General features: G+C 70.0%; 50 protein-coding genes (1 of these 50 cut by a window edge). 21 read left to right on the forward strand and 29 right to left on the reverse strand.

Annotation, left to right across the window (positions count from 1 at the left end; all coding sequences use genetic code 11):
- A protein-coding gene (locus ACIBI9_RS24070) for a YbaB/EbfC family nucleoid-associated protein (RefSeq protein WP_397224404.1) crosses the window boundary here: on the forward strand, positions 1 to 95 show its final stretch. Its footprint begins 283 nt before the window's first position; the window shows 95 of its 378 coding nt (coding positions 284-378); the start codon falls outside the window, past its left edge; it ends in the stop codon at positions 93 to 95.
- Positions 96 to 103: 8 nt separating this feature from the next.
- On the opposite strand, the gene ACIBI9_RS24075 is transcribed toward ACIBI9_RS24070, so the two are convergent.
- Positions 104 to 1186: a sensor histidine kinase gene (locus tag ACIBI9_RS24075; RefSeq protein WP_397224406.1), complete on the reverse strand. Its 1083-nt coding sequence runs from the start codon at positions 1184 to 1186 to the stop codon at positions 104 to 106.
- Between the two features lie 53 nt (positions 1187 to 1239).
- Positions 1240 to 3183 carry a family 10 glycosylhydrolase gene (locus tag ACIBI9_RS24080; protein WP_397224408.1) on the reverse strand — a complete coding sequence of 648 codons (1944 nt, stop codon included), beginning with the start codon at positions 3181 to 3183 and terminating at the stop codon, positions 1240 to 1242.
- Positions 3184 to 3503: 320 nt separating this feature from the next.
- Between ACIBI9_RS24080 and ACIBI9_RS24085 the strand changes: the two genes are divergently transcribed.
- Positions 3504 to 5018: an N-acetylmuramoyl-L-alanine amidase gene (locus ACIBI9_RS24085; RefSeq protein ID WP_397224410.1), complete on the forward strand. Its 1515-nt coding sequence runs from the start codon at positions 3504 to 3506 to the stop codon at positions 5016 to 5018.
- A gap of 243 nt (positions 5019 to 5261) precedes the next feature.
- Here ACIBI9_RS24085 and ACIBI9_RS24090 read toward each other — a convergent pair whose 3' ends face one another.
- The 3 genes from ACIBI9_RS24090 to ACIBI9_RS24100 form a co-directional block, all read right to left on the reverse strand.
- A complete protein-coding gene (locus ACIBI9_RS24090; RefSeq protein ID WP_397224412.1) occupies positions 5262 to 5615 on the reverse strand; it encodes a DUF2809 domain-containing protein in 354 nt (117 codons plus the stop codon).
- 293 nt (positions 5616 to 5908) lie between these two features.
- A complete protein-coding gene (locus ACIBI9_RS24095; RefSeq protein WP_397224414.1) occupies positions 5909 to 6133 on the reverse strand; it encodes a DUF397 domain-containing protein in 225 nt (74 codons plus the stop codon).
- Positions 6120 to 6953: a Scr1 family TA system antitoxin-like transcriptional regulator gene (locus tag ACIBI9_RS24100; protein WP_397224416.1), complete on the reverse strand. Its 834-nt coding sequence runs from the start codon at positions 6951 to 6953 to the stop codon at positions 6120 to 6122. The genes ACIBI9_RS24095 and ACIBI9_RS24100 overlap by 14 nt, the downstream gene beginning before the upstream one ends.
- Before the next feature lie 136 nt (positions 6954 to 7089).
- Between ACIBI9_RS24100 and ACIBI9_RS24105 the strand changes: the two genes are divergently transcribed.
- Both ACIBI9_RS24105 and ACIBI9_RS24110 read left to right on the forward strand, forming a co-directional pair.
- Entirely contained in the window at positions 7090 to 7533 is a 444-nt protein-coding gene (locus ACIBI9_RS24105; RefSeq protein ID WP_397224418.1) for an ATP-binding protein, read from the forward strand.
- Complete coding sequence (locus ACIBI9_RS24110) at positions 7530 to 7748, forward strand: hypothetical protein (RefSeq protein WP_397224420.1); 219 nt, start codon at positions 7530 to 7532, stop codon at positions 7746 to 7748. The genes ACIBI9_RS24105 and ACIBI9_RS24110 overlap by 4 nt, the downstream gene beginning before the upstream one ends.
- Positions 7749 to 7752: 4 nt before the next feature.
- Here the strand turns inward: ACIBI9_RS24110 and ACIBI9_RS24115 are convergent, their stop codons facing one another.
- The 4 genes from ACIBI9_RS24115 to ACIBI9_RS24130 all read right to left on the reverse strand — a co-directional run bounded on the left by ACIBI9_RS24115 (position 7753) and on the right by ACIBI9_RS24130 (position 12299).
- The gene (locus ACIBI9_RS24115; protein WP_397224422.1) at positions 7753 to 8511 is read right to left on the reverse strand and encodes an SDR family NAD(P)-dependent oxidoreductase; all 759 of its coding nucleotides are present in this window, start codon (positions 8509 to 8511) and stop codon (positions 7753 to 7755) included.
- Between the two features lie 20 nt (positions 8512 to 8531).
- Complete coding sequence (locus ACIBI9_RS24120) at positions 8532 to 9110, reverse strand: TetR/AcrR family transcriptional regulator (protein WP_397224424.1); 579 nt, start codon at positions 9108 to 9110, stop codon at positions 8532 to 8534.
- A 954-nt stretch (positions 9111 to 10064) separates the two neighbouring features.
- Positions 10065 to 10775, reverse strand: coding sequence for a SigE family RNA polymerase sigma factor (locus ACIBI9_RS24125; protein ID WP_397224426.1), 711 nt, complete (start codon positions 10773 to 10775; stop codon positions 10065 to 10067).
- Between the two features lie 54 nt (positions 10776 to 10829).
- Positions 10830 to 12299: an IucA/IucC family C-terminal-domain containing protein gene (locus ACIBI9_RS24130; RefSeq protein ID WP_397224428.1), complete on the reverse strand. Its 1470-nt coding sequence runs from the start codon at positions 12297 to 12299 to the stop codon at positions 10830 to 10832.
- Positions 12300 to 12446: 147 nt separating this feature from the next.
- Between ACIBI9_RS24130 and ACIBI9_RS24135 the strand changes: the two genes are divergently transcribed.
- Positions 12447 to 13958 carry an IucA/IucC family protein gene (locus ACIBI9_RS24135; protein ID WP_397224430.1) on the forward strand — a complete coding sequence of 504 codons (1512 nt, stop codon included), beginning with the start codon at positions 12447 to 12449 and terminating at the stop codon, positions 13956 to 13958.
- A 19-nt stretch (positions 13959 to 13977) separates the two neighbouring features.
- Here the strand turns inward: ACIBI9_RS24135 and ACIBI9_RS24140 are convergent, their stop codons facing one another.
- Positions 13978 to 15066: an exo-alpha-sialidase gene (locus ACIBI9_RS24140; RefSeq protein ID WP_397224432.1), complete on the reverse strand. Its 1089-nt coding sequence runs from the start codon at positions 15064 to 15066 to the stop codon at positions 13978 to 13980.
- A 171-nt stretch (positions 15067 to 15237) separates the two neighbouring features.
- Between ACIBI9_RS24140 and ACIBI9_RS24145 the strand changes: the two genes are divergently transcribed.
- Positions 15238 to 16644: a dihydrolipoyl dehydrogenase family protein gene (locus ACIBI9_RS24145; RefSeq protein ID WP_397224434.1), complete on the forward strand. Its 1407-nt coding sequence runs from the start codon at positions 15238 to 15240 to the stop codon at positions 16642 to 16644.
- A 28-nt stretch (positions 16645 to 16672) separates the two neighbouring features.
- Here ACIBI9_RS24145 and ACIBI9_RS24150 read toward each other — a convergent pair whose 3' ends face one another.
- From ACIBI9_RS24150 to ACIBI9_RS24165, 4 genes are read right to left on the reverse strand one after another with little or no spacing between them, the layout of a single operon-like run.
- Positions 16673 to 17095 (reverse strand): STAS domain-containing protein, encoded by a 423-nt coding sequence (locus ACIBI9_RS24150; protein ID WP_397224436.1) that lies wholly within the window; start codon positions 17093 to 17095, stop codon positions 16673 to 16675.
- 49 nt (positions 17096 to 17144) lie between these two features.
- Positions 17145 to 17645 carry a MarR family winged helix-turn-helix transcriptional regulator gene (locus tag ACIBI9_RS24155; RefSeq protein WP_397224438.1) on the reverse strand — a complete coding sequence of 167 codons (501 nt, stop codon included), beginning with the start codon at positions 17643 to 17645 and terminating at the stop codon, positions 17145 to 17147.
- Positions 17646 to 17686: 41 nt separating this feature from the next.
- Entirely contained in the window at positions 17687 to 18685 is a 999-nt protein-coding gene (locus ACIBI9_RS24160; RefSeq protein ID WP_397224440.1) for a hypothetical protein, read from the reverse strand.
- Positions 18682 to 19974 (reverse strand): hypothetical protein, encoded by a 1293-nt coding sequence (locus tag ACIBI9_RS24165; RefSeq protein ID WP_397224442.1) that lies wholly within the window; start codon positions 19972 to 19974, stop codon positions 18682 to 18684. Before ACIBI9_RS24165 ends, ACIBI9_RS24160 begins: the two co-directional genes overlap by 4 nt.
- Before the next feature lie 297 nt (positions 19975 to 20271).
- On the opposite strand from ACIBI9_RS24165, the gene ACIBI9_RS24170 reads away from it, so the two are divergent.
- The 5 genes from ACIBI9_RS24170 (at position 20272) to ACIBI9_RS24190 (ending at position 26665) form a co-directional block, all read left to right on the forward strand.
- A complete protein-coding gene (locus ACIBI9_RS24170; RefSeq protein ID WP_397224444.1) occupies positions 20272 to 22413 on the forward strand; it encodes a transglycosylase domain-containing protein in 2142 nt (713 codons plus the stop codon).
- Positions 22414 to 22614: 201 nt separating this feature from the next.
- Positions 22615 to 23586, forward strand: a complete 972-nt coding sequence (locus tag ACIBI9_RS24175) for a LacI family DNA-binding transcriptional regulator (RefSeq protein ID WP_397224446.1) — start codon at positions 22615 to 22617, stop codon at positions 23584 to 23586.
- A complete protein-coding gene (locus tag ACIBI9_RS24180) occupies positions 23573 to 24829 on the forward strand; it encodes a serine/threonine-protein kinase (RefSeq protein ID WP_397224448.1) in 1257 nt (418 codons plus the stop codon). The genes ACIBI9_RS24175 and ACIBI9_RS24180 overlap by 14 nt, the downstream gene beginning before the upstream one ends.
- Before the next feature lie 244 nt (positions 24830 to 25073).
- Positions 25074 to 26141: a lytic polysaccharide monooxygenase gene (locus ACIBI9_RS24185; RefSeq protein ID WP_397224450.1), complete on the forward strand. Its 1068-nt coding sequence runs from the start codon at positions 25074 to 25076 to the stop codon at positions 26139 to 26141.
- Complete coding sequence (locus ACIBI9_RS24190) at positions 26138 to 26665, forward strand: hypothetical protein (protein WP_397224452.1); 528 nt, start codon at positions 26138 to 26140, stop codon at positions 26663 to 26665. The genes ACIBI9_RS24185 and ACIBI9_RS24190 overlap by 4 nt, the downstream gene beginning before the upstream one ends.
- Positions 26666 to 26901: 236 nt before the next feature.
- Here ACIBI9_RS24190 and ACIBI9_RS24195 read toward each other — a convergent pair whose 3' ends face one another.
- The 3 genes from ACIBI9_RS24195 to ACIBI9_RS24205 form a co-directional block, all read right to left on the reverse strand.
- Positions 26902 to 28485, reverse strand: coding sequence for a cellulase family glycosylhydrolase (locus ACIBI9_RS24195; protein ID WP_397224454.1), 1584 nt, complete (start codon positions 28483 to 28485; stop codon positions 26902 to 26904).
- 65 nt (positions 28486 to 28550) lie between these two features.
- A complete protein-coding gene (locus ACIBI9_RS24200) occupies positions 28551 to 31187 on the reverse strand; it encodes a glycoside hydrolase family 9 protein (protein WP_397224728.1) in 2637 nt (878 codons plus the stop codon).
- On the reverse strand, positions 31130 to 34075 hold the full coding sequence (locus ACIBI9_RS24205; protein ID WP_397224456.1) for a glycoside hydrolase family 48 protein: 2946 nt from the start codon (positions 34073 to 34075) through the stop codon (positions 31130 to 31132). The genes ACIBI9_RS24200 and ACIBI9_RS24205 overlap by 58 nt, the downstream gene beginning before the upstream one ends.
- Before the next feature lie 267 nt (positions 34076 to 34342).
- Here ACIBI9_RS24205 and ACIBI9_RS24210 point away from each other — a divergent pair, with 267 nt between their 5' ends.
- A complete protein-coding gene (locus tag ACIBI9_RS24210; protein ID WP_397224458.1) occupies positions 34343 to 36691 on the forward strand; it encodes a glycoside hydrolase family 6 protein in 2349 nt (782 codons plus the stop codon).
- A gap of 130 nt (positions 36692 to 36821) precedes the next feature.
- Here the strand turns inward: ACIBI9_RS24210 and ACIBI9_RS24215 are convergent, their stop codons facing one another.
- From ACIBI9_RS24215 to ACIBI9_RS24235, 5 genes are all read right to left on the reverse strand, one after another.
- A complete protein-coding gene (locus ACIBI9_RS24215; protein ID WP_397224460.1) occupies positions 36822 to 37214 on the reverse strand; it encodes a DUF1992 domain-containing protein in 393 nt (130 codons plus the stop codon).
- Between the two features lie 10 nt (positions 37215 to 37224).
- Positions 37225 to 38124 carry a dihydropteroate synthase gene (gene folP, locus ACIBI9_RS24220; RefSeq protein WP_397224462.1) on the reverse strand — a complete coding sequence of 300 codons (900 nt, stop codon included), beginning with the start codon at positions 38122 to 38124 and terminating at the stop codon, positions 37225 to 37227.
- Between the two features lie 45 nt (positions 38125 to 38169).
- On the reverse strand, positions 38170 to 38640 hold the full coding sequence (locus tag ACIBI9_RS24225; RefSeq protein WP_397224464.1) for an ATP-binding protein: 471 nt from the start codon (positions 38638 to 38640) through the stop codon (positions 38170 to 38172).
- Between the two features lie 84 nt (positions 38641 to 38724).
- Positions 38725 to 39780, reverse strand: coding sequence for an NAD-dependent epimerase/dehydratase family protein (locus ACIBI9_RS24230; protein WP_397224466.1), 1056 nt, complete (start codon positions 39778 to 39780; stop codon positions 38725 to 38727).
- Between the two features lie 52 nt (positions 39781 to 39832).
- Positions 39833 to 41014: a zinc-dependent alcohol dehydrogenase gene (locus tag ACIBI9_RS24235; RefSeq protein ID WP_397224468.1), complete on the reverse strand. Its 1182-nt coding sequence runs from the start codon at positions 41012 to 41014 to the stop codon at positions 39833 to 39835.
- A gap of 194 nt (positions 41015 to 41208) precedes the next feature.
- On the opposite strand from ACIBI9_RS24235, the gene ACIBI9_RS24240 reads away from it, so the two are divergent.
- From ACIBI9_RS24240 to ACIBI9_RS24255, 4 genes are all read left to right on the forward strand, one after another.
- Positions 41209 to 42258 carry a polyprenyl synthetase family protein gene (locus ACIBI9_RS24240; RefSeq protein ID WP_397224470.1) on the forward strand — a complete coding sequence of 350 codons (1050 nt, stop codon included), beginning with the start codon at positions 41209 to 41211 and terminating at the stop codon, positions 42256 to 42258.
- A gap of 11 nt (positions 42259 to 42269) precedes the next feature.
- Entirely contained in the window at positions 42270 to 43211 is a 942-nt protein-coding gene (locus tag ACIBI9_RS24245) for a 4-hydroxy-3-methylbut-2-enyl diphosphate reductase (protein ID WP_397224472.1), read from the forward strand.
- 30 nt (positions 43212 to 43241) lie between these two features.
- Positions 43242 to 44660: a family 2B encapsulin nanocompartment shell protein gene (locus ACIBI9_RS24250; RefSeq protein ID WP_397224474.1), complete on the forward strand. Its 1419-nt coding sequence runs from the start codon at positions 43242 to 43244 to the stop codon at positions 44658 to 44660.
- A 68-nt stretch (positions 44661 to 44728) separates the two neighbouring features.
- Positions 44729 to 46876 carry a germacradienol/geosmin synthase gene (locus tag ACIBI9_RS24255; protein ID WP_397224476.1) on the forward strand — a complete coding sequence of 716 codons (2148 nt, stop codon included), beginning with the start codon at positions 44729 to 44731 and terminating at the stop codon, positions 46874 to 46876.
- Here ACIBI9_RS24255 and ACIBI9_RS24260 read toward each other — a convergent pair.
- Both ACIBI9_RS24260 and ACIBI9_RS24265 read right to left on the reverse strand, forming a co-directional pair.
- Complete coding sequence (locus tag ACIBI9_RS24260; RefSeq protein ID WP_397224478.1) at positions 46861 to 47202, reverse strand: STAS domain-containing protein; 342 nt, start codon at positions 47200 to 47202, stop codon at positions 46861 to 46863. The genes ACIBI9_RS24255 and ACIBI9_RS24260 overlap by 16 nt on opposite strands.
- A 274-nt stretch (positions 47203 to 47476) precedes the next feature.
- Complete coding sequence (locus ACIBI9_RS24265; RefSeq protein WP_363977835.1) at positions 47477 to 47743, reverse strand: hypothetical protein; 267 nt, start codon at positions 47741 to 47743, stop codon at positions 47477 to 47479.
- A gap of 478 nt (positions 47744 to 48221) precedes the next feature.
- Here ACIBI9_RS24265 and ACIBI9_RS24270 point away from each other — a divergent pair, with 478 nt between their 5' ends.
- Positions 48222 to 48692, forward strand: a complete 471-nt coding sequence (locus ACIBI9_RS24270; protein WP_397224480.1) for a C40 family peptidase — start codon at positions 48222 to 48224, stop codon at positions 48690 to 48692.
- A gap of 149 nt (positions 48693 to 48841) precedes the next feature.
- On the opposite strand, the gene ACIBI9_RS24275 is transcribed toward ACIBI9_RS24270, so the two are convergent.
- Positions 48842 to 49108 (reverse strand): hypothetical protein, encoded by a 267-nt coding sequence (locus ACIBI9_RS24275; RefSeq protein WP_397224482.1) that lies wholly within the window; start codon positions 49106 to 49108, stop codon positions 48842 to 48844.
- A 406-nt stretch (positions 49109 to 49514) separates the two neighbouring features.
- Between ACIBI9_RS24275 and ACIBI9_RS24280 the strand changes: the two genes are divergently transcribed.
- Both ACIBI9_RS24280 and ACIBI9_RS24285 read left to right on the forward strand, forming a co-directional pair.
- A complete protein-coding gene (locus ACIBI9_RS24280; RefSeq protein ID WP_397224484.1) occupies positions 49515 to 49979 on the forward strand; it encodes a hypothetical protein in 465 nt (154 codons plus the stop codon).
- An 11-nt stretch (positions 49980 to 49990) separates the two neighbouring features.
- Positions 49991 to 50197, forward strand: a complete 207-nt coding sequence (locus tag ACIBI9_RS24285) for a hypothetical protein (RefSeq protein ID WP_397224486.1) — start codon at positions 49991 to 49993, stop codon at positions 50195 to 50197.
- Positions 50198 to 50206: 9 nt separating this feature from the next.
- Here ACIBI9_RS24285 and ACIBI9_RS24290 read toward each other — a convergent pair whose 3' ends face one another.
- Both ACIBI9_RS24290 and ACIBI9_RS24295 read right to left on the reverse strand, forming a co-directional pair.
- The gene (locus ACIBI9_RS24290; RefSeq protein ID WP_397224488.1) at positions 50207 to 50653 is read right to left on the reverse strand and encodes a MarR family winged helix-turn-helix transcriptional regulator; all 447 of its coding nucleotides are present in this window, start codon (positions 50651 to 50653) and stop codon (positions 50207 to 50209) included.
- On the reverse strand, positions 50650 to 51267 hold the full coding sequence (locus ACIBI9_RS24295; RefSeq protein WP_397224490.1) for a type 1 glutamine amidotransferase family protein: 618 nt from the start codon (positions 51265 to 51267) through the stop codon (positions 50650 to 50652). The genes ACIBI9_RS24290 and ACIBI9_RS24295 overlap by 4 nt, the downstream gene beginning before the upstream one ends.
- A gap of 61 nt (positions 51268 to 51328) precedes the next feature.
- Between ACIBI9_RS24295 and ACIBI9_RS24300 the strand changes: the two genes are divergently transcribed.
- Positions 51329 to 52675: an NERD domain-containing protein gene (locus tag ACIBI9_RS24300; protein ID WP_397224492.1), complete on the forward strand. Its 1347-nt coding sequence runs from the start codon at positions 51329 to 51331 to the stop codon at positions 52673 to 52675.
- Between the two features lie 410 nt (positions 52676 to 53085).
- Here ACIBI9_RS24300 and ACIBI9_RS24305 read toward each other — a convergent pair whose 3' ends face one another.
- Positions 53086 to 55788 carry a BTAD domain-containing putative transcriptional regulator gene (locus ACIBI9_RS24305; RefSeq protein WP_397224494.1) on the reverse strand — a complete coding sequence of 901 codons (2703 nt, stop codon included), beginning with the start codon at positions 55786 to 55788 and terminating at the stop codon, positions 53086 to 53088.
- 108 nt (positions 55789 to 55896) lie between these two features.
- On the opposite strand from ACIBI9_RS24305, the gene ACIBI9_RS24310 reads away from it, so the two are divergent.
- Positions 55897 to 56793, forward strand: a complete 897-nt coding sequence (locus ACIBI9_RS24310) for a M23 family metallopeptidase (RefSeq protein WP_397224496.1) — start codon at positions 55897 to 55899, stop codon at positions 56791 to 56793.
- 58 nt (positions 56794 to 56851) lie between these two features.
- On the opposite strand, the gene ACIBI9_RS24315 is transcribed toward ACIBI9_RS24310, so the two are convergent.
- On the reverse strand, positions 56852 to 57658 hold the full coding sequence (locus tag ACIBI9_RS24315) for an FKBP-type peptidyl-prolyl cis-trans isomerase (RefSeq protein WP_397224498.1): 807 nt from the start codon (positions 57656 to 57658) through the stop codon (positions 56852 to 56854).
- Positions 57659 to 57671 lie beyond the last annotated feature (13 nt).

Genomic DNA, 57671 nt, shown 5'->3' on the forward strand with positions numbered 1-57671 from the left:
GCCAGACCCATGACTTCATGCGCGAGGCGCTGCCCGGCTACGACCCCGTGGAGGCGAACGCCCATTTCGAGCGCCTGCTGAACGACTGGGACTGACCTCCCGTTCACGGAGGCGGCGTGGGGAACGTCGCCTCGACGCGGAAGCCGCCCTCCCGGTCCGCCCCGGTCTCCAGGGTGCCGCCCACCAGCTCCACCTGCCGCCGCAGGTCCGGCAGCCCCATCCCGGGCCCGGCGCCGCCGACCCAGGCGTCCGGCTGGCCTGGCGTGTTGCGCACGGTGATCCGTACCGATCCCGGGACATAGCGCACGCGCACCCGCGCCTCCGCCCCGGGCGCGTGCTTGCGGACGTTGGTGAGGGCCTCCTCGACCACCAGGTACGCGGTGCGCCCCACCACGCCCGAGACGGACACCGGCGTGCCGTCCACCACCAGCTCGGCGGGGACGCCCGCGCAGGCCGACTCGGTGACCAGCGGTCGCAGGTCGGGCAGCGGCAGCCCCAGGTCGAACCCCTCCCCGGTGCCGCGCCGCAGCAGCGCCACCATGTGACGCAGCTCGTCCAGCGCCTCGAACCCGGTCGACCGGATCTCCTCCGCCGCCGCCCGCGCGCGCTCGTCGCCCGCCGCCATGGCCAGCACCCCGGCCTGCAGGACCATCCGGCTGACCCGGTGGGTGACGACGTCGTGCATCTCGCCCGCCAGCCGTTCGCGCTCGACCCGCTGGGCCCGCTCCGCCAGCTCGCGGCGCAGGCGCTCCCTGACGGCCACGTACATGCCGTACAGGGTGGCCAGGGCGAGCACCGTCTCGGTGCGCAGGATCAGCGGGAGGCGGTCGGGGAGCGACAGGACGGCCAGGCCCAGGATGATCACCGGCAGCCAGCGCTGGATGCCGTGATGCCGCTCCGCCGCGAACGCCATCGCGCCGTACGCGGCGAAGGCGCACGTGGGCGGCCAGACCGGCGCCGCGTCCGGCAGCGGCACGTGCCAGACCACCGACAGCACGGGCAGGGCGATCGCCGTCCCCGCGCTGACCCAGGCGACGGTGAGCGGCGCCCTGCGCGTCCAGAGCACCGGCACCGCCGCCGCGAGCAGGACCACGAGGACCGGGCCGGTGTAGCCGGTCGCCAGCGTCAAGCCTCCCGCGGCCAGGACCGCGACCGCGTCGATCGGCCGCGGACGGACACCGTCCACCGGCTCATCGTACGATCACGCACCGGCCCTGCCCAGCCTCCGACCGGACGGGGTCAGGTCTTGGTGATGCGGACGGCGTCGGCGATGACGTAGCCCGTCGCCGAGGTCCACCGGCTCACCCCGACCACGTTGTACGTGCCCGCCGCCAGCGTGTACGTGCCCAACACCCGCCACTGCCCGCCGCCGGTGCGCTGGTCCACGGTGACCGTCTGGTTCCCGCCGGAGGCGGCGACGATGTACGGCGTCGCGCTGTTGTAGCCGGTGTCGGCGGGGTACCACACCTCCACCCGATAGGTCCCGGCACTGGGGATGGTCGTCTGGTACCAGGCGGGATCGCTGGCCGAGACCGGGTTGGCGAAGCGGTAGTCGGCGCCGTGCAGCTGCCCGGAGAAGGCGGACGTGCCCCAGTTCGAGCTGGCGGTGAAGCCCGCGTCCGAGTTGTCGATCACGACGCTGAACCCGTCGCCGGACGACCCCACGGGCTTGCCCGCGCTGGGCTCGCTCTCCTGGTGCGTGCGGTTGAGGGCGGTCACGTAGTACGTGAACGCCCCGGAGGCGGCCGACGAGTCCGTGAAGGACGTCTTCCGGGTCGTCGTGACCAGGTTGCGGGCGTCGGCGAAGGAGCACGGGTCCGCGGTGGACTGCAACCCGGTCACCCGGTACACCGCGTAGTACGTGCCCGAGCCCGTCCACGCGAGCTGGACGCCGGTCGAACCCTGGGTGGCCGAGGTGATCGCGGGCGCGGGCGGCGGCGCCGCCGAGCCGCGGGCGGGCAGCAGCGCGGGCCGGGTGTAGTGGGTGTTCACCACCCGGGTGATCGACCCGATCCGGTCCGCCTTGACGTCCTTCGCGCTGAAGAAGATGTCTCCGGACACCTCGGGATGCCGGCGGTTGTCGGTCAGGTGGTCGCTCAGCTCCGCCGGGTTCTGCCAGGCGGTGCCCTGCCCGGTGGCTCCGGCGCGGTAGGCGGCCTGACCGATCACGAGCTGCACGCCGGTGCCCCGCACCTGGTCGGACCACCAGGCCGTGAGCACCTCATAGGCCGCGGCGGAGAAGCCGATGTTCCAGTAGATCTGGGGCGCGATGTAGTCCACCCAGCCCTGCTTGACCCACTTCCGGCTGTCGGCGTAGATCTCGTCGTACGACTCCAGCCCGGACGTGCGCGAGCCCAGCGGGTCGGTCGCGACGTTGCGCCAGATGCCGAACGGGCTGATCCCGAACGACACGTGCGGCTTCGCGGTGTGGATGCGCTGGCCCAGCTCCTGCACGAGCAGGTTGACGTTGTTGCGCCGCCAGTCCGCGATCTTGCTGAACCCGCTGCCGTGCTGGGTGAACGTGCCCGCGTCGGGGATGGTCTGGCCGTCCACCGGATAGGGGTAGAAGTAGTCGTCGAGGTGCACGCCGTCCACGTCGTACTTGGAGACGGCGTCCATGATCGCGTCCTCGATGAAGGCGCGTACCGCCGGGATGCCCGGGTTGTAGTAGAGCTTCCCGCCGTACGCGAAGCGCCAATCGGGGTGCTGCCGCGCCGGGTGCGTGGACACGAGCTTGTTCGGGTCGGCGTGGTTGGCGATCCGGTACGGGTTGAACCAGGCGTGGAACTCCAGGTTGCGGGCATGCGCCTCGTTGACCATGAAGGCCAGCGGGTCGTACCCGGGGTTCACGCCCTGGGTGCCGCTCAGCCACTGCGACCACGGCTCGAACGGCGACGGCCAGAACGCGTCGGCCGTGGGCCTGATCTGCACGACCACGGCGTTCATCCGCTTCTGCACGGCCACGTCCAGCCACGCTCGGAACTCGGCCTGCTGCTTCGCCGCGGTCAGCCCCGTGTCGCTGGGCCAGTCGATGTTCGCGACCGTGGAGATCCACATGGCCCTGAGCTGGCGTTTCGGGGTGGCGGGGTCAGGCGTGCAGGCGGCCGCGGCGGCAGAGAAAGTGGAGGTCACGATGTGGACGAGTGCGGCGAAGGCCGCGAGGGCGGTGCGCAGCGCGATCACGAAGAGAAGTTTCAGCGCATTCAGAAAGAAGTGCAATAGTCTTCACCACTTCGGTGGGGCCCAATCTCGGGGCGCAGAACACGCACCACGTCGGGCGCGCCCGCTCTCTTTGAAGCGGCACTCAGACCTCTTCCCCTGACCGACCTCGACACCGGACGACTGCCGTCAAAGGGGCGAAAAGTTTCACCTAACACGCGAGTAATGTCAATTATCGACATATGTCAAGACGTGCCATACGGTGGGCGCGTCTAGCGGTCCACCGGAGGTAGCGGGTTCCGCGCGCCTGTGGTGCGCCGCTTACCACCAACGAGGAGCACCCCATGACTCTCGCCCACACGCGATTAGCCGCCCTCGCCACCTCGATCCTCGCCGTTCTCCTCATCGCCGCAGGCCAGCCCGCCCTGGCGGTGGCCAAGGACAGCCCACTCCAAGCGGCGTTCGCCAAGGCGGCCGCCGCGCAGGACGTCCCCCGCGACCTGCTCGTCGCGCTCGCCTACGCCGAGACCCACCTCGACGGCCACAAGGGCGAGCCCAGCGCCAGCGGCGGATACGGCGTGATGCACCTGGTCAGCAATCCGACCAACCACTCGCTCGAGAAGGCCGCCGAGCTGACCAAGCTCCCGGTCGACCAGCTGAAGGCCGACGACGAGGCGAACATCCTCGGCGGCGCGGCCGTGCTGCGTGCCCTCGCCGACGGGCTGGGCCTCGACGAGACGGCCAGGAAGGACGCCGGGCGCTGGTACCAGGCCGTGGCCAAGTACGGCAACGCCTCCTCGCCCGAGCTGGCCCGCCTGTACGCCGACGCCGTGTACGAGCAGCTCGGCCTCGGCATCGACATCCGCGGCGTCCAGGTCAAGCCGCAGGAGGTCACCGCCGACCGGGGCGAGCTCGCCAAGGCCCGGCAGCTGAACGCGCAGGCCGAAGTGGCCAGCCCCGACTATCCGCCGGCCGCGTGGGTGGCCGCCAGCTCCAGCAACTACACCGCCTCCAGCCGCCCGTCGGCCTACGCCATCGACCGGGTGATCATCCACGTCACCCAGGGCTCGTACGCCGGCACCATCTCCTGGTTCCAGAACTCCGCCGCGCAGGTCTCCGCCCACTACGTGGTCAAGTCCTCCAACGGCGCCATCACCCAGATGGTGCGTGAGAAGGACATCGCCTGGCACGCCGGCAACTGGACCTACAACACCAGGTCCATCGGCATCGAGCACGAGGGCTACGTCAACGACGCCTCGTGGTTCACCGACGCGATGTACCGCGCTTCCGCGGCCCTGACCAAGGCCATCTGCGACAAGTACGGCATCCCGAAGGACCGCAGCCACATCATCGGGCACAACGAGGTCCCCGGCGCGACCCACACCGACCCGGGCTCGCACTGGAACTGGACCACGTACATGAACTACGTGACCGGTGGCGGCACCCCGTCGTGGTCCACGACCATCGACAACACCACCTCCGGCCAGTTCACCGCCAGCGCGAACTGGAGCACCTCCACCTACTCCAGCCAGCGCTACGGCACCGACTACCGCTACGCCGACCCCGTCGCCGCCAGCGACCCGGCGTGGTACTCGGCGACCATCCCGAGCGCGGGCACGTACCGGGTCGAGGTCTGGTATCCGGACGATCCCGGATACAACAGCTCGGCGCCGTACATCGTGGCGGCGTCGGGCGGCAACCAGACCGTCTACGTCGACCAACGCTCCGGCGGAGGGGCCTGGAAGAGCCTGGGCACCTTCTCGCTCAACGCCGGCACGTACAACGCCGTCGGCGTGAGCCGCTGGACCTCGGGCACGGGCTACGTCATCGCCGACGCCGTCCGCATCAGCCGGGTCTGAGAATCACCTCGTACGGCCCGCGTCCCCTCCGCAGCATGGGCGCGGGCCGTACCTTCACGTCTCAGGGCGACATGCCGAGTGGTGTGTTGCGGTCGCCCTCGGCGTGCCACCAGATGCCGGCTTGTCCTGAGATACAGCGGTCCTGCTTTGCGACGGCTGGCCACCGCGCAGGACGAACCCGATGACCTCGCCGCGGTGGGGGCATCCGTACCGTCAGCGTGCCGGTGGGGTGGTGTCCGAGAGTCAGCCAGTCTGATCACCGGATCGGACCAATCGGCGTTCCCAGGCCAGGGCCGCGACCACACCGACAGCATAGGCGACCAGGTCCCATGGGTCGGGGAACGCACCGACCAGGACACCGCCGATCCCCGGCGGGGTCATGCCGACTATCTGGTAGAACTCGACGGCGGCGGCGATCGCGGCCGTGGCCAGGGTGCGGCGTGCGGCGGTGGTGCGCCACAACAGCCCCAAGAACGCGTAGACCAGCATGGTGGCGCCGACGTCGCTCACGTAGCCGCGGATGAACGGTTGTCCCGGGCCCCGGTAGAAGAGGACGAACGCGCCGATGGCGAGGGCGACGCCACCCAGAAGGACCATGGCGCGGCGCATGAGATTGACATCTTCTCCGAATCTCAACGATCAGGACGACCTGATCATAGAGTTCGTCCCCTATGGGAAACCACGCCCGCCGGGTCCGCAGCGCGAACACCTCGACGGGCCGGGAACGGTCGACGTCTGACATTCCGTAGGCGTCGGCCAGGATCCGGCAGCGGCGCGGCACGTCCATCTCCCGCAACAGCGGATCGGCGTCGACGGGGTCGCACAGCGGTGGCCGGTACATCAGATGAGAGCCTGCCGGCCGCCGGCCTCCCAGGCCCGCAAGAGACGGGTCAGAAGTCGAATTCGCCGATTTTCGCGCCGCCCACGAAGGCGCGGAAGACGCCTCCGCGCACGATCATCGGCGGGACGTCGGGCTGCTCGGAATCCCGGATCGCGTACCGGTCGCCGCTCAGCTTGGCCGCGTAGAGGCAGTCACCTCCGTCTGGGCCGGAGAGCGTGGACTTTGTCCACTGCGCGGCGTCCAACTCAGCGCGCAACTCGTCACTGATCTTCATACCTTGCCGCCACCTCACGTACTAGCTGCTGGCTCACGTGTATGGGATGTGCCCATGTGTGAATTGCGTCATATATGACGTTAACCCGCCTTACCGTCTCCTCGCGAGCGGATACAGCGCCCTGCGCGGCGGCATCGATACTGACGTGATCCGGCATACCGTCACCCTGGGCGAGGGCGAAGCCTCCGAGCACACCTGCTGTGGCACCCACTTCCAGTGGCACGATCTGGAACGAGACATTGGGCCGCTCGGCCATCTTTAGCAAATGCCTCAGCTGCTCGCGCATCACCTCCTTTCCGCCAACCGGCCGAAGGAGCACGCATTCGTCGATCAGAGCCCAGTACATGGGTGGATTCTCGCGCTCGAACACGGACTGCCGCCGAAGCCGCGTTTCGACGGCTGCTTCGACCCACTGCTCGGTGGCCCACGGTGCGACAGAGAGGATGGCACGTACATAGCGAGCCGTCTGGAGGAGCCCCGGGACCACGAGCGGTTGCCACGTTCGTATGGTGTGCGCCTTCTCCTCCACCTTCGGCCACTCGCTGAACCACTTCGGAGTGGACATGACCGTTGTGTTGGGCAGGAGCCCGAAGAGCTCCCCGTTCAGCCCCAGAACCGCTTCGGCCGCCAGGGTGAACTTCTTGCTCGGCCTCCGCTTACCGCGCTCGATCAGGCCGACCAGGCTCTCGCTGCATGAGAGCAGGTCTCCCAGAGCCGTCTGGGAAAGACCTGCCGCGTTACGTGCCTTCTTCAGTACCTCGCCGTAAACCTCTGTCGTCATGCCATTGCCCTTTCTCAGGACCCGGACAAGCGCCAGCACGTCCGTCTGGAAACGGACTGTGACGTGCCGATTACAAATTAGCCCGGCGGCGGCACTCTGGGGAGTGCTTCCAGACACATGCTCAGCCTGTTGTCCGAGCCAAATACCGGCACAACAGAACAAAGGCGGTGATTTTGTGCGGGCAAGAACCACATCAGCAGAGCTCGCCGATGTCGTCCTATGGCGCGATACGACGCTGCGCCGAAACGACAAGACGTCGTGGCAGGCGCGGCAGGCGACCGGGCTTTGGCTCACCGACAGCCATCCGACGGTCCGCTCCGACGCGCTCCAGATCGTCTCCGAACTGGTGGCCAACGTCATCCAGCACGTCCCGGGCGGCAGGCGGCGCGACTGGGTCAGGGTCCGGCTGGGCTTCGGCGACGGCTTCGTCCGCCTTGAGGTGATCGACCCGGGCGCTCCGGAACCGGAGCCGCGCTTCGTCCCTCGCCAGTTGGGCCCCATGGAGGAGTCGGGTCGTGGCCTCGGCATCGTGGCCCGGCTGAGCGCCAGATGCGGCGCGCACGTCACCGAGGAGGGCCATCGCGTCGTGTGGGCCGACATCGTAGCGGGCGTGCCGTGACGGCGATCAGGAGGATTCCCGGCTGGGAGATCATCGAAGGCGCCGGAGGCGGCTACATAGCCATCCGCACCGTTCTGGTGTCCGAGCACAGCCCGCTGTCCAACGTACGGTGCGGCGCGACCCTGCCGGAGTTGTTCGAGCATCTGGAGGAGGAAACGCGCGGCAGGGCCAACTCGAACGGACGGCGGGGCAGAGCCCGTGATCGAGCAGGATGACCAGTCAGGCGGTGGCGCCGCCGTCGATCACGTGGTCCTGGCCCACGACGAAGCTCGACTCCGGCGACGACAGCCACAGCGCCGCCGCGGCGACCTCCTCGGGCGTGGCGACCCGGCCGATCGGCAGCGCGCCCCTCATGCGCTCGTCCCGCTCCTCCCGGGTCTCGCCGGGCCGTGTGGCCATGGGCGAGTCGATCGGGCCGGGGCTGACGGCGTTGATCCGTACGCCGTCGGCGATGTGGTCGCGGGCGGCGGTGCGGGTCAGGAAGCTCACCCCGGCCTTGGAGGCGGCGTACGCGGCTGCCCCGGGCAACCGCCAGTGCGCGCCGAGGTTGGAGGCCACGTTGACGATGACCCCGCCGCCGTGGGCGCGCATGTGGGCGATCTCGTGCTTCATCGACAGGAACACGCCCTTGAGGTTCACCGCGAGGGCGGTGTCCCAGACGTCCTCGTCGTAGTCGGCCAGCGGCGCGAGCATGCCGAAGACGCCGGCCGCGTTGAGCGCGACGTCGAGCCCGCCGTACCGGGAGACCGCGGCGTCGACCATGGCGGCGACCTCGGCCGACCGCGTGATGTCCACGGCGAAGGCGCTCGCCCGCCCGCCTCGCTCCTCGATCAGCTTCACGACCTCGGCCAGCCTGGCCGTGTCACGCCCCGCGACCAGCACGGAGGCGCCCTCACCCGCGTACGCCAGCGCCGCGGCCCGTCCCAGGACGCCGCTCGCACCGGTGACCAGGGCGACCTTGCCCTCAAAACGACTCATCTATTCCATACCAATCGTTCTCAAATTTGGACGGCGACCATGGCCTGGTCGACCGCGTCGCGCAGGCGGCGCGGGTCGGGGTCGGCCCTGCCGAGCACCCTGATGCCCTGCAGCAGCACGAGCAGGAACCTGGCCAGCGCGTACGGGTCCTTCTCCGCCGGGATCTCGCCCTGCGCCCGCGCCCTGACCAGGGTGGCGGCGAGCATGGTCTCCAGCCCCGCCCAGCTCTCCGCCACCTTGCGGGACACGGCGGCGTCGCGCGAGGCGAACTCCACCGCCGTGTTCACCACCATGCAGCCCCGCCGCAGCTCGTCGGCCAGGCACTCCGCGACGTACGAGTCGAGGAAGGCCCGGACGGCGGGCAGCGCGGGCCCCGGCCGCGACAGCCGCTCGACGACGTTGTGCTGCTCCAGGTAGCGCTCCAGCGCCTTCAGGTAGAGCTCGCGCTTGCCGCCGAAGGTGCCGTAGATGCTCGCCCGCGCGATCCCGAGGTGCTCCACGAGGTCCGCCATCGACGTCGCCTCGTATCCGCGTTCCCAGAACAGCTCCAGGGCCTTCTGCAACGCGACCTCGGGATCGAACTCCTTGCTCCTTGCCACGGCGTCAAGCTACCACATTCGAGAACGATCGATCCAGTTACCTAGGAGTGAGCACCCATTGCCAGGAGCCGTCCGGGTCGGACCAGCGGTTCGCGCCGAGCTGCGTCATCCGCTGACCGTCCACGCTCACCAGGACCAGCCCGCTGTCGAACTTGCTCTCGCACGACCCGGCGCACCCCAGGGCGATGACGTTGTCGTCGTCGGCCCAGGCGTGCAGCCGCAGCTTCAACTGCCCGACCACCTGGCCCGTCCCCGCATCCATGATCTTGGCCGGCCTGCCGTCGGGGCCCAGGACCAGGCGGCCGTTCGGGGAGGTCGCCGAGATACGCGAGTAGTCCACGTATCGGTCCCCCTTTGGCCACTCCGTCTGCTCGCCGTCGAGGGTGTAGAACACCCGGTCCGGGCTGGTGTCAGTGGGCGCCCAGATCAGCGTGCCGTCCAGGCTCCAGCCGAGGTCCTGGCGGCTGTTCATGTTGGAGGGCTGTCCGTCTCCGGCGAACGTCCCGGCGCCCATCGGCGGCAACTCGTGGTAGTTGGCCGTGCCGGCCTCGACGTCGACGACGTAGTAGCCGGTACGGGGGCTCCCGATCGGTTCCGCCTGGTCGCCCTTCCCCTGCAGGATGTTCGGATAGCTGGAGTACGCCGTGGCCAGGACCTTGGTGCCGTCGGGGGACCATGTGACCGACCCCACCGGGTGCTCCAGGTCGATCCATTTCAGGATCTGCCGGGTGTTCAGGTCGAGGATGCCCAGCCGCCTGCTGATCAGCTCCCCATCCAGCACGGCGGCGACCTGCAGTCCGGGGGCCACGTCCACCCAGGCCCACGAGGTCTCCTCGTAGCCGTCGGTGCGCGGGTCGTACAGCGACCACCTGTACACGACCCGCTGCTCGTTGTCCGAGATCCGCTCCCGGCGGGTGGTGTAGTACGCGGACACGGCCATGCGGCCCGCGGCGATCAGCTTGACCGGGGGAATGTGCTCCGTGTCGGTCCGCACGTCGGTCGGCGCGGGCGACGGGCGAGGGGGCAGCGTGACGCCGGTGGCCGCGTGCATGGTGGCCTGCGGGTCACGTACGGCCGGCGCGGTGCCGCGCAGGCCCACGGCGAACACGGCGATCGCCACCACCAGCCCCGCGGCCAGCACCACCATGCCGATTGAGCCACCTCCAGTTCCCGGGCCAGTTCGGGGGCGATCTCGCGCAGGCGGGCCAGCGACCTGTGCGCCGTGCTCCTGACCGTGCCGACGGAGCAGCCCAGCGCCCGCGCGACGTCCTGTTCGGGCAGGTCCTCGAAATACCGCAGCACCAGCACGGTGCGCTGCCGCGCCGTCAGCCGCGCCAGCGCCGACCGCAACACCATGCGCAGCTCGCTCTGGTGGTTGAGGTCCCGGTCCGCCAGCTCGGGCGGCGCCGCCTGCACGACCTCGCCGCGCCGCGTGCTCGCCCGCCACCAGCTGATCTGCTGGCGGTACATGATCTGTTTGGCGTACGCCTCAGGCGCTTCCACCCGCCGCCACCGGCTCGCCAGCTTCGCCAGCGCGGTCTGCACCAGGTCCTCGGCCGCGTGCTGGTCACCACCGGTGAGCAGGAACCCGAGTCGCATGAGTGCGGGGGAGCGCGCAGAGACGAACTCGCGGAAACGTTGCTCGTCCGCGACGTCCACGATCACCTCCAGGGGATAGTCATCACCCCCTCAGACGCCCCCCGGCCGCCCCGCTATGCGTCACGGGGCCAGGGGGTTGGGTACGGGCACAGCCCGCATGTCGCCGCCCCCGGCGTTCAGCCAGCGCAGCAGCAGGTTGGCCTTGGCCGGGATGTGCGTGGCGGCCAGCAGATCGCGGAGCTCGTCCGGGTCCCCGTGATCCTTGCCGCACCCCGTGAACACCGTCCTGGCCCGTGCCCACAGCTCCCCCCACAGCCCCGGATGACGCTCGGCCAGGGCTCCCGCGATCTCGCAGAGGTTGTTGGTCACCAGGCAGTACACCAGCCGCTCCCAAGCCCGCGCACTCCCGACGCCCTTCAGCGACGGGTGCCGCTCCGCGACGAGCTTGACCCCCTCGTGGTCGCGGAAGACGGCCTGCTCGGGAAGCCCGCGCTCGTCCACAGCGATCAGCACGTTCTGCAGGTGGCACTCCAGCACGACCCCATGGCGGAAATAGGCGTGCAGGAGCGGGGGCACCACGTGGTCGAGGTACCGTTCCCACCACACGAGCGCCAGCTCCTCGCCCAGCCCGTCGATCGGGTTGCCGGGGAAGCCCTCGCTGATCCCCGCGGCGAGCAGCACCGTCAGCCCCGGGCGCACGTGTTCGCGCAGCCCGTCGCGGACGATCACCGCCAGCGCCTCCCCGCCGTCCCGGTCCAGCTCGGCGCTGCGGTAGCCGCGGTCGCGCAGTACGGCGGGCCGCGCCACGTGGTCGGGCAGGTCGTCGAACGCCTGTCCGACGACCTCGGCGACCACGGCCAGCCTGTTCAGGTCGCGCAGCCACAGCCGCCGGATGTCGTTCGTGATCCGCACGTCCAGGCTGAACTTGCAGAACAGGTCCAGCTCGGGCAGGTACACCGTACGGATCGACGAGGTCGGCGACGCGAGGACCCGGGTGACGCCCACCTGGCGCAGCGGCGGGCCGCCCAGCAGCTCCACCTGCCAGGGATGCGCGGGCAGCAGGGCCAGGCCGTCGCCGGGAGGCGGCCCCAGCCGGTCGAGCGCGCCGGCCTCCCCCACCTCCACCAGCTGCTCGGCCGGCACGCCGAACAGCGGCAGCGCGAAGCTCGCGTGCGCCTCCGGCGAGTACGGGAGCCAGGCCCCGGGACCGGACCCGCCGCGGGCCTTGGGCGCGGGGTGGTAGCGATGGCCCGCGACCAGGGCCTGTTCGGAACGCAGGTAGAGGTCCGCGGGCGGCGTCGCGGCCCGCCTGGCGGCCAGCAGGGCGGCCATGACGTCCCGGCTGTGCGTGATCTCGGCGGGCAGCGTGTCGTTGTCGACCCCGGTCCCCGCGCGCAGTTCGGCGGCCGTCAGCGCGACCAGGTCGTCCAGGGAGAGCGGGCGCCAGCCGTCGGGAGTCCGCTGCTCGGCCCGGTCCGGGAACCGCCCGCCGGTGACGCGCAGGAGCTGATCGGTCGCGGGCAGCAGGAAGGCGCCGGCGCACGCGGGCCGGGCCACTTCGCGGATCAGGCAGTTGAGCAGTGCCGTCATCGCGAGGTCTGCGCCGTCTGTCCATGCCTCTCGCGGGAGAGGAAGAAGGCCGTCGGTAGGTGCCATGGCGACCTTATCCCTACCCTTTGTCCCTATTGGTGCCAACAGGGTAGCCACTGGGTGGATTTTCTGGAAATGGTGGGAAATATGAGGCGTTGGGAGGCGGAATTCGCGGCCGACCTTTCCCTGGTGCGCCCGGACCTCTCGGCGGCGTACATCGCGGCCCTCCCGGACGCGCGGGCCGCCGTGCTCGGCCGCCTCTGGCGCAGCCTCCTCCACGAACCGCTCCCCGGCCTCGCGGGCACGCGGGGACAGGCCCGCGTCGCGCTGGCGGACGGCCGCGTGCTCACCGGGCGGGCGCGGGAGCCGTACGACCTCGGGGGCGAGCCGGCGCTCTGGCTGGACGGCCACCCCCACACCCACCCCGCCGAGCTGCTGGCCGCCCTCGGCCTGCCCGGCACCGCCGGGCTGGTCGAGGACCTGGACAACAGCGTGGCCTCGCTGGCGCTGTCCCGGGCGGAGCCCGCCCGCGTCCCGGCCACCCCGGAGGAGTACGAGCAGAGCGTGGTGGACGGCCATCCTTACCACCCGGGCTGCCGCAGCCGCCCCGGCGTCTCCGTGGCGGAGCAGCTCACCTACATGCCGGAGCACCGCGCCGTCGTCCACCTGGACCTGCTCGCGCTGCCCGCCGCGGACTGCCTGGTCTCGGGCCCGTGGCCGGCCGCGCTCACGGACGGCGACCGGCTCCTGCTCCCCGTACATCCCTGGCAGAGCGCCCATGTCCTGCCCGCGCTGGGCCTGCGACCGCACGTCGCGGGCGCCGTCCCGGCCCGCCCGCTGATGTCCGTACGGACCCTCGCCCCCCTCGACGGCGGCCCGCACGTCAAGACGGCGTTCAGCACCCGGATGACCTCCGGCGTCAGGGACATCTCCCCCGGCTCGATACGCGACTGCGTCCACCTGTCGGACCTGCTCTCCACCCTGTCCGCCCGGCTGGGCGGGCGGCTCGGCATCGCCCGCTACCTGGCCGGCGCCGCCGGGAAGGTGAACGGCGATTACAGCCCCGACGTGTCGGCCATGCTCCGCGAGCCGACCGGGAACGCGATCCCCGTCGGCGCCGTCACCCGCGCGACGGTGCGGGACCCGGCGGCCTGGCTGGCCGCGTTCGCCCGCCTGACATGGAGGGACACCCTGGGCCTGCTGGCGCTCGGTGTGGCGCTCGAGGCGCACGGCCAGAACCTGCTGGTCGAGCTCGACCGGGACGGCATCCCGCGCCGGCTGGTCTACCGCGACCTGGCCGACGTCAGGATCAGCCCCGCCAGGCTCGCCCGCCACGGGATCGAGGTCCCGCCGGTCAGCGCCCGGCTGCTCACCGACGACCCCGGGACGCTGCACGCCAAGCTCTTCGGCGGGCTCGTCGGCACCACGTTCGGCAGCCTGATCGCGCTGTTCTGCCAGGGCGACCGGGCCGCCGAGTCCCGCCTCTGGGACCTCGTGGCCGCCGCCGCACGCGACGCGTCCGGCGAGCTGCTGTGCGCCGAGGACCGCGGGGCCCTGTTCGGCCCGCACCTCACGGTCAAGGCCCACCTGCTCAGCCGCCTGGAGGGCGCGCCGCCCGGCGACAGCTGGACCAGGCTGCCCAACCCGCTGCGCGCCTGACGGGTCAGCGCTTGTTGGATCAGGGGGCGAGTTCGGCGATGGGGAGGCGGCGGAAGGCGATGCTCTCGTACGGGCCGAAGTCGCCGGTCTCGAACAGCAGGCCTACCGTGTCCCCGTCCACCCGGACCAGGTCGGAGTAGGCCGCCGGCAGCCCCGAGACCGTGTGCGCGACCCGCCAGGTCACGCCCAGGTCGTCGCTGGCGCGTACCGTCATCAGCGCCCGCGCGTCCGGAGCGGCCGGCCCCGAGAACAGGAGCACGTCCGGCGACGAGCACCACAGCGTGCTGCCCTCCACCACCGGCCCCACCAGCCCCGCCTGCGACCGGAAGGGCAGCAGGAGGGTCTGGCCGCCGTCGGCCGAGTAGGCGTCGGCCCTGGTACCGGGGGCGGTGGACTCGGTGCGCGTGTTGAGGTAGAGGCGCCCGTCCGGCAGCTCGGTGGCCGTGGTCTCGTTGACGTTGACGTATCCGTCCGGATTGTCGTCGACGTACCCGATGCGCCAGGTCTGGCCGCCGTCGTCGCTCAGCAGCCCGTGGCCTCCGTTGTACTTGCCCTCGGTCCCGTTGTCGGACCCGCCGGGCGGCAGCGAGTGGTTGGCGGGCACCACGATCCGCCCGCTGCGCAGCGCGACTGCGTGCCCCGGAGCGGTCGCGTACCAGCGCCACTCGGAGCGCTTCACGCTGCCGGTGATCTCGCGAGGCGCCGACCACGTGACCCCGTCGTCCGAGCTGACCTGCACGAAGACCCGCCGCCCGTCGGCCGCCGCCACCTGGCCGCGCCGGATCTTGTCCTCGGTGGCCTGCGGCCCCTGCCTGACGAAGACCAGCACGATCCGCCCGTCGGCCAGCGCCACGGGCGCGGGGTTGCCCGCGGTGCCCCGGCGCGGCTCCGTGGCGACCACCTGCAGTGCGCCCCAGGTCCTGCCGCCGTCCGTGGAGCGCCTGAGCACGACGTCGATGTGGCCGGAGTCCCCGGCAGAGGCGTGCCGCCCCTCCGCGAACGCCAGCACGGTGCCCGCCTTCGTCACCACCGCCGCGGGGATCCGGTACGTGTTGTAGCCGTCCGTCCGCTGCCGGTACGGCACCGACGTCGGGTAACGATCCGCCATGCGGGCACGCTACGGCCGCCGGGTGAACGCGACGTGAAGACGAGTGTGACGAGCGGTGGAGGAGGGATGTAAGGGACAGAGGGGGGCGCGCCCAACCGGCCCGTCCTCGGCATGGCCGCGACGGCGGCATGAAAGAGTTCATCTCATAAAGCGAGTGCTTCTGGAGGCGTGGTGGCTGACGAGTTCGACGTCATCGTGATCGGTGCCGGTCCCGCCGGTGAGAACGTCGTGGACCGGGCCGTCCGCGGCGGTCTGACCGCGGCGATCGTCGAGGAGCGGCTGGCCGGCGGCGAGTGCTCCTACTGGGCATGCGTCCCGAGCAAGGCGCTGCTGCGGCCGGTCGACCTGATGGGCGAGGTGGCGCGGGTCCCCGGGCTGACGCTGGAGCCCGTCGACGTGGAGGCCGTGCTGGCCCGGCGCGACGAGGCCGTCTCCAACTACGACGACTCCGGGCAGGTGGGGTGGGTCGAGGGCGTGCCGGCCGAGTTCGTACGCGGGCACGGGCGGCTCGACGGCCCCAAGCGCGTACGCGTCACCACCGAGGACGGCGGCGAACGGGTGCTGACGGCCCGGCAGGCCGTCGTCCTGGCCACCGGCAGCACGGCGGCCCTCCCCCCGGTTCCCGGACTGGTCGAGGCGGAGCCCTGGACCAGCCATGAGGTGACCGCTGCCCGCTCCGTCCCCGAGCGGCTGGCCGTGCTCGGCGGCGGCGTGGTCGCCTGCGAGATGGCCCAGGCCATGCACGGGCTCGGCGCGCGGCAGACGACCGTGCTGGTACGCGGCGGCGGGCTGCTGGCCAGGATGGAGCCGTTCGCGGGAGAGCTCCTGGCCGAGTCGTTCGCGGAGGCGGGCATCGAGGTGCGCACCCGTACCGACGCCGCCAGGATCGAGCGCCCCGAGCGCGGCGGGAAGGTGACGGTCCACCTGTCCGAGGGTCCTCCGGTGGAGGCCGACGAACTGCTGGTCGCGACCGGCCGCCGGCCCGCGACGGGCGACATCGGGCTCGGCACGGTCGGCCTGGCCGACGGGAAGTACGTCGAGGTGGACGACAGCATGCGGGCGACCGGCGTCCCCGGCGGCTGGCTGTACGCGGTCGGCGACGTCAACGGGCGCGCGCTGCTCACGCACATGGGCAAGTACCAGGCCAGGGTCTGCGGTGACGTGATCGCCGCGCGGGCGCGTGGCGACGAGCTGCCCGCGATGCGGGATCTGGCGGACGGGTTCGGCGCGCCGCAGGTCGTCTTCACCGACCCGCAGGTCTGCGCGGTCGGCAGGACCGAGGCGGCGGCCCGCGAGGACGGGTTCCGGGTGCGCGTGGTGGACTACGAGCTGGGCTCGGTCACCGGGGCTTATCTACTGGGCGACGGCTACCGGGGCCGCGCCAGGGCCGTGGTGGACGAGGACAGGAAGGTGCTCCTCGGCGTCACGTTCGTCGGGCCGGGCACGGCCGAGCTGCTGCACGGCGCCACGATCGCGGTGACGGCCGAGGTGCCGCTGGAGCGCCTCTGGCACGCCGTCCCGTCCTTCCCGACGGTCAGCGAGGTGTGGCTGCGCCTGCTGGAGGCGTACGGCCTCTGACCCCCGCGCCACCGCAAGCGGGTGGGCGTCAGGGGCGGGGGCCCGGGGTCGAGAAGCGCGGGTACGGGGACGGCGGGGAGCCGCGGGCGGAGTCGTCCAGCATCAGCTCCGCCACCGTCTCCTCGACGCTCTCCCGCAGCTCCACCCGCGACAGCAGGTCGGTCAGCCGCAGCACCGACAGCAGATGGTCAGAAGGCCGGACCAGGATGATCCGGCCGGTCCCCTGCTCCTCCATCCGCTGCATCGCCATCGCCAGCACCCCAATGACGGACGAGTCGTAAAAATCCAGATCAGCAAGATCGAACACGAGCACGGGTCCCACGCTCCAGTCCCACACAGCGTTGATACAGGCACTGAAGCGGACCCGGCCCGCGTGGTCGAGCTCGCCTCCGGCGCGCAGGACCGTGCAATGGAGGTGCCGGATCGTCTCGATGTACAAGCCGTTCCTCACCTAGAACGACTTCCCCAGGAGCGGGGATATCACGGATTATCGCGATTTTTTAGAGCTCCGGGTGACCGAGCGGCCCTTCCAGCAGCTTGCGCAGGATCGCGGCGAGCGTCTCGGCGTCCTCGGGAGTGAGCGGGGAGGCCAGGCGGGCCAGGTTGGCGGCGTGCTCGGTGAGCGTCTCGTCGATGATCCGCAGGCCCTCGTCGGTCAGCCGGACGTGGAAGCTGCGCCGGTCGGCGGGGTCGAGGCTGCGCTCGACCAGCCCCGCCGCCTCCAGCCGGTCGAGCCGGTTGGTCATGCCGGCCCGCGACATCATCAGCACCGCCGACAGCTCCGACGGGATCAACGTGTACGGCGGCCCGGCCCGGCGCAGCGCGGCCAGCACGTCGAACTCCCCCTGCCGCAGCCCGCGCTCGGTGAGAACCCGGTCGACCCGCGGCTCCAGCACGCGCATCACCTGGGCGAGCCGCCCGAAGACGCCCATGGCCGTCAGGTCGAGGTCAGGCCGCTCGCGCCGCCACTCCTCGATGATCCTCTCGACCGCGTCGCCCATGATCCCGCAGTTTATTCGAGCAGGGATGGTTCACACCCGTACTAGTGCGCGGCGCCGGACTCCAGCGTCGGCACCGCGCCCAGGCACTGGCCCATGACCACCAGGTACGGCGAGTTCGTGGGGCTGGGCAGCGTGAGCTCGGTGATGTTGCCGTCCGTGCGCTGCTCGGGCAGCCCCACGTCCCCGTCCCTGATGCTGAAGACGCGCTCCACCGGCGGCGCCGCGATGCCCAGCAGCTTCCTGGTGGCGTGGCGCATCCAGCGCAGCTCGCTGTTGACCCGCCGCCACGTCGCCGGGATGAGGCTGGCCGGCTCCGCCTTCGTGCCCAGCCTGAACGTGACGCGGCCGCTCGACCCGAACGTGTCCTTCAGCACCGGGTTGACCACGAACATGCCCGCGCGCAGCACGCGCGTGCCCTGCCGGCCGCGGTTGGCCAGGCCGCCCGCGCTGATCAGCGAGGACACCTCGCAGCGCAACCCGTCGAGCGTGTCGGGGTCGAAGTCCACCGCCGGCGGCTCCTCGAACACCACCTTGTCCAGCCGCAGCCCGGCCGCGCCGTCGGCCACGACGTGCCCTGACACGGCCTGGCGCAACTCCTCGCTGACGCCGTCGCCCTCCATGATGTCGAGCACCTCGACGCAGACCAGCCCGTCGTCGGGGATCTCCTCCGCCGTCAGGTCGAAGGCCACCTGGGCGTGCGCCCGCCGCCCCCTGAGGAGCACGCACTGGCGCAGCCGCCCCTGGGAGCGCACCTGCACCAGGCGCGGCTGCGAGACGACCACGTCGGTCTTGCCGGCGTACCAGCCGCTCACTGACCGCTCGTCGGTCGACAGCGACACCAGCACCCGCAGCGCGCGCCCCTGCGCCGAGACCTTGAACCCAGCCAGGCCCGAGGTCTCGAACCTGCCCACGATCGAGCTGCCCCGCTGCAGCCTGTCGGTCACCTGCAGCGCGGCGATCTGGCCGCTGCGCAGGTGGACGGGCGGGATCGCGGGGAGGATCAGCTGGTCCAGCTCGGTGGCGGATCCTGGGGTGCTCATGGGGTACTCCTCGTGAATGACGACTCTTCCGGCTCGTGGAAGCTGCTCATGGGGTCTTCGTCGTGACGGACGACATCGCCGAACCGCGGGAACCGGTCAAAGGTGTTCCTGATGAACGGCCCCGCCGGGTCGTGGAAGTCGAACCGCGTGAGCATGGGTTCGCGCCTGGTCCACATGCGGGCGACCGCGCTGTAGAGAGGGTCGCCGTCGCGCTCCACGTGCCACAGGTTGACGGCCAGCGCACGCGCGTAGTCGACGCCGTACTCCCAGTGCGGCAGGAGCTGGGTGGGCACGTCCGCGCCGCAGCGGCGCAGCCAGAGCCACAGGCGGGCGCGGTCGCGCTGCTCGGGCTCCAGGATGGACTCGCCCTTCTCGTGCTTGGCGATGGCCTCGTCCAGCCACAGGCGGATGTCCGACGGGTCGCGGGCCACGTACGCGCCGCCGCAGGCGCTCCCCACCGACCAGCCCGCCTGGACGACCGGGATGCCGAACGCGGGCAGGTCGCTGTCGCTGAACGTGACGCACACGTCCGCCATGCTCCACAGGAGGTTCGTGGACAGGGCGCCCGTCACGCACCTCACGCGGGAGTGCGGGTAGCCGACGGGATCGAGGAACAGCCAGTTCGCCGACGGGTCCGACGAGGCGAAGTCCACCGTCGACTGGAACAGCTCGGTGTCCTCCCCCGGCGTGTGGCCGAAGACCGCGATGGTCGGCCGCTTCGGGTCCAGGCCCAGGCGGGCGCAGCCGTAGTCGCGCAGCTGGCGGCGCTCGGTCTCCGTGCGGATCTGGTAGCCGCTCTTGGCCCGCCAGGCCGTCCGCTCCGCGCCCGGCCTGATCGTGTCCCGGTACGGCCAGACGTGCCGCTCGAAGAACGCGCCGACCCTGGCCGGCAGCTCCTCGCGGAACGAGCAGGGCCCCTGGTCGGGGAAGATCGCGTACGCCTTCAGCGACCCCGTCCCGTGGACGTGCACGACCGGGATGTCCCTGGTCACGTACGGATCCGCCCGGCTGGTGACCAGCGCGGCCGGCGGCACCCGCGGTCGCCCGTCCCCCTCGGCCCCGAACATCTCCGCCAGCCTCCGCCACTCCGGCTCGACCAGCGCGAACAGCCGTGCAGAGAGCAGCTCGCAGACCGCCTTCGCGACCATGAGCGTCCGTACCACGACTCTGATGTCCTGGTCGAACGCCTCGGCCACGACGCAGCTCTCACCGCTGGGGCTCTCGCCCCAATATGTCCTCGCAGCGGCGAGCAACCGATCGAAATGCTCGCCATCTCCGACACGACGCATAAGTCCCCCCACCACGACCGGTAGGAAACAGACATTGCCAGACGGGCGGACGCCCACCCCCGTGTCAACACGCTTCTTTGCCCGCACCTGGCAGAAACTGAAGATCGTCACACGTGCCACAGGCGCCCCACCCAGCACGATCCGGCGTTACAACGCCAGAGACGGAAAAATCCCGCTTCCCGCGCGAACAAACTCGCTTCAAGCGGCGTCCAAGCTTTTACCGAGAGCACGTCATGGCGGGGTTTAGGATGCACCCTAATGCCACGAGGGGGAGGTTTTACCACCATGGGTTCCCGTATGTCGAGTATCGCGCGCCTGACCGGGGCGGCGGCAGCGGCTGGTGTGGTCGCCGCGGCCATCGCGCTGCCCGCGGTCGGAGGCACCGGAGCGATGTTCGTCTCGGCATCCGAGGACCTAGGCCTCAAGGCGCGGGACCTCAAGGAGCCGCCCCTCGCGGAGAAGACGACGGTGCTCGACGCCACGGGCAAGCCGATCGCGACGTTCTACGAGGAGTACCGCGAGAACGTCAAGCTCGACGACATCGCCGAGATCATGAAGACGGCCATCATCTCGATCGAGGACTACCGCTTCTACGAGCACGGCCCGATCGACATCGAGGGCACCATCCGCGCCCTGGCCAAGAACCTCACCTCGGGCGGCATCGCCCAGGGCGGCTCGTCCATCACCCAGCAGTACGTCAAGCAGGTGCTGCTCAACTCGGCCAGCACCACCAAGGAGAAGAACGCGGCCCTCGAGGCCAGCTACGCCCGTAAGCTCAACGAGCTGCGGTACGCGATGGCGATCGAGGAGAAGTACACCAAGAACGAGATCCTCGAGAAATACCTGAACATCGCGTACTTCGGCGCCCGGGCCTACGGCATCGAGGCGGCCGCCAAGCGCTTCTTCGGGGTGAAGGCCGCCGACCTGACCCTGGCCCAGGCCGCGACCTTGGCCGGCGCCGTGCAGGACCCGCTGCAGACCGACCCCAGCCGGGGCAAGGAGTTCAAGGCCCGGCTGCTGTCCCGGCGCAACGTCGTGCTCGACCGGATGGCCGAGCTGAAGAAGATCACGCCGGAGCAGGCCACCGAGGCCAAGGCCACCAAGCTCGGCTACAAGGGCACCCTGCTGCCCGGTGGCTGCGAGGCCAGCGACTACCCGTACTTCTGCATGTACGTCCGCAACGAGATCCTCAGCAACAAGGACTTCGGCGCGACGAAGAAGATCAGGACCCAGTTCCTCAACCGGGGCGGTCTGACCATCCAGACCACGCTCGACCCGAAGATGCAGAAGGCCGCCGAGCTGGCCATCAAGAAGCACGTACACGCCTCCGACAACCCGGTCGCCTCCGAGGCGCTCGTCCAGCCGGGCACGGGCGCGATCAAGGCCATGGCCGCCAGCCGCAAGTACGGCACCAACAAGCGCAAGAACGAGATGTCCTACAACCTCGTCGCCAACGCGGTGCACGGCGGCGGCACCGGCTTCCAGGCGGGCTCGACGTTCAAGACGTTCACCCTGCTCACCGCGCTCAAGCAGGGAATGAAGATCAATGAGGGGATCTCGGTGGGCGAAGGCTACCGCGCTCCCGCCTACTGGTCGTTCAAGAACTGCAAGGGCCAGAACATGGGCGAGCCCAGCTTCACCGTCACCAACGCCGAGGGCGGCGGCGGTGGCTTCAAGTCGCTGGCCACCGGCACCTGGGGCTCGGTCAACACCTTCTTCATGGCGCTGGAGCAGAAGGTGGGCCTGTGCAACGTGGTCAAGACGGCCAAGTCGCTGGGCATCGAGCGCTCCGACGGGCTGCCCCTGCAGGAGTACGAGACGTTCACGCTCGGCATCAACGAGATGGACCCGGTGACCGTGGCCAACGCGTACGCCGCGATCGGCGCGCGCGGCAAGTACTGCGAGCCGATGGCCATCTCCTCGATCAAGGACCGCTACGGCAAGGTCACGAACTACAAGCCCAAGTGCAAGCAGGCGCTCGACGCGGAGGTCGCGGACGCCGCCTCGAGCATCCTTTCCGGCGTGTTCACCAAGGGCACCATGAAGGGCGTCGGCGGCATCGGCCGGCCGGCGGCCGGCAAGACCGGCACCACGGACGAGCAGTCCACCGCCTGGTTCGCCGGGTTCACCCCCGACCTCGCGGGAGCGGTCAGCATCGGTGACCCGCGCGGCGCGGTGACGCACAAGCTGAACAACATCACCATCGGCGGCCGGTACTACGGCTCGGTCTTCGGGGCCTCCATCCCCGGGCCGATCTGGAAGGACACCATGCTGTCCGCGCTCAAGGGCATCCCGGCGACGGACTTCACCCCGGTGAACACCGCGCGCTTCGGCGGCTGCGGTTCGAGCTGCCAGCCCCAGCAGCCGGTGCGCCCCCAGCCGGACGACACGGACGGTGGGCTCGACGAGGCGCAGATCGACACGACCGTGACTCACTGACCGGATACGGCGAAAACAGACATGTAAATATTGCGCGATCGGCGTTCGGCACAAAAACAACTGTCGGTTACCAGGGCCTCTAGCTGAGCAAATTCGGAGTGCGTCCGCACAGTGGGACGCACTCCTAGCAAAGGCCCTATTAACAGCGCCGAAACATTGGTAACGTGGGAGCGCTCCCAGGATCTTTCCGCGAGGTGCTCCATGACCGAGCAGCCCACACTGGCACAGGTGGCGGCCGCTGCAGGGGTTTCCCCCGCGACCGCATCTCGAGTCCTCACGGGCTCGGTGCGGGTCAGTACCTCGACCCGCCGGCAAGTCTACGACGCCGTGTCCCGCATGGGATACGTCCGCCAACGAGCCCCCCGGGGAACGGCCGCCAAGACCATGGCCGACGGCGTCACGGCGGTGATCTGCGACCACCTCCCACGCCTGTTCTCCGAGCCCTACTACGCACGGCTCCTGTCCGCCGCAGGAGCCGTGATCGCCGAACACGGCACCCACCTCATGGTGACCACCGTCACGCCCACGTCATCCGTACTGCCCGCACTTTCCGGCGCGGTGCTGATCGTGGGCGCGCGTGAGCGCCATCCCCTGGCGATCAAGCTGTCCACCTCGGGCGTCCCGGTCCGCAACATCGGCCGCCCGCCACACGACCTCAAACTCCCGTACGCCGACGTGGACAACCTCGACGGCGGCCGCCAGGCGGCGGAGCACTTCCTGTTATCCGGCCGCCGAAACGTCGCCGCCATCGGCGGGCCACCGTCCTTACCCGGCGCGCGCGACCGATTAGAGGGCCTGGTACGCACCCTGCAGTCGGCGGGCGCGCCCGACGTGCCCGTGGCCTACGGGGACTTCACCGCGGCCTCAGGCACCCACGCCATGCAGTGGCTGTTACGCCACGCCCCAGGTCTGGACGCCGTCTTCGTCGCCTCGGACCTGATGGCGGCGGGCGCGATCCAGGCACTGCGCAGGGCCGGGCGCAAGGTGCCGGCGGACGTGGCGGTGATCGGGTTCGATGACGCCCCGGTCGCCAGGCACACCGTCCCGGCCCTGACCACCATCCGCCAGCCCGTCGAGGAGCTCGCCACCGTCGCCACCCGGCTGCTCCTGACGGGGGCCGCGGGGATCGACCCCGTACTCCCTACGGAACTGGTCGTCCGTGAGTCGGCTTGAGCCGGGGGACATACTGGCCCGCAGGTATCTGTTGCTGGATCCGCTGGCCCGCGGGGGCATGTCGGTCATCTGGCGTGCCTTCGACCAGTCGCTGCACCGGATGATCGCCGTCAAGGTGCTCACCGCCTCACTTCATGCCGGCGGCGGCGAGCGCCTCAGCGCCCGCAGCGAGGCGCGCGCCGCCGCCCGGTTCATCCATCCCGACTCCATCGACATCTACGACTACGGCGAGACCGTCACCACGAACGGCGGCGTCGCCGCCTACGTGGTGATGCCGCTGCTCGACGGCACGCCGCTGGCCGAGCGCATCGAGCAGGGGCCGCTGCCGTGGACCGAGGCCGCGGCCATCGCGCTGCGGCTGGCCCGGGTCCTGATGGCCGGGCACGCCCGCGGCCTGGTCCACAGGGACGTCACGGCCGAGAACGTGCTGCTCACCGCAGACGGGCCCAAGCTGCTCGACTTCGGCATCGCGGCCTGGGCCGGAGACCCCGACGACGACCGCGGCACCCCTCCCTACGTCGCCCCCGAACGGCTGCTCGGCGCGCCGACCCATCCCGCGGTCGACGTGTACGCCCTCGGTGTGCTGCTGCACACCATGCTCACCGGTCGGACGCCGTACCCGGAGACGACGTGGGAGGAGATCCAGGCGGCGCGCAGGACCTATCCCCCGCCGCGCGTCGCCGGCGTGCCGTACTCCGTGGCCTCGCTCTGCCAGCGCTGCCTGGCGGACCGGCCGGACCGGCGGCCGACCGCGGCCGAGATCGTCTCGGCGCTGACCTCCGCGCTCGGCGCGGCGAGCCTCGGGCGGCACGTCAGACGCGGCCTCACGGTCGCCGGTTCGGCGGCCGTCGCGCTCTCGGCCCTGCTGTGGTTCCAGCAGACGGGGCTCCAGCAACAGCAGCCGCCGCAGCAGCCGCCGGAGGTGGCGGTCAAGACGTCGCCGACCGCCAGGCTCATCGAGAGCACGCCGGCCGCGGCGTCCACCGTCGAGCAGGCCGTGAACGGCTTCAACACGGTGCTGGAGGCCAGGACGCCGTGCGGCGCGACCGACGCGGACGTGGTGCTGGACCTCAAACAGGTGCTGCACGCCGCGGTGGGACCGCACGGCCCGTCGGTGTCGCGGACGGACAACCTGCGCCAGAAGCTGTCCGACCGCTTCGGCGAGGGTCGCCTCGCGCCCGCCTGCCTGAGCGAGCTGCAGGCCAGGCTCGACGACATCGACGCCGCGCTGGACCGCGATTGAGGAGGGGTACGGCAGCACCCGCCGTACCCCTCTAATACGCGGTCCGTACCCCTCGCAAAGCACGCCGCGTGCCACATCCCCTGATGGGAGCGCTCCCAGGGTAGCGCCTGCACCGGCTATGACCAAGATCGAATGAAACTTTCACGGCGCGTTGTCGACGTCGTGCGGGGCGTGATTCAATGCGCTGGCCGGGCGGGCTGCTCGTGGGGCAGGTTTCCTCAGTCGTCAGCGCAAGGGAATCCCCATGAGGTTATTCAAGTCGGCGGCGATCACCGCCGTCATGGTTCTGATCACGACTGTCCTGATGGTGCCCACGCAGGCACTGGCGCACGGGGTGTCGATGTTCCCCGGCGCGAGGACGTTCCTGTGCTGGCAGGACGGCCTGCGGGAGAACGGCCAGATCATCCCCTACAACCCCGCGTGCGCGGCGGCCGTCTCGCAGAGCGGCACGACCCCGCTGTACAACTGGTTCGCGGTGCTGCGCTCCGACGGCGCCGGCCGGACCACCGGATTCATCCCCGACGGGCAGCTCTGCAGCGGCGGCACCGGCGGCCCCTACGACTTCTCGGCCTACAACGCGGTGCGCAGCGACTGGCCGCTGACCCACCTGACCGCGGGCGCGACCATCCAGATGCGGCACAGCAACTGGGCCAAGCACCCCGGCGCCTTCAACTACTACATCACCAAGAACGGCTGGAACCCCAACGGGCCGCTGAAGTGGTCCGACCTGGAGCCGTTCGGCAGCGTCACCAACCCGCCCGACACCGGCCCCGCCGGCGCGCTCAACTACTACTACTGGAACGCCCAGCTCCCGTCCGGCAAGACCGGCCGGCACATCATCTACACGCACTGGATCCGCTCCGACAGCAACGAGAACTTCTACAGCTGCTCCGACGTCGTCTTCGACGGCGGCAAGGGCGAGGTCACCGGCGTCGGCCCGGGCCAGGGCACACCCACCGCCACCCCGACGGTGACGCCCACGGTGACGCCCACGGCCAACCCGGGTGCCTGCACCGCCACCTGGAAGGCCACCGACACCGGCTGGGCCGGCCACTTCCAGGGCGAGGTGACCGTGAAGAACACGAGCACCTCCTCGATCAACGGCTGGACCGTCAAGTGGACCTACTCCGGCGGCCAGGGCTTCGACGGCTCGCCATGGAACGGTGTGCTGTCCGGGCAGCCGCCCAACGTGGCGGTCAAGAACGCCACCTACAACGGGCAGCTCGCGCCGAACGCGACCACCACGTTCGGCTTCAACGCCACCGGTTCGATCCCCAACCCGGCCCCGGCCCTGACCTGCACCAGCCCGTGATCAAGTCACGTCGCGGGCTTGCCGCGGCACTCGTCACCCTGGCCAGCCTGACCCTGGCCGGGGTGATGTTTTTCGCCGCCCGCCAGCCGTCGTCCCAGCTGAACCAGGAGCTCGCGGCCCAGGTGACGCTCATCCTCGAGCAGTCCTCGCTCGACGAGCACCACGCGCACGGGCACGACTTCGACTCGCGCGTCGTGTGCGCCGTGGAGCCCTTCGGGTTCGATCCGCCCGACGCGACCTCCCTCGTCCAGGTGCAGTGGGTGTACGCCCACCACATGTGCGCGGTCACCGGCGCCGGCACCGACTGGGCCACCTCCGTACGGGCCGCGGGCCCGATCGCGGTGCGCGTCGGCATCCCTCCCCTGGTCAGGGTGCCGGAGCCGGGCGTGGGCTATCCGGACCGCGTCAAGCGGCTCATCCCGGCCCGCTACCACGAGGCCGCCTTCGCCGAGTTCCAGGACGAATCCGCCATCGACGCCGCCCGCCAACGCTTTGCGGGAGCGGCAAAAACCCAGGCCAGATAAGTGCGAGGGAGCGCCGTCGCCTGGACTGAGGAGCGCAGGGAGCGAAGCGACCGGAGCGACGAGGGAAGGCGACGGCTCGCAGCGACCGAGCCCGCCTCTGCGGAGCAGAGGCCATAAACACGGACGCGGCCGGCTGGAGGTACCGGCCGCGTCCGTCCCATCCGGGCGGGATGGTGTCGTTAGGCAGGGATGATGTTTCGCCTCACCTCCTCATACGCAGCCGTACGACGGGCGGTTCAGTTGGCACACGTGTACCCGGACGGCACGGACGTGTTGCCGCTCGGCCGGCTCGCCTGCACCCCGAAGCTCGTGCTCGCGTTGGGCGCCAGCGTGCCGTTGTAGCTCAGGTTCTTGGCCGTCACGGTCTGGCCGCTGACCGTCACCGCGGCGTTCCAGGAGCCGGTGAGCGTGTGGCCGGCCGGCAGCGTGAAGGTCACCGTCCAGCTCGATCTGGTCGACGTGCTGGTGTTGGTCACGGTTACGGGCTGCAGGACGTACCCGGTGCCCCACTGGCTCTGCACGGTGCCGGTGGCCGTGCAGCCGCCGCCGGTGCCACCGCCGCTGAGCGTGGTGAACGACGCCGTCGGCGACGCGGCGGACTGGTTGCCGGCCGCGTCCCTGGCCTTGACGTACACCTGGTACGTGGTAGCCGGCGACAGCCCGGTCAGCGTGATCGAGTTCGTCGCGGTCGAGCCGAGCGAGGTCCCGGTCGAGGTGTAGACGTCGTAGCCGGTCACGCCCACGTTGTCCGTGGAGGCCGTCCAGGACAGGTTCGCCCCCGACGAGGTGATGCCGGACGCCGACGGGGTGCCGGGTGTGCTCGGCGGGGTCGGGTCGGTGGTGCCGCCGCCGTAGATCGAGGCCTGCTTGGAGGTGGCGGCGATGCCGTTGGCGCCGTTGAACAGCCGCTGGCCCCAGGAGGAGAGCTGGGTGACGTCGAAGTTGGTGACCTGGTCGAGGTATTCGACGCCGCCGCCGTTGCCGCTCCACGACCAGCCCAGGTAGCCGAGGCCGCGGCTCACGGCCTGGGCCATGATCGTGTCCTCGTCCGGGTTGCCGTCGGAGTGGTTGAAGCCGAACTCGCCGACGACCAGCGGCAGCCCCGCGGTCTTGAACGCGTCCATGTACGCGTTGATCTCCGCGGCCGTGTCGAAGACGCCGTACATGTGGATGGAGAAGATCGTGTTCTTGGCCGGGTCGCTGTCGAAGACCGCCTTCGCGTTGTCGCGCATGCCGAACTGCCAGTCCTGACCCCAGTTGGGCGCGTCCACCATCAGCGCGTGCTGGAAACCGTTGCTGCGCAGCTTCTGGATCGCGGCCGTGGTGGCGGCGGCCCAGCCCGGGGTGACGGCGTTGTTGCCGATCGGCTCGTTGCCGATGTTGACGATGACGTAGTCCTCCTGGCCGACCAGGGCGGACTTGACGCTGATCCAGTAGTTGGCGGCCTGGTCGAGGGTGTAGGCGCCGCTCTGCTCGCCGTACCCGGTGGTGTCGTGGTTCTCCAGCACGCAGATGAGCTTGTTCTGCTTGCAGAGGGAGACGACGTTGGCCACGTCGGAGACGCTGTTGGGGGTCCAGCGACCGCCGCTCAGCACGACCCGCACGGTGTTGGCCTTCAGCGACTTGATGTCCGCGAACGCCTTGGTCTGCGACGTGTACCACGTGTGCGCGTGGCTGGTGCCGCGCATGACGAACTCCTGGCCGTTGGCCTCGACGATCTTCGCACCGCTCACGTGAATGCCGACGGCGGCGTTCGCGGGGGTGACGGGGGCGACGAAGAAGGCGAGGAGGCAGGCCAGCGCGATGATCAGTGATCTCATGTGCTGCCTTTCACTGAGCTGTGGAACCGCCCCCGCCGCTACTGCGGCGGGGGCGGGGTCTTCACTCAGGCGGGAGTGCAGGTGACGGGGTCGGGGACGGTGGGGGTGCCGTTCGCGATGAAGCCGAACGTGGTGGTGGCGCCCGGGGCGAGCGCCCCGTTGTACGCCTCGTTCTTGACGGTGACGCCGGACCCCGACTGGGTGTGCTTGCCGCCCCAGAGCTGGGTGATCTGGTTCGCCGACGTCCAGGCGACCGTCCATCCGGTGGTCGCCGAGGTGCCGTTGTTCTTCACCGTCACCTCGGCCTGGAAGGCGCCGCCCCACGAGCTCGTCACCTTGTACGTCGCCGCGCACCCGCCGGTGGGCGTCGGCGTCGTGTTCGTCGTGGTGAACGCGGTGCCGTCGGACGACGCCGAGGCGTTGCCCGCCGCGTCCCGCGCCACCACGGAGGCGGTGTAGGAGGTGGTCGGGGTGAGCCCGCTCAGGTTGAAGGACGCGCTCGTGGCCGTGCCTACCTTTTGGGACCCCAGGTAGACGTCGTAGCCGCTCACGCCCACGTTGTCCGTGGAGGCGGTCCAGCTCAGCTTCGCCGTCGAGCCCGTGATCTCGGAGACCGCGGGCTTGCCCGGCTTGCTGGGAGCTGTCGTGTCCTGCTCCTCCGGACCCGGGGGCTCACCCCAGATCTTGGTCGCGCCGCTGTAGAGAGTGATGTTCCCGGTGCGCACCGGCGTCGCGCCGGGCGTGGTGGGGATGTTCCGGTACGACCAGTCGTTCGCCGGGTCCCACGTGCCCGTGCTGGCGATCCTGAACTGCACCTCCCTGCGCTGCTGCGACTGCCCGGCCGGGGCGATGGCCTGCCCGGAGCAGTCGATGTTCACGTAGTACGTGGTGCCGCCCGCGGTTTGATGGTCGCGCTCACTTGGCCCTCGCTGGTCACGCAAGCTACCGCTCTCGGGCCTGAGCGTTCGCCGCTCCGCGTACATCGTGGGCGCCTTGCACTGCGTGTAGGCCGACGACACGGTGATCTGCGAGGCTGTCGTCGTGCCGTCGAGCGTGAAGTAGTAGCGGAACGAGCCGTCGGACAGGACCCTGGCGGGCCAGGCCGACTGGTTGCGGACGATGGCCTTGATCTCCGTGAAGTTGGTGCCCGAGGCGTTCACGCCCGCCTCGACGAAGAGCTCGGGACCGTCCGGGGTCTCCGCCACCGGGAAGTTCGCCGCGGGCGCGCCGCCGTACTCCTTGTAGAGCCGGGCCAGCGCGCTGGTGAAGCCGGCGTTGTAGTCGGTGGCGACCTCGTTCATGACGTAGTCGTCGCGCTTGTCGGTGTAGGCGTCGTTCGGGTCGGGCGGTCCGCCGACGAGCGCGCCGTACAGGGTGTGGCGGGTCTGCTCGGGGTTGGTGATCTGGTCGGTCCACGAGCCGTGCGCCGTGCGGTGATGCGGGTTCTTGGGCGGGTTGGCGCCGAACCCGATCAGGTACGAGGAGTTGCGCGGGTTGTCACCGAGCGCGTAGTTGATCTGCCGCACCGCGAAGTCGTGGTAGCGGGCCTTGCGGGTGGCGTCGGTGATGGTGTCGCTGTGGACGAACGCCGCGAAGGAGGTGTTGGCCGCGTACCGCAGCGAGCCCCACCGGTCGAGCACGGCCTGGCCGCCCGGCGAGTACGCCACCTTCGCGCCGTTCACGCCGACCGTCCACCAGTCGAGCCAGCGGTTGGCGTCGTCCAGGTAGCGCTGCTTGCCGGTCAGCTTGTGCAGCAGCACGTACGCGCCGTACGACTTGTCGTCCCACGCGATCGTCCACTTGTACGACTTGGTGGTGGTCTGCGGCTCGTTGCCGAGGTTGTCGTACCCGGTCTCGGCCTTGGCCAGGTAGGAGGCGTCGTTCGTGGCCCGGTAGAGCCAGATCGCGCCCCACACCAGCTCGTCGTTGTAGCCGCTCCACGAGTTGTAGTAGCCCTGCGCGTCGGTGATGCAGTCGGTGTACTTCTTCCTGACGGTGTCGGCGAAGGAGTACAGCTGCTTGGCGTGCGTCAGCAGCGTGTCAGCATAGGTCGGATTCGTCGGGCGGAAGACGATCGAGGAGGCGGCCATCGCCGCCGCCGTCTCGCCCGCCAGGTCGGACCCGCCGCACGACGCGTCGATCTTGTACGCGGGCCGCGTCATCTGCATGGCCTCGGCCGGTCCCCACCAGGCGTGGTCCGTGCCGCCGTTGCCGACCTGGCCGTAGAGCACGTTCGCCGACGGGTGGGCCTTGATGAAGTAGTCGTTGACGAACTTGAGGTTGTCGAGCAGGTGCGTGAGCTGGCCGGAGTTCGCGTACGCGTCGCGGTACTCGACCGCGCCCCAGGCCAGCATGGTCGTGGAGAACGCCATCGGGAAGCCGAACTTGACGTGGTCGCCCGCGTCGTACCAGCCGCCCGTGAGGTCCACGCCCACGTCCTTGCCGTCGTTCATGCCGGAGTCGCCGCGCCAGCCGACGCGGTTCCAGCTCGGCAGGTCGCCCGACTGCTGGGCCTCGTAGAACCACAGCGCCTTCTGCAGCGCCTCGCCGTACGCGAACGCCGGCGCGGCGGCGTGGGCCGCAGGCCCCGCCCCCATCGAGATGAGGGGCAGGACCAGCGACGCCACGGCGATCAGTGCTTTTCTCACGGGAAGAGCCGCCCGTACTCGGCCAGGGCGACGGCGACGTCCACCTGCGCCCAGAACCGGTGGTAATTGAAGACCGGCGCGGGGCCCGTGCCCTTCAGGAAGGCGTCGACCTTCGCCCAGTCGGGGTCGTTCTTGTAGAAGGACCTGATCGAGATGAACGTCGAGCTGGAGTTGATCGTGTCGCCGTTGGGCATCTTGCCGCTCCAGCCGGACGGCACGTAGACCGGGTCGTCCACGCGGTTGTAGTCGGTCTTGGTCTCGGGGACCGACACGCCCTTGGCGTCACGGTTCTTCCACACGCCGTCGAGCAGCGCCTTGGCCATGTTCTTGGCCGCCGTGTTGTTCGCCTTGGCCGCGTAGTACATGAGCACCTTGGCGTACGCGCCGGCCACGCCCACGTCGTTCGTGTAGTCGGCGATCGTCACGTGCAGGCCGGGGTTGGCCGGAGGCATCCCCGAGGTGGCGGTGAAGTCACCCACGGGCTGGCCGGTCCACCGCAGCGTGGACGGGATCTGGTACGTGCCGTCCGCGTTGATCGTGGTGTTGTTCATGGCCCAGGTGACCCACTTGTCGAGCACCGCCTTCGCGTCGGCGTTGCCCGAGGCGTAGTAGAGCTCGGCCACCCGCTCCATCGTCCACGCCTGGAAGCCGAACCACTGGTTCGACGGCGGGTCGTGGTAGACGGGCTGCCAGTCGTAGGTCAGGCCGTGGAACTTCGGCAGGCCGCTCGGCGGCGCCGCGTAGTGGCCCTCCCAGCTGTTGGTCGCGCCACCGGCGATGGCGCCCTCGGCCGACTGCAGCCAGCCGTAGAACTGCAGCTGCCGGGTGAGGCTGGTGCTCCAGTCGGCCACACCGGTGCTGCTCTTGGGCTTCAGCTCGGTCACGTTCGCCAGCGCCCAGGCCGCGAGCGGGTTCTGGTAGCCGGAGTGGTTGTGGCTGGAGCCGATGCGCCATGCCCAGCCGGCGCTGGAGTCGGTCGCGCCGCCCCAGGCGTAGTACCAGTTCATCAGGTAGTTGGAGGCATCCTTGCCGGTGCCGGCCGCGCACTGCGGGCTCGTGCAGCCGGGCTTCTTGAAGTACTTGTCGTACATCGCGTAGCGCAGGTAGTCGCCCATCTTCGCGGCCTTGCCGACCGAGCCGGAGATCTGCGACTCCTTGCCCTGCGCCTTGGCCCACGTCTGCGCCCAGTACGCGGCCTGCACGGCGCGCGCGTCGGCGTCGGGGGCGTTGGTGTACTTCCACTGCTTGGCGTAGGAGCTGTCCTTGATGAACAGGTCCAGGAACCCGTTGGGGCCGCCGTGCTTGAAGGTGTCGCAGGACGGCTGCGGGATCGTCTCGAAGACCGACTCCTCCGGGCCGCGCTGGTAGGTGTTGATGTAGGCGGGCTTGGTGGTGCCGTCGCCGCAGCGGCCGAAGCCGTAGGTGTTGTCGACGTCGAGCAGCCAGTGCATGCCGTAGATGTCGCGGGTGCCGTACGCGCTCTGCAGCTCGTTCGCGATCGGGTCGACGCCGGGCGTGACGCCGGAGTCGAGCGCGGTCGGGTAGTTGCTGATCTGGTTCCACTCCGGCGCGTACGTGGCCGGCTTGTTCGGCGTGTAGAAGGAGTTCGTCGGCTGGTCGGCCGTGGCCGGGATGATGTACTTCTCCATCGAGGCCCACGCGTTGTTGAACTTCGACCAGTCGCCGGTGACCTGCCCGTAGACCGCCTCCAGCCACAGGTAGTAGCTGTAGGCCTCGGACGTGGTCTCGTGCCCGTGGTCCGGCGCCTCGACCATGAACGTCTCGATCGAGTGGTACGGCACGCCCTCGGGCGAGAAGTAGCCGTTGGCCGGGTCGTGGAGCTCGTTGTACATCTCGACGAAGCGCTGGACGTAGGGGTTGTTGCCGCCGACGTCGTCGTCCGCCTCGCTGGCGGTGACGTCGACCGCGGTGTAGCCGGTGGCGGTCACCCGGAACACGCCGTTGCCGGCGGTGGTGTCGCTGTCGTTGGCCGCCGCGAGCGTGACGTTCTGCGCGGTGTTCCAGTTGGCCGGCGTGAAGATCAGGCTGGCGCCGCTCGAGACGGTCAGGTCGGTGTCACCGCTGAAGCGTGACGTGGTGACGGTCACGTTGGCCGAGGGCGCCTGCGACAGCTTCACGCTGAAGCTCGCGGTCCCCGCCTCCGGCACGGACAGGGTCGTCGGGCTCACCACGAGCGCCGGGCCCGTGTTCTGGGAGACCGTGATCCCGACCGGCGCCGAGGTGGTGGTCGCGCCGCCGTTGTCGGTGGCCCGCGCGGTGATCGAGTAGCTGCCGGCCGCCACGTTCGTCCAGCTGTAGCTGTACGGCGTCGAGGTGTCGGTGCCCAGCAGCGTGGAGCCCTGGTAGAAGTCGACCTTCGAGATCGTGCCGTCGGAGTCGGACGCGTTCGCCGCGATCGGCACGGTGGCCGGGGCGGTGAACGTCTGCCCCGCGGTCGGCGAGGTCAGCGACACCGAGGGCGCGGCGTTGGCACCGCCGCAGGTCACCCCGTTCACGCTGAACGTGGTCGGGTTGGGGTTGCTGCCGGTCCAGGTGCCGTTGAAGCCGATGGACACGGACGCGCCGGTGCCCAGGCTGCCGTTGTAGGGCATGTTGGTGCCCGTGACGCGCGTGCCTGACTGGCTCCAGTTGGCGCCCCAGCCCGTCGGGGTGTACTTCTGCCCCGTGGTCGGGAAGTCGAAGCCCAGGTTCCACGAGGTGATGGGGTCACCGGTGTTCTTCAACGTGATGCTCGCGGTGAAACCACCCTGACCGGGGCTGCTGGTCCATTGGTTGGCCGTGTACGTCACGTCGCACGCCACGGCCGCCTGCGCGGGTCCGGCCGACACGGCCGAGGTCACACCGGCCACGAGGACAAGCGTCGCGGCCACCGCCAGCCGCCGCGATAAGCGGGAGAGAAGGGAAGGAGGTCTGTACTTCACGGGGTCTCCATGGGAGTAGAGGAGTGGGAGCGCTCCCAAACGGGATTGTGGGTGCCCCAACGCGTATGTCAACGGAATGGCGGTTCGGTAACCCCCGTGTTTCCTCTCACCAGGGTGCCCGGGATGAAAGTTTCATCCGCGTTCCGGGGCATTCAACGAGCATGCGGGGCGGCGGACACCTCCGCGAGCATCGCCCTCTGTACACGGATGGAACCACGGCAGACCATGGGAGCGCTCCCAGCCCTCTAACACTGGAGATGATCGCTCGTGAGACTCCAACGCGGCCTCCGCAAATGGGCCGTGACCGTGACCGCCGCGAGTGTCGCGGCCTTAGGGCTCGTCGTCGGCCAGAGCACGGCCGCCAACGCCGCCGTCGCCTGCGACGTGACCTACTCTGCCAATTCGTGGACGAGCAGCCCCGGCCAGGGCGGTTTCACCGCGAGCATCACGTTGAAGAACACCGGTGACCCCATCACCTCGTGGAACCTGGGCTTCGACTTCCCGACCACAGGTCAGAAGTACACCCCGACGGGCTGGGGGGCCAACTGGAGCCAGTCGGGCACCCGTGTGACCGGGACGAACATGCCGTACAACGGCAGCCTGGGCACCGGCGGCTCGGTCTCCATCGGCTTCAACGGCACCTGGACCGGCAGCAACCCGAGCCCGACCACGTTCACCGTGAACGGGGTCACCTGTGGTGGCGGTAACCCGACCACCCCGTCGGTGGTCACCTCGGCCAGCTCGGTCGCGGTGAACGAGGGCGGCACGGCCACGTTCACGGCCAAGCTCTCCTCCGCGCCGTCTGCCAACGTGACCGTCACCACGACGCGGGCCAGCGGTGACACCGACCTGTCCGTCAGCTCGGGCGGCTCACTGACCTTCACCCCGTCCAACTGGAACACCGCCCAGACCGTCACCCTGGCCGCGGCCCAGGACTCCGACACGACCGCGGGCACCGCCTCCTTCACCGTCGGCGGCACCGGCGTCACCCCGGCCACGGTCTCCGCCACCGAGGTGGACGACGACGCCGTGGTGGAGCAGTCGATCATCGTGACGCCGACCGCGGTGACCGTGCCCGAGGGCGCCACCGCCACGTACACCGTGCGCCTGGCCGCCGCGCCGACCTCGAACGTGACCGTCACCTCGACGGCGGGCACCGGCGACACCAACATCACCGTCTCCAGCGGCGGCAGCCTCACCTTCACGCCGTCCAACTGGAACACCCCGCAGACGGTCACCCTGGCCGCCTCCGAGGACTCCGACACGGCCAACGGCAGCCGCACCGTCACCGTCGCCTCGACCGGCCTGACCTCCAGGACGGTCACCGCCACCGAGGCCGACAACGACGGCGGCACCCCCGGCGGCCACGTCGAGAACCCGTACGCCGGCGCCACCGGCTACGTCAACCCCGACTGGAAGGCCAAGGCCCAGGCCGAGCCCGGCGGCTCCGCGGTGGCCAACACCTCCACCGCCGTCTGGCTGGACCGCATCGCGGCCATCGCCGGCTCCTCCTCCGCCATGGGCCTGCGCGCCCACCTGGACGAGGCCGTCAGGCAGGACGCCGCCAACGGCTCCACGCCGCTGACCGTCCAGTTCGTCATCTACGACCTGCCCAACCGCGACTGCTCGGCGCTGGCCTCCAACGGCGAGCTGCTCATCGCCGAGAACGGGCTCAACCGCTACAAGGCCGAGTACATCGACCCGATCGCGGCGATCATGAGCGACTCCGCGTACTCGAACCTGCGCATCGTCACGATCATCGAGCCCGACTCGCTGCCCAACCTGGTCACCAACCTCAGCTTCGCCAAGTGCGCCGAGGCCAACTCGACTGGCGCCTACGTCGACGGCGTCCGCTACGCGCTGAACAAGCTGCACGCCATCACCAACGTCTACACCTACGTCGACGCCGCCCACCACGCCTGGCTCGGCTGGGACTCGAACTTCAACCCGACGGTCAATCTCTTCTACAACACCGTGGCCGGCGCCACCGCCGGTGTGGACAGCGTGGACGGCTTCATCGTCAACACCGCCAACTACGGCGCGACCACCGAGCCGTACTTCACCATCAACACGATGGTGAACAACACCTCGATCCGGCAGTCCAAGTGGGTCGACTGGAACTGGTACGTCGACGAGCAGTCGTTCGCCACCGCCCTGCGCAGCGCCCTCATCTCCAAGGGCTTCAGGAACGGGCTCGGCATGCTGATCGACACCTCGCGCAACGGCTGGGGCGGCACCGCCCGCCCGAGCGGGCCGAGCACCTCGACCAACGTGGACGAGTTCGTCAACCAGTCGCGTACCGACCGCCGCATCCACGCCGGCAACTGGTGCAACCAGAGCGGTGCCGGCCTGGGCGCGCGGCCGACCGCCAACCCGGCGGCCGGGTTCGACGCCTACGTCTGGATCAAGCCTCCGGGCGAGTCGGACGGCGCCAGCTCGGACATCCCGAACGACGAGGGCAAGAAGTTCGACCGGATGTGCGACCCGACCTACCACGGCAACAACCTCAACGGCAACAACCTGAGCGGCGCGCTGCCCAACTCGCCGCTGTCGGGGCGCTGGTTCTCGGCGCAGTTCCAGGAGCTGCTGAGGAACGCCTACCCGCCCGTCAACTGACGACAGTCAGGGCCGGGGGCCATCGCCCCCGGCATGAGCCCGAGCGACCCGCCTGACCCGGGTCTCTCGGAGGGACCCGCCTGACCCGGGTCCCTCGAACACCCGAAGGGGCCCCGTACGCGGGGCCCCTTCACCTACTTCTGCGCCACTCCGAGACGATCTCGTCGACGTCGAAGGGCATCAGGTTGAGCGGCGGGCCGGACAGCCCCGTCCTGATCGCATCGCGGATCTTCTGGTTGATCTCGCCGAGGATCCGCCGCACCTCGGTCTCCGACCTGGCTCCGCGCGCGTCGGCCAGCGCCTCCTCCGCCTGCTTGCGCAGCGCCAGCGTGGGCGGCAGGGGCATCGACAGCCCTTCGCTCTCGATCTTCTGCTTGATCCACCACATGTCGTCGTGCGGCCGGTTCGGCAGCGGCTTCCCGGCCCCGGGCAGGTCGTCGAACTCGCCGCGCTCCTGCGCCTCGCGGATCTGCCGGTCGACCCAGCTCTCGAACGGCATGCCCAGGGGTTTCCGCTCGGTCAAGACGGCCTCCTCAGGCCAGGTTGTGACTGGGGGTCAGCGGGCCACGCCAGCCGAGCATGGCCTCGGTCATGCGTACGGACGCGACCGTGGCGGCCACGTCGTGCACCCGCAGGATGCGGGCGCCCTTGACGATCGAGAAGACGTTGGCGGCGATCGTGCCCTCCGTCCGCTCCCCCTGGGGCCGGTCGAGCGTCTCGCCGATGAAGTCCTTGTTGGACAGGGCCACCAGCGTCGGGTAGCCGATCGCGGTGATCTCCTCCAGCCGCCGGGTGAGCTCCAGGGAGTGGAAGGTGTTCTTGTTCAGGTCGTGGCCGGGGTCGATGACGATCTTGTCAGGGGCGATCCCGGCCTCCAGCGCGTACGCGACCCGCTCGCGCAGGTAGCCGGCCACCTCGGAGACGACGTCCCGGTAGCTCGGCCGGAAGACGCGCCTGCCCGGGCCGCCGAGGCTGTGCGTGACGATCACGCTGACGCCGGACTTGGCGGCGAACTCCGCCATGCCGGGCTCGCGCAGGCCGTTGGTGTCGTTGATCACGTCCGCGCCCGCCTCGACGGCCGCCCGCGCCACCTCGGGCCGGTGGGTGTCGACGGAGATGACGGCGTCGGTGGCCTTTCTGACGTCGGCGATGACCGGGGCGACCCTGTCGATCTCCTCGTCCGGACCGATCTGCGTCTGAGCGGCGCTGAAGGCGAACCCGCCGATGTCCACCCAGTCGGCCCCGTCGTCCACGGCCCGGCACGCCGCCGCCACGGCGCTGTCGAGCTCGAACGTACGGCCCTGGTCGTGGAAGGAGTTGGGCGTCCTGTTGACGATGGCCATGATGGCGACCTGACGCGCGAAATCGAACTCCCGCCGCCCGATGCGCCGGACGGGCGAGATGATCCCGGGGGAAAGCGCTTCGCCGCTCACGTAGTGAGCCTACCTGCCCCTCAACCGCCCGGGACGGGGCGGGGGTCAGGCGGTGAAGCGGCCGAAGGGGCGGCAGCCGGCCATCACGCGGATGCGTTTCATGGCCTCGTGGGCCGCGCGATCGGGCCCGGTCGGCAGCCGCATCGTGAGCAGGACCGTCGTCCCCTCGGGACCGGTGTCGAAGTCGGCCGTGTCGCACAGCCGGCGGATGAGGTAGATCCCCCTGCCGCCCTGGGCGAGGTCGAGCGGGCTGGTGCTGCCGTTGACGTACCCGTCGGGGATGCCCACCCCCTCGTCGGACGTCTCCGAGCGGATGACGCCGTTCACCGTCCACAGCTTGAAGTACCCATGCCCGCCCCCGTGCTCCACGGCGTTGACGACGCTCTCGTGCACGGCCAGGACGAAGTCGTCCAGCCGAGGGCTGCTCAGCCCGCAGTTCCTGGCGCACTCGGCCACGGCGCGGCGCAGCCTGGTGACGTCGTCAAGGGTGAAGGGCTGAGCCATCAGGGTCCGCATGCGCTCCCTCCGTGTCGTCCGACAGGGCGGCTTTTGCGCTTCAGGACCTCGCGTCGTGTGTCACGTTCCCCCGGAGGAGACGACTTACACCCCGGACGCCCCACCGACACCGGCGGCGAGCTCCTTGACGCGGCCTACGGGCCCGCCGTCGGGGGCCAGCGGCGCGGTGTCCATGCCGGCCCCGTCGTGCAGCCCCTCGAACAGCTCCCGCATGGCCTCCCACGACGGGTGCCGCGGCGTCCACCCCAGCACGTCCCTGGCGCGGTCGGTCTTCATGATCGGGGCCCGCAGGACCAGGTCCAGCAGGCCGGGCGCGGCCGGCAGGAGCCGCATGTGCCAGGCCGCCGCCATGACCGTCCTGGCCACGGTGGGCGAGACCGGGACCGTACGGGTGCCGAGCAGCTTGGCCAGGTCGGGCGGGTCGAGCACGGGCGCGGCGGCGAGGTTGAACGCCCCCCGCACGTCCTTGGTGACGGCCAGCAGGTACGCCTCCGCCGCGTCCTCCGCGTGCAGCGCCTGCAGCCGCAGGCCCGGGATGTCGGGCACGAACGGGACCCGCCCCTCCTTGATCAGCCATCCCGGCACGAACGGCCCGCCGAACAGCCTGCGCTGCTCGGTGGCGGCCGCCCGCTGGAAGACGAACCCCGGCCGCATCCGCACCACCCGGATGCTCGGGTGATCGTGTTCGAAGACGTCGAGCACCCGCTCGACGTACGCCTTCTCCCGCCCGTACGCGGTCCCCGGCCAGCCGTGCGTGGGCCAGCTCTCGTCCACCGCCCGGTCCTTGGGCCCCGGTGAGTACGCGCCCACGGAAGAGGCGTGGACGAGCGCGGGCACCCCCGCCTCGGCGACGGCGCGGAAGACGCGCATGCTGCCGAGCACGTTCGCCCGCCAGGTCGTCGCCGGGTCCCTGGTGGGCTGGAACAGCCACGCGAGATGGACGACGGCGTCCGCCCCGTCGAAGATCCGCGTCAGATCCGCGGTCGCGACGTCCGCCTGCCGCCAATCGGTGCGGTCGATCCGCCACCCGGGCAGCCGACGGGCGACCCCGACGATCGAGGTCACGCCGTCGTCGGCGGCCAGCGCACGTACCACGCTGGTGCCGACGTTCCCGGTTGCCCCCACCACGACGACTCTCATGGGTGCTTCGCTGCCCGCCGATCGGGCAGCGAAACCCCTATGACCTGCCAGATTATGGCTGGAGCAGGATCTTGACGGCTCCGTCGGACTTCTTCTGGAACATCTCGTACGCCATGGGCGCCTGTTCCAGGGGCATCCGATGGGTGGCGAGGTCCATCACGCCGAGCGGATCCGACTCGTCGGTCACCAGCGGCATCAGCGCGCCGGTCCACCGCCGGACATGGGCCTGCCCCATCCGCATCGTGATGCCCTTGTCGAACATGCGCAGCATGGGCATGGGGTCCGTCATGCCCCCGTAAGTGCCGACGACGGAGATGACGCCGCCGCGCCGTACGCAGTCGATGGCCTGGTTGAGGGCGGAGAGGCGGTCGACGCCCGTGTGCGACATGAGCGGCGCGGCCACCGCGCCCGGCAGCATCGTGGTGAGCGTCTGGGCGAGTCTGGCGGCAGGGGAGCCGTGGGCCTCCATGCCGACCGCGTCGATGACGGAGTCCGTGCCGCGCCCGGAGGTCCGCTGGCGGATCTCCTCGGGGACGTCGGTGATCTCGCTCGCGTCGATGACCTCGGCGCCGTATCGGCGGGCCATCTCCAGTCGCTGCGTGACGCCGTCCACGCCGATCACCCGGTAGCCGAGGTGGCGGGCGATGCGGCAGCACATCTGGCCGATCGGGCCGAGGCCGAAGACCGTGACGCTGCCGCCCTCGGGGAGCTCCGCGTACTCGACGGCCTGCCAGGCGGTCGGCAGCACGTCGGACAGGTAGATGAAGCGCTCGTCCGGCGGCCCGTCGGGCACCTTGATCGGGCCGAACTGCGCCTCGGGCACCCGCAGGTACTGGGCCTGCCCGCCGGGCACCTGGCCGTAGAGCTTGGTGTAGCCGTACAGGGCCGCTCCGGTGCCCTGCTCGCGCACCTGCGTGGTCTCGCACTGCGCGTAGAGCTGCATGTCGCACATGTGGCAGTGGCCGCAGGAGATGTTGAACGGGATGACCACGCGGTCGCCCGGCCTGATGTTCTCGATCGCGGAGCCGACCTCTTCGACGACTCCCATGGGCTCGTGCCCGAGGATGTCGCCCTCGGCCATGAACGGCCCGAGGACCTCGTACAGGTGGAGGTCGGAGCCGCAGATCCCGGCGCTGGTGACCCTGATGATCGCGTCGTTGGGCTCCTTGATGACCGGGTCGGGAACCTCCTCGACCCGTATGTCGCGCTTGCCGTGCCAGGTGACTGCCTTCATGGTGTCTCCTTACGAAAGGGGCACAAATGCCGCATACCCCCGCATAAGCCATCAAACCGGCGGCGACTCTGGGCGGCCTCCCGACACGCCAGGACCGCGGCAAAGGGCGAACGCTCAACACCAAAGTGCTTTACACGCTCCGTATTGGGTGAGTAACTATTGGTAGCTGACGCCTGACAGAAGGAGCCGCGCGCATGCCGGTGAGCTTCACTCAGCACAACGTTGGATCACGCATCGACCGCCGCCTGGCCGGTTTCCTCGAGACCTGGCGAGCTCCCGTCGACGACCCCGACGTCGAGGCGGCGTACCAGCTGCTCACCGACTTCGTCCTCAACGGCGGCAAGCGCATCAGGCCGCAGCTGTGCTACTGGGGCTGGCGGGGCGCCGGCGGAGGTGACGGCGACGAGATCATCACCGCCGCCGCGTCCTTGGAGCTGTGCCACGCCGGCCTGCTCATCCACGACGACATCATGGACGGCAGCGAGCTGCGGCGCGGGCGGGCCACCGTGCACAGGAGCCTGGCCGGGCTGCACCGCGGCCCGGGCTCGGACGCGTTCGGGCAGGCGGGCGGCATCCTGCTCGGCACACTCAGCCTGGCCTGGTCCGACACCATGTTGTCGTCGTGCGGCGTGGAGCCGCACCGGCTGCGGGCCGCGCACCACGTGTTCGACACCATGCGCACCGAGGTCATCAGCGGCCAGTACCTCGACGTCCTGGCCCAGCTCCGCTCGGGCGCGAGCGTGGACGAGGCGCTCACGGTGATCCGCTTCAAGACCGCCAAGTACACCGTCGAGCGGCCGCTGCAGATCGGTGGCGCGCTGGCCGGGGCCTCACTGGAGCTGCTGGAGTCCTACTCGCGCTTCGGCCTGCCGCTGGGCGAGGCGTTCCAGCTGCGCGACGACGTGCTCGGCACGTTCGGCCAGGAGTCGGAGACCGGCAAGTCGGCCCTGGACGACCTGCGCGAGGGCAAGCACACCGTGCTCGTCGCGCACGCCGTACGGCTGGCCACGCCCGCCCAGCTCACCCATCTCAGGAGCTGGCACGGCAACCCGGAGCTGACCGAGGAGCGCGCCGAAGAGGTGCGGCAGATCCTGCGCGACACGGGAGCGCTGGCCGAGGTCGAGGAAATGATCGAAGACCGCGTGCGCGAGGCCGTGACGGCGCTGGCCGCGGCGCGGATGGAGCCGGAGGCGGCGAGAGCGCTGGCCGTGCTGGCCGACCAGCTCGCGCACCGCACCAAGTAGGGGGTTCCCCGATGGGACAGGTACTTCTCGCGGCCCCGCGCGGCTTCTGCGCGGGCGTCGAGCGTGCGATCAGCACCGTCGAAGAGGCGTTGAGACGCTTCGGTCCACCGGTCTACGTGCGCAAACAGATCGTCCACAACACGTACGTGGTCGACGACCTCACCCGGCGCGGCGCGATCTTCGTCGAGGAGCTCGACGAGGTCCCCGACGGCTCGCTGGTCGTCTTCTCCGCCCACGGCGTCGCGCCGGCGGTGAAGGACGAGGCGGGGCTGCGCGGCCTGCGGACGATCGACGCCACGTGCCCGCTGGTCACGAAGGTCCACAAAGAGGCCGTACGCATGGCCGGGGCGGGCTACGAGATCGTGCTCATCGGCCACGCCGAGCACGAGGAGGTCGAGGGCACGTTCGGCGAGGCCCCCGACCGCATCCACGTCGTGGACCCGGCCAGGCCGGACGAGGTGACGGCGAGCGGCTCGCGCCCGATGAGCTGGCTGTCGCAGACCACGCTGGCCGTCGACGAGACCATGCAGGCCGTCGCCGAGCTGCGCAAACGCTTCCCCCAGCTGGTAGACCCGCCCAGCGACGACATCTGCTACGCCAGCCAGAACCGCCAGGAGGCGATCACCAGGATCGCCCCGCGGTGCGAGCTGGTCATCGTCGTCGGCTCCGCCAACTCGTCCAACTCGCGGCGGCTGGTCGAAGTGGCCCTCGGCGCGGGCGCCGGCGCGGCCTACCTGGTCGACCGGGCCGCCGACGCCGACGAGCGCTGGCTCGACGGCGTGCGCACCGTCGGGGTCAGCTCCGGCGCCTCCGTCCCCGAGCGGCTGGTCGGGGACTTACTCGGCTGGCTCGCCGCCCACGGATACGACGACGTGGAGCCGGTGACCGTGACCGAGGAGACCCTCACGTTCTCCCTGCCGCTCGAAATCCGATCCACCCGCAACCCCGGCTAGGTCCCAAACCCAGATTGGTGGTGCAGCACGATGACCGAAACGACGAACCCGACCACACCCGAGGCCGTCAACGGCAACGGACAGCTCAGCCTCAGCACCGAGGCCGCCAGACAGCTCTCGACCACGACCAAGACGGCGCCGCAGATGCAGGAGATCACCTCCCGCTGGCTGCTGCGGCTGTTGCCGTGGGTGCAGTGCTCGGGCGGTGTGTTCCGGGTCAACCGGCGGCTGACGTACGAGCTGGGTGACGGCCGCATCACGTTCAGCACGACCGGTTCGGACGTGCGGGTCATCCCTGCGGAGCTGACCGAGCTGCCCATGCTGCGCGGCTTCGACGACACGGAGGTGCTGGGGGCGCTGGCCGATCGTTTCGCCCAGCGGGAGGTGGAGGCCGGCGAGGAGATCGTCTCCGAGGGCCGCCCCGTTGACCGGCTGGTGCTGATCGCCCATGGCCGGGTGGCCAAGGTGAGCCGCGGCGCGTACGGCGACGAGCAGAACCTCGGCGTCCTGGCCGACGGCGACTATCTCGGTGAGGCGACACTGACGGAGGGCGGCCGTTTCGACTTCACCGCGCGGGCCAAGACCAAGACCACCGTTCTCACGCTGTCCCGGCAGGACTTCGAGCAGCTCGCCGAGCAGGCGCCCGGCCTGCGCGAGCACCTGGACCAGTGGCTTGCCGCGAGCGGGGAGCACGCCCACAACGACTACGGCGAAGCCGCGATCGACATGGCGGCCGGCCACAGCGGCGAGCCCGTGCTGCCCGGCACGTTCGTGGACTACGAGCAGAGCCCGCGCGAATATGAGCTGAGCGTGGCGCAGACGGTCCTGCGGGTGCACACCCGGGTCTCCGACCTGTACAACCAGCCGATGAGCCAGCTCGACCAGCAGCTCCGCCTCACCATCGAGGCCCTGCGCGAGCGGCAGGAACACGAGATGGTCAACAACAAGGAGTTCGGCCTGCTCCACAACGCCGACTTCAGCCAGCGCATCCGCACCCGCTCCGGCCGTCCCACCCCCGACGACCTCGACGACCTGCTGGCCACCGTGTGGAAGGACCCGGCGTTCTTCCTGGCGCACCCGCAGGCCATCGCGGCCTTCGGCCGGGAGTGCAGCAAGCGCGGCGTCTACCCGCAGTCCATCGAGGCCTTCGGGCACAAGGTGCCGGCCTGGCGGGGCATCCCGATCTTCCCGTGCAACAAGATCCCCATCTCCTCCACGTACACGACGTCGTTCCTGCTCATGCGTACCGGCCAGGAGAACCAGGGCGTCGTCGGCCTGCACCAGACCGGCATCCCCGACGAGTACCAACCGAGCCTGTCGGTCCGGTTCATGAACATCAACGAGAAGGCGGTCATCTCCTACCTGGTGAGTGCGTACTACTCGCTGGCGGTGCTCGTGCCTGACGCGCTCGGCGTGCTGGAGGACGTCGAGGTCGGCAGGAACGGCTGAGCGAGGGACCGGACGGCCGGCACCGCCTGCGCGCGGTGCCGGCCGAGTACTTACCTGAAGGAGTTGCCATGAGCCAGCCGTTCGAACTGCCGGACTTCTACATGCCGTATCCGGCTCGGCTGAACCCGCATCTCGAAGAGGCTCGCGCGCACTCCAGACAGTGGGCGCGCGAGCTGGGCATGTCCGAAGGCTCGGGCATCTGGGAGGAGGCCGATCTCGACGCCCACGACTACGCGCTGCTGTGCGCGTACACGCACCCCGACTGCGACGCCGTCGAGCTCTGCCTGATCACCGACTGGTACGTGTGGGTCTTCTTCTTCGACGACCACTTCCTGGAGGTCTTCAAGCGCACCGGCGACCTGGCGGGCAGCAAGGCGTATCTCGACCGGATCGCGCAGTTCATGCCGATGGGCGATGACCTGACCATGCCCGAGCCCACCAACCCGGTCGAGGCGGGCCTGGCCGACCTGTGGGTGCGTACGGTGCCCAGCAGGTCCGCGGACTGGCGGGCGCGCTTCGCCGAGAGCACCGGAAACCTGCTGAACGAGTCCCTCTGGGAGCTGGCCAACATCAACCGGGGGCGGGTGGCCAACCCGGTCGAGTACATCGAGATGCGCCGCAAGGTCGGCGGGGCTCCCTGGTCGGCGGGGCTCGTCGAGCACGCGGTGGGCGCCGAGGTGCCCGCCCGGCTCGCCGGCACCCGGCCGCTGCGGGTGCTGAAGGACGCCTTCTCGGACGCGGTTCACCTGCGTAACGACCTGTTCTCGTACGAGCGGGAGGTCGGGGACGAGGGCGAGCTGAGCAACGGCGTGCTGGTCCTGGAGAAGTTCCTGGGGTGCGGCACGCAGGAGGCCGCGGACGCGGTCAACGACCTGCTGACCTCACGGCTGCAGCAGTTCGAGCACACGGCGCTGGGCGAGCTGGGCCCGCTGTTCGTGGAGTACGGCGTCGACCCGCTCACGGCGGCCGGCGTGCTGGCCTACGTCAAGGGGCTGCAGGACTGGCAGTCGGGCGGTCACGAGTGGCACCTGCGCTCCAGCCGGTACATGAACCAGCGGGTCGCCGCCCGCAAGCCGCTGGGCATGCCGTCGATCGTCAACCTGCTGGGGGCCAAGCGGCTGCGTAACTTCACGTACATGCCGTACCAGCGGGTGGGGCCCTCCCGGATCCCCGATCTGTACGTGCCCTTCCAGGTCCGGCTGTCGCCCCATCTCGACGCCGCCCGGCGCAACACCGTGGCCTGGTGCGGGGAGATGGGGATGCTCGACTCGACCGTGTGGGACGAGGGGCGGCTGGTCGACCTCGACCTGCCTCTGTGCGTCGCGGGCATGCATCCCGACGGCGATCCCGAGGAGCTGGACCTGGGGTCGTACTGGATGGCGTGGGGCACGTACGCGGACGACTATTTCCCGGCCGTCTTCGGTCGGTCACGCAACCTCGCGGCGGCCAGGATCGCGGTGGAGCGGTTCTCGGCGTTCATGCCGCTGGACGGCTCGCCCGCGCCGCCGCCCGCGAGCGTCCTGGAGCGGGGCCTGGCCGACGTCTGGGCGCGTACGGTGGGGCCGATGTCGCCGGAGGGGCGCCGCGAGCTGCGCGAGGCGGTCGAGAGCACGTGCCTCGCCTGGCTGTGGGAGCTGGGCAACCAGTTCGCCAACCGCATCCCCGACCCCGTCGACTTCATGGAGATGCGCAGGCAGGCCGCCGGCAGCGATCTGACCATGGGTTTCACCCGGCTGCGGCACGGCCGGCGGCTCCCCCGTGAGCTGCGCGAGAGCGGGCCGATCCGGTCGCTGGAGAACACCGTCGCCGACTGCGGGACGCTGATCAACGACGTCTTCTCCTATCAGAAGGAGATCGAGTTCGAGGGGGACCTGCACAACGGCATCCTGGTGGTGCAGCACTTCTTCGACTGCGACTACCCGACGGCGCTCGGCATCGTGACCGACCTGCAGGCCTCGCGGATGGGCCAGTTCCAGCACATCGTCAAGCAGGAGCTGCCGATCTTGTGCGACGACCTCGGCCTCGACGAGGAAACCCGGCGGGACCTCGACGCGTTCGTGGACGGGCTGCGCAACTGGGTGGCCGGGGTGTTCCACTGGCACCACAACTGCTCCCGGTTCGACGAGGACTCGCTGCGCCGCCACAACCGGGTGCCCGAGCGGCGGCTGGGCGGGCCGACCGGTCTCGGCACCTCGGGGGCCTACGCGGGCAGGTGATGGGTACGGGGCTCGTAGAACCAGCCCATCATGCGGAGCAGTCGCCGCTGGTACGGCGTGACGTTGTGCAGGCGGATCCACCGCTCCGCGGGCGGCAGCATGGGCATGACGAGCACCCGCAGGCCGGAGACGTCGATGAAGGTCAGCTCACCCGTGTCGACGACGATGTACGCGCCCTGGCGGCAGCCCTCCAGGGTGCCGGCCACCGCGGGACTGTTGGAGGCGTCGATCTCGCCGACCAGCGCGACAGACGGCGGTCCGGGCGCCGCGCGCACCGTGATCGTCAGCTGCCCATCCTGGTAGAGCAACCGCTCTTGGACGCTCACGCTCTTCGCCCCCCAACACGCACGCTCTGGGGGTGTAATCCTGCTCTGGCAAATAACCAAAACCCAGGTTACACGAAGTATGTTTGGCTATGTAATTTTCGCCGGAAAATGACCGAATTACGGGGAAATTATGAAGGGCACGGCATGGCCGTGCCCTTGACTGCTGCGGATGATCCGACTCGAAACGGTGCCTCGCCGGCCCGGGGAGCGCTCCGGTAAGGTGCCGCCACGGGGGCCGTGGCTACCGGAGCGCCCTCACGTCAGGCGTGCGCGCTCAGTTGTTGTCGCCCACGTGGGACTGGTTGTTGAGCAGGTTGATGTCGAGGTCCTGCAGGTGACCGATGGTCGCGGCGTCGATGTACTTCACGGAGTCGTTGAGGACGTCGTTGGCCAGCGTGAGGTCGTCGAGCAGGCTCAGCTGGCTGAGGATCTGCTGCTTCTTGTTGAACGCGTTGGGACCGACGTCGGCGGAGGCGCTCGTTGCCGAGAACCCGAGCAGGCAACCCGCGATCGCTGCACCAGCGAGAATGCGACGCATCATTTCTTGTTTCTCCTTCGTCGGAATTGGCGCGGGATGCGCGTCATCTGAATCACTCGCACCGGGCTGCGAGATTCCAGGAATAACATTCTCGCGACGTCTCGACGGGTCGCAACCCGACTGTGCTAAGCCGGAGTCAAATGCGCGCAGCATTTCCTTGATTGTTGATCATGGATCGTCCGGATATATACGACTAGACCGGATTTGCCCTGGGGTGGTGCGGGGGCAGTTTTTCAGCTTATGGCCATACGGACACCCCGTATGGCCAAAGTCCGTTTTATCGCCATAGAGAAGGAGGAATGTTATCGGGAGAACGGGCCGGCGGAGGCGCGTCGACGGGAGCGCTGAATATGTCATGAATGGAACACGGCGGCTACTGCCAATAGCACTGGCACCGGCGATTCTGTGCGCCGTTCCGGCCATTCCCGCGGTCGCCCAGCGATCGGCGGGCGGAGCGATCGCGGTACGTGCGGCGATAGAGATGATCGGCGTCCCGTACTCGTGGGGCGGCGGCGGGGTGAACGGCCCCGGGTTCGGCACCGGCAGAGGCGCCAGGACGTGGGGATTCGACTGCTCGGGGCTCACGGAATACGCGTGGGCGCGGGCGGGGGTGTCGATCGGCTCGACCACGCGGGAGCAGTGGCGCTCCGGGATCCGGATACCCAAGGAGCGGGCGGAGCCGGGGGATCTGGTCTTCTTCGACAACAACTCTCACAGTCCCGGGCCCGAGCACGTCGGCATCGTCGTGGACGCGACGCGGATGGTGCACGCCCCGTACACCGGCCAATCCATACGGGTGGACCCGCTCGGCAGGCGTACCATCCTCGGCGTGGTCCGGCCGAGCAACGCCGGGATGAACGGCCACGCGCTGAGCTCCGCGACCCCGGACGACGGCGACGCCCCGAGCTCCGCCGCCGTGAACGGCCACGCGGCCCAGGTCGTCCTGCAGTGATCGACCTGGGCCGCGGAACGGCGAGCTCGGTGCGCACCGGGCCCGTTTTTGCGGTTCACCTCAAGGCACCAGGAAGACGACCTTGGCCGGGCGGAATCCCCTCCCGGGAACCGCCGATCGGCTTCCTGCCTACGCCACGAGAGGAGCCGTCAGTTGTTGTCGCCCGTGTTCTCCTGGTTGTTCAGGATGTTGGCATCGATGTCCTGCAGGTGGAGGAGGGTCAGGATGTCGACGTACTTCACGGAGTCGTTGAGGACGTCGTTGAGCGCGGTCAGGTCGTCCAGTGCGCTCAGCTGACTCAGGATGGACTGTCCGCTGTTGTGCGGGTTGGGGCCGACGCTGGCCGAGGCTCCCGTTGCGGAGAAGCCGAACGCGGTGGCCGCGATTGCTGCACCGGCCAGAATTCGACGGATCATGTGTGCTTTCCTCCATGGATCGGCGCCGGAATTCCAGCGCCTAGTCGTTTGTGCAGGGCTGTGAGGTGCCGGAAATAACCATCGCGGCAGGCGGCCGGAACTGCAACTCAAAAAGCCCTCCTCGTGGTCAAGGCGACACCTCGTTTTCTTGGCACGGGTTTTTCACGCCCGTCGCCGGAACGCGACTCACTCCCGGAGTTCTGAGCCCTTTCAACGGGATTCGTTTTGGCTCTTCTCGCACATGACGGGTCGATCCTGCACTGCCGTTTAGGAAACGATCGCCCGAAACTTGAGAAGCGCTCCTACGCCTCCCGGCGTACCCGGAGTGCCCTCCGGGGGCTGACGTGCCGGGCGAACAAAGCGGCGAGGATGGCCGGCGAGTTCACTCAATGCGGAGGTGAGATCGATGCGGCCGCGTATCCGCAAGACGGTCATGGTTATCCACGTCATCGCGTCCGTCGCGCTGGTCGGCGAGGTGTGGGGCCTGGTCGTGCTGAATACGGCGGCGGCCCTGACAAAGGACGCCGGGCTGGCGCACGCGGCCTATCGGCTGATGCCCGCCTTGGTCTTCGCGGGCGGCATACCGCTCAGCCTCATCGCATTGATCAGCGGCATCACGCTGGGTCTGACCAGCCATTGGGGGCTGTTTCGCTATTACTGGGTGGCGGCCAAGCTCGTACTCCTGGTGGCCGTGATCTGCGTGGGCATGTTCCTGTTCGACCCCGAGGGAATGGTGACCGCCACCGAAGGCGGCGCCGCCGTCCCCGCCATCCGCCAGTGGGGGCAGGTGGCCGCACTGGGGACACAGATCGCCATGCTGATGACCGCGGCCACACTCTCCGTCTTCAAACCCCGCCGCAAACTCCGGTGACGGCCGAGTGGGTGGCGGAACACAAAAACGACCATGAATTCCACCCCGCCGTCGGCCGCCCACGTCCCACCGCGGGGAAGGGTGCCCAGGACGCGCGCCCGAAGGACGACGGCCCGAAGGACGCCCGCACGGACGACGCCGCGCACGGCCCTAAGGACGCCCGCACGCCGCTTCGGGGCCCCACCGCCGTCCCCAAGCGCCACACCGGCCGTCGGTGAGCAGCTCGGTTACGAGGGGGTGGTGAGGTGGTCGAGGGTGGTGGAGAGGTGGTGGAGGGCGGTGAGGCAGTCGCGGGCCACGTCCGCCCCCAGCGCCTCCACCAGCCGATCGGCGAAGGCCTGGTGGCCGGGGGTGATCTGGGCGATGGCCGCGCGCCCGGTGGCCGTGGGCTGGAGGAGCTTGGCGCGCCGGTGCGCCGGGTTGGGCTGGTATTCGGCCAGCCCCCGCTCCACCAGCAGGTCGGCGATCCGCTGCACCCCCTGCCTGGTCATCCCCATGACGCGGGCCACCCCCGCCACCGGGAGCGGCTCCCGCAGGACCGCCCCGAGCACCTGCCACCAGGCCGCCGTCATCCCCGCCGGGCGGGCCAGCCCCTCCGCCACCTGCAGGAACTGCCCGTTGAGCCGGAACGAGCCCAGCGCCAGGCCCGAGAGCAACTCCGCCGTCTCGGTCATGCCGCCATCAACACCTCGAACGCCGACGCGTCGCTGCTCCCGAACAACCGGAACCACGCGTCCAGCACCTCCGGACGGTAGATGTCGAGCCGGCGGAAGATCTCCCGCGCGAACGCCACCGGCTCCGTGGGCCCTGCCGTGATGAGGTCGCCCCCGAGCACCGCGTCCCGGTCGAGGTAGTGCTTGGCGCCCGCGTAACCGTCCTGCGCCTGCAGATACTGCACCACCGCGCTCGTGTGGTCGCGCGAGTCCAGGAGCCCTTCGCGGGCGAGCCCGGCGGTCGCGCCGCAGATGGCCGCCACCGGCACCCCCGCGTCCAGGAACTCCCCGGCCTTGGTGGCGAACGGCGTCAGCGACGGGCCCATGTCCCAAAGGTCGGCCCCGGGCAGGATGAGCAGCGCGCTGGAGTCGGGCGAGAGCTGGTCGAGCGCCAGGTCAGGGGTGACGCGCAGCCCGCCCATGCTGACGACGGGATCCGTGGTCAGGCCCACGGTGACGATCTCGTAGCCGCCCGGCTCGCGCTGGTAGCGCCCGTTGCGCAGGTGCGCGGTGGCGTGACCGGTCTCCCAGTCGGCGAACGTGTCGTAAACGGCGTGGTGCACGATTCCCTTCATGACAACATCTTGTCATTACGACAACATACTGTCAATGCGCAATCGTGGGAGGATACTCCTCATGGCAGAGATCGTCGGCGGGGGACGTCCGGTCAACGACGCCGAACGGCGGGTGATCGCTTATCTGCGCGACCAGGCGCCCGCCGACTGGCTGCTGCTGCACAACATCGAGCTTCCGCGCGGCCACGACGTCTTCGAGGTCGACCTGATCGTGCTCACCGGCCACTCGATCGTGATCGTCGACGTCAAGGGCACCAGGGGCCGCATCGAGGTGTCGGGCACCCGCTGGTTCCCGCCGCGCAGGGAGGCGTTCGGCTCCCCCGTGGCCAAGCTGCGGGGCACCGCCAAGGCGCTGAAGGGCCTGCTGGTGTCCAAGGCCACCCAGCTGGAGCGGGTCTACGTCGACAGCCTGGTCGTGCTCTCCTCGCCCGACGCCGAGCTGATCGACCCGGCCGGGCGCGACGCGATCAACGTCACCGACCTGCCCGGCCTGCTCGCCACGCTGAGCGACGTCTCCAGGGTCAGGCGCGGCTGCAGCCCGGACACCAAGCCGTACCTCACCGCGATCCTCGACGCGCTCAACCAGACCGTACGCCGCAGCACCGCGCCGCCGAGGTTCGGCAACTGGGAGGTCGAGGAGCAGCTCGGCGGCGACACCAAGATCACCGAATACCGCGCGTTCAACGCCACGCTGCCGGGCAGCGAGACCGTGCTGCTGCGCGTCTACCAGGCCGACCCGCTGGCCGACCACCACGCGCGGGCGGCCGAGCGGCAGCGCATCGCCAACGCGTACCAGACCCTGGCCAGGATCCCCCCGCACCCGTGCGTGGTGCGCTCGCGCGACTTCTTCGCCATCGACGACGAGAGCCGGTTCGTGCTGGTGCTGGACGACGTGCACGGCGAGACGCTGCAGCTGTCGCTGGGCAAGGGCGCCCGGCTGGGCGTGATCCAGGACCTGCTGCGCGGGCTGGCGCACGCCCACGCCCACGGCGTCGTCCACCGGGCGCTGACCCCGGCCTCCGTCCTGGTGACCGACGACGGGCATGCGGTGCTGACCGGGTTCGACTACGCCAAGCCGGGCCCGCGCAACTACACCGTGGCCCACGAGCTGGGCAACGTGCTCGACGCGCACTACGTGGCGCCCGAGTGCCAGGAGCGGCCCGACCTCATGACGACCGCCTCCGACGTCTACGCGGCCGGCGCGATCGCCTACCAGCTGCTCACCGGCCAGTTCCCGACGAGCGCCGACGCCCACGGCCCCGACGTGCCGGAGGTCGTACGCAGGATGCTCGACCACTCCCCGGCCAAGCGCCCGACCGCCGCGGAGGCCCTCGACGCCCTTGAGAGCGCGCCGCTCCAGGAGTCCCGCCTCAAGCGACTGGTACGTCGTCTAGTGTCCCGCTCATGACCATACAACTGCGTCCCGTTGAAGATGATCCGCCCGGCTCACGAGCGACCCCGACAGCACGCAGTGGTACGGCTTCCAGAACCGTCCCTTGACACTGAGCAAGAGCGAGCCCCGCGCAGCGGCACGCCCCGAACGGTCTTGGGCGCACTGGTCACCCACGTACAACCCCAGGCAGCGACGCACGTCCCGCGTGCGGTCCAATCCAGGGCGGCGGGCTCCTTCACGACCCGGCCATGCCAGCGCGGCCATCGGCAACCAGGGAGGCCCCGGGCCATCGCTCCGGTGGAACGGGGGCCCCGAAAGCCGGCGCCGCACCACACGTCCAGATCGCATACGGAGTGTAAAAGCATGGTGCCAGACCGTCAACGGCGCATCTACAGCGCGATCCGCTCCGACCTCGACGGAAAGTCCTAGACGGGCAGGTTGCGGCGTAACGCGCTGGCGTGGCTGAGATAGGTGCGCGCCAGCCCCGTACGACCGGCCGAGCGGTACAGCTCGCCCAGGAGCTGCGTGGACGAGGCCGCGCCGCTGAGGTCGCCGAGCTCCTGGAAGATCTCCAGCGACCGTTCGAGCCCGGTGGAGGCCCGCGCCAGGTCCCCGCGCGCCGCCTGCAGCCCGGCCAGGCTCTGCAGCGCGTACGCCCCGCAGTGCCGGTCCCCCAGCGACTCGAAGATCTCCAGGGCGTGCTGGTGGAACGACATCGCCTGGTGCAGGTGCCCCATCTGGAGGCACACGCAGCCCTCCCGATGGGCGTCCCCCAGTTCCTGGGCCAGCCGCATGGCCTGGCCGAGCGACTCCGACGCCTGCTCCAGGTCGCCCGACTTCAGGCAGGCCCGCCCGATGGCCTGGCGGGCGAACGCCTCGCCGTGCCGGTCGCCGGTGGACACGAAGATGGACAACGCGTCCCTGAAATGGCCGAGCGAGTGCGCGGTCCGGCCTCTGAACTGGCTCACGGCACCGAGCCCGCAGATGGAGGTGGCCTCGGCCCTCCGGTCCCCCAGGTCGGCGAATATCCGGCGGGAGCGGGTGAAGCCCTCGGCCGCCTCCTCGTAGCGGTCCTGGTAGAGGCCGACCTGCGCCAGGCCCCTGAGCATGGCGGCCTCGCCGTACCTGTCGCCGGCCGCCCGGGCGGCGGCGAGGGCGGACGTGTGGGTGCGCCGCCAGGTGCCGAGGTGGCAGTGCAGGTCGAGGTACGGGACCATGGCGGCGGCCAGCCCCCACGCCGACTCCGCGAGGCCCGCCCCGGCCGCCACCTCCACCGCCCCGGCCAGCGCCTCGTGCTCTGCCTCGAACCACGCGACCGGGTCGGACGTCAGCCGGTCGAGCGTGCGATCGGGCAGCCGCCAGCGCGGCGCCCGGGCGGCCGTGAGGCTGAACACGGTGGTCGGCAGCCGCGCCATGGCGTGCTCCGCGGTCGCCGTCCACGCCGCCAGCACCCTGGCCACCGCGTCCAGCCGGGGTCCGGCGCTCTCCCGTCCGAGCGGGAAGGCCGGAACGCGTTCGAGTGCGTGCCGGCCGATGAGGTCGGGGACGCGGTAGCGCGGCTGCCCCACCGCGTCGGTGCCGACGAGGTCCAGCAGGCTGACGTCCACCAGCAGGTCGGTCACGTCGTCGGCCCCGTGCCGCCCGAGCACCGCGTCGACCACCCATCCGGGCTGCGCGGACGCGCCGAGCAGGCCGAACGTCGCGAGCGTACGAGCGGCCTCCCCGGGCAGGCGCGCGTATCCGTCGTCGAAGCTGGCCCGCACGTCCCGTAGCTCGCCGAGCCAGTCGTCCTCCAGCCGCTGCCTGAGCACCGACAGCGACCACCCGGGCCGGGCGGCCAGGCGCGTGCCCGCGTTCCTGACGGCCAGCGGCAGCCCGCCGCAGGCGGCCACGATGGACAGGGCGGCCTCGCGCTCGCGGGCCACCCGGTCCCCGCCCGCGATGGAGCCGAGCAGGGACAGCGCCTCGTCAGGCGCCAGCGGCCCGAGCTGGACCAGCACCGCGCCGGGCAGCTCGGTGATGCGGCGCCGGCTGGTGACGATCACCGCGCTGCCGTTGCCGGGCAGCAGCGGGCGCACCTGGTCCGCGTCGCGGGCGTCGTCGAGCAGCACCAGCATCGGCCGTCCGGCCAGCAGCGACCTGAACAGCGCGGACCGCTCGCCCACGGTCGGCGGCACGCCGGGAACGCCGAGCCCCCTGAGCGCCTCGGCCAGCAGGTCACCCGGCTCCCGCGAGCCGACCTCCAGGTGGAGCTGCCCGGAGGGATAGGCGCCGCACAGCGCGTGCGCCGCGTGCACGGCCAGCGCCGACTTGCCCGCGCCCGGCGGCCCCGAGATCACCGCGACGGAGAACGGCCGGCTTAGCGCGGCCACCTCTCCGGTCCGGCCGGTGAAGTCGGGGAGGCGGGGCGGGAGCTGGCGGGGCACGGCGGGCAGCGCCTCGTCCGCCAGGATCAGCTCGTACGCCCCGCGCAGGTCGGCCCCCGGCTCGACGCCGAGCTCGTCCACGAGCTGGGCCCTGACCGTGGCGTAGGCACGCAGGGCCTCCGCCTTCCTGCCGCCGCTGTGCAGGGTCAGCACCAGCCGCCCCCACAGGTCCTCGCGGTACGGGTGCTCGGCCAGCAGCCCGCGCAGCTCGGACACGGCCCCGTCGTGGTCCCCACGCTGGATCCGCCGGTCGATCAGCGCCTCGGCGGCACGAAGGCGTACCTGGTCAAGGGGTTCTAGGCGACGGTCCCAGACGGGGCTGCCGGGCAAGTCGGACAGCGGCGCCCCGCGCCAGAGCGCGAGCGCCTCGGCGAACTCGCCCCGATCGACCATGGCCTCGAACTCCAGCAGGTCGAGCGCGCCGTCCCCCACGTCGATCGCGTACCCGGCTCCGTCGGCCCGCAGGAGCGAGGGCCCGAGGTCGGCGCGGAGCGAGCTGACGTACGTACGGAGGTTGGCCTGGGCGGAGCGGGGCGGGCGGTGCGGCCAGAGCACTTCGGCGAGCCGATCGGCGCCGACCACGCGGCCCGCGTCGAGCAGCAGCGTCGCCAGCAACATGCGGGGCTTCCTGCCGGAGATCCGGACGGGACGGCCATCGCGACGGACCTCCAGCGGCCCGAGCACATGGAAGGTGACCGGCACATCGGCTCCTCTACGGAGGTCTGACAGCTTCCTGTATCGGTTCTGGACGATTCCTGTGCGCTTTGTCCAGACCCTGGTCTCAGAGATCCCACGGGAAAGGATCACCCCATGAAGCTCAGCGCAGCAATGGTCGCGGGCCTCGCCTTGTTACTCAGCCTCGGTACGACGTCAGTCGCCGCGGCCGACCCCGTGCCGGAGTCGGACGCGCAGATCCTCGCCACGAACTTCCAGCTCCCGTTCCCCTGCAACCAGACGTGGACGGGCAACTCCAGCAACAGCAGCGCGCACCAGTCGTGGGAGATCGACTTCAACCGGGGCAGCACCGCGGACGCCGACCTCGGCGACACCGTGGTGGCGGCCGCGGCGGGAACCGTGGTGATCTCCGCGCACCAGGGCTCGACCAACGGTTACGGCAACCTCGTCAAGATCGACCACGGCGGCGGCTGGACCACGTACTACGCCCACCTGAACACCCGTACGGTCAGCGTGGGCCAGTCGGTGTCGCAGGGCCAGCAGATCGGCACGGTCGGCAACACCAGCAAGCCGGGCAACAACATCAGCCCCCACCTGCACTACGAGGTGCGACTGGGCACCAACTACCCGGACAACATCCAGAAGGCCGTCTTCAACGGCGTCACCTTCGGGTACCCGCAGCAGTCGGTGACCTCCAAGAACTGCGGCAACCCGCACACCCCGACGGAGGTCTGCGGCTCGGGCTACGACGTGATCGACTCGGCCACGCTCGGCAGTGACGGCGCCGTCTACCTGCTCTACAACTCCTCCAACGGCAACAACTGCGTGACCACGCTGAAGTACAAGAACGTCGGCACGGCCACCGCCACCACGGCCTACCTGGAAGTGGAGGGCAGTACGAGGAAGACGGACTCAGGCAACTTCGCCTACTACGCGGGACCGGTCATCGCCTCGGCGGCCGGCAAGTGCGTCAGGTGGGGCGGCAAGGCCGGCTCCTCGACCTACGACAGCCCGCTCGAACACTGCGGATGAAAGGCAGAGGGGCCGGGCGCTCTGCCGTCAACCTGGGAAAACCCCCGCCCGGCCCCTCTCATACATGAACTGTACCCAGTACATCTATCACGTAGAGTGATGGCTCGTCACCGAAACCGGAAACTGCCACCCGGCTTCCGACCTGCCGGCCCACGAGCGCGCCCAGCCAGCCGTCGGGCACATCCCCCTCTTTCAGCGTGAACGCGCTCGGCCCGCCCCTCCGGTAGGACGAGTCCACGACCGTCCGCTCGGGCCACGACGCGACCACGTACTGGACCACCACCTTCGAACCGGCGAGGACCTCCTCGCCGGAGCCGTCGATGAGCGTGCGGGGCGGCGAGCCCGGCGCGAGGTCCTTCGGGATCACCGGCAGGGTACGGCCGACCAGCCGGGCGTCGGGCGGATAGCCGCCCAGGACGTCGAAGACGAGCACCAGCGTGTCAGCGGGCGAGAGATCGGTCAGCGTGAGCGGCGCGTCCGGGCCGAGGGCCTCGCCCGCGGGGCTGACCAGCATGATCCGGCTGCCGGCGGTCCGGCCGATGAGCGCCTGCCGCCAGGTCTCCGACACCCGCCTGCCGTCGAAGACGACCGAGGTGGGTTGGTGGCCGTCGTACGTGCTCAGGTACGGCTGGTTGCCCGACCACCGCCGGATGTCCACGTCGGCGAGCACCACGTCGCCCGGCAGCGTGCGCCTCCCGCTGCCCGTCGACAGCACGGTGATCCGCGGCGTGCGGCCCGGACTGCCCTTGGGTATGGCCACGACCGGCTTGGTGCCGAACGCGCCCGTGACGACGGGCTCCGTGCCTTCCTCGGCCAGGCCGCACGACGTGGCGAGCATGAGCACGGCCGGCAAGAACAGGCGCACGATATCCTCCATG

The organism is Nonomuraea sp. NPDC050451 (genome assembly GCF_044458585.1).

Coding starts and splice junctions, on each gene's coding strand:
- ACIBI9_RS24085 (WP_397224410.1), top strand. CDS start 3,504: ATGACTCTCGCCCACACGCGATTAGCCGCCCTCGCCACCTCGATCCTC.
- ACIBI9_RS24090 (WP_397224412.1), bottom strand. CDS start 5,615: ATGGTCCTTCTGGGTGGCGTCGCCCTCGCCATCGGCGCGTTCGTCCTC.
- ACIBI9_RS24095 (WP_397224414.1), bottom strand. CDS start 6,133: ATGAAGATCAGTGACGAGTTGCGCGCTGAGTTGGACGCCGCGCAGTGG.
- ACIBI9_RS24115 (WP_397224422.1), bottom strand. CDS start 8,511: ATGAGTCGTTTTGAGGGCAAGGTCGCCCTGGTCACCGGTGCGAGCGGC.
- ACIBI9_RS24130 (WP_397224428.1), bottom strand. CDS start 12,299: ATGACGGCACTGCTCAACTGCCTGATCCGCGAAGTGGCCCGGCCCGCG.
- ACIBI9_RS24135 (WP_397224430.1), top strand. CDS start 12,447: ATGAGGCGTTGGGAGGCGGAATTCGCGGCCGACCTTTCCCTGGTGCGC.
- ACIBI9_RS24140 (WP_397224432.1), bottom strand. CDS start 15,066: ATGGCGGATCGTTACCCGACGTCGGTGCCGTACCGGCAGCGGACGGAC.
- ACIBI9_RS24155 (WP_397224438.1), bottom strand. CDS start 17,645: ATGGGCGACGCGGTCGAGAGGATCATCGAGGAGTGGCGGCGCGAGCGG.
- ACIBI9_RS24160 (WP_397224440.1), bottom strand. CDS start 18,685: ATGAGCACCCCAGGATCCGCCACCGAGCTGGACCAGCTGATCCTCCCC.
- ACIBI9_RS24165 (WP_397224442.1), bottom strand. CDS start 19,974: ATGCGTCGTGTCGGAGATGGCGAGCATTTCGATCGGTTGCTCGCCGCT.
- ACIBI9_RS24170 (WP_397224444.1), top strand. CDS start 20,272: ATGTCGAGTATCGCGCGCCTGACCGGGGCGGCGGCAGCGGCTGGTGTG.
- ACIBI9_RS24175 (WP_397224446.1), top strand. CDS start 22,615: ATGACCGAGCAGCCCACACTGGCACAGGTGGCGGCCGCTGCAGGGGTT.
- ACIBI9_RS24185 (WP_397224450.1), top strand. CDS start 25,074: ATGAGGTTATTCAAGTCGGCGGCGATCACCGCCGTCATGGTTCTGATC.
- ACIBI9_RS24195 (WP_397224454.1), bottom strand. CDS start 28,485: ATGAGATCACTGATCATCGCGCTGGCCTGCCTCCTCGCCTTCTTCGTC.
- ACIBI9_RS24225 (WP_397224464.1), bottom strand. CDS start 38,640: ATGCGGACCCTGATGGCTCAGCCCTTCACCCTTGACGACGTCACCAGG.
- ACIBI9_RS24230 (WP_397224466.1), bottom strand. CDS start 39,780: ATGAGAGTCGTCGTGGTGGGGGCAACCGGGAACGTCGGCACCAGCGTG.
- ACIBI9_RS24235 (WP_397224468.1), bottom strand. CDS start 41,014: ATGAAGGCAGTCACCTGGCACGGCAAGCGCGACATACGGGTCGAGGAG.
- ACIBI9_RS24240 (WP_397224470.1), top strand. CDS start 41,209: ATGCCGGTGAGCTTCACTCAGCACAACGTTGGATCACGCATCGACCGC.
- ACIBI9_RS24245 (WP_397224472.1), top strand. CDS start 42,270: ATGGGACAGGTACTTCTCGCGGCCCCGCGCGGCTTCTGCGCGGGCGTC.
- ACIBI9_RS24250 (WP_397224474.1), top strand. CDS start 43,242: ATGACCGAAACGACGAACCCGACCACACCCGAGGCCGTCAACGGCAAC.
- ACIBI9_RS24255 (WP_397224476.1), top strand. CDS start 44,729: ATGAGCCAGCCGTTCGAACTGCCGGACTTCTACATGCCGTATCCGGCT.
- ACIBI9_RS24265 (WP_363977835.1), bottom strand. CDS start 47,743: ATGATGCGTCGCATTCTCGCTGGTGCAGCGATCGCGGGTTGCCTGCTC.
- ACIBI9_RS24270 (WP_397224480.1), top strand. CDS start 48,222: ATGATCGGCGTCCCGTACTCGTGGGGCGGCGGCGGGGTGAACGGCCCC.
- ACIBI9_RS24275 (WP_397224482.1), bottom strand. CDS start 49,108: ATGATCCGTCGAATTCTGGCCGGTGCAGCAATCGCGGCCACCGCGTTC.
- ACIBI9_RS24280 (WP_397224484.1), top strand. CDS start 49,515: ATGCGGCCGCGTATCCGCAAGACGGTCATGGTTATCCACGTCATCGCG.
- ACIBI9_RS24290 (WP_397224488.1), bottom strand. CDS start 50,653: ATGACCGAGACGGCGGAGTTGCTCTCGGGCCTGGCGCTGGGCTCGTTC.
- ACIBI9_RS24295 (WP_397224490.1), bottom strand. CDS start 51,267: ATGAAGGGAATCGTGCACCACGCCGTTTACGACACGTTCGCCGACTGG.
- ACIBI9_RS24300 (WP_397224492.1), top strand. CDS start 51,329: ATGGCAGAGATCGTCGGCGGGGGACGTCCGGTCAACGACGCCGAACGG.
- ACIBI9_RS24310 (WP_397224496.1), top strand. CDS start 55,897: ATGAAGCTCAGCGCAGCAATGGTCGCGGGCCTCGCCTTGTTACTCAGC.